This window comes from Streptomyces sp. RLA012 (assembly GCF_056270325.1).
The window spans coordinates 4,698,154-4,753,103 of record NZ_JBWDPA010000002.1 but is presented as its reverse complement, the minus strand read 5'-3'; the positions used below and the strand labels follow the sequence as shown (position 1 = coordinate 4,753,103).

The window sequence follows — 54,950 nt, the reverse complement described above, 5'->3', positions numbered from 1 at the left end:
CCGCACGGACGAGCGGCGCACCGCCGCCCACGCCGCCGACTGGGAGGCGCTCTGGGAACAGCGCTGGGAGCGGCTCGAACCCCGGGACCGAATCCAGCCGGCCGTCCACGCGGGGACGCTCTTCCTCCTCGGCGCCCGGGACACCTTCGCGTCGGCTGCCAAGCGCCTGGAGGCCACGGCCGGCCTCGGCCCGCGCGACAAGCGGGCCGCCAAGGGGCACGACGTGCTGGTCGATTCCCTCACCCAGCATCTCCCGCTGTCCGAGGGCCGCCATGCGGAGCTGGACCTCGGCTTCCAGGCGTACCCGCCCCTGCGCCACTTCAGAACCCCGGGGCGGCCAGCCAGTCGTCGACGCCGGACAGCAGCTTCTCCTTGACGTTCTGGGGCGCCGCCGTGGCCCGTACCGACTGGCGGGCCAGCTCGGCCAGCTCGGCGTCCGTGAAGCCGTGGTAGCGGCGCGCCAGCTCGTACTGGGCGGCGAGGCGTGAGCCGAACAGCAACGGGTCGTCCGCGCCGAGTGCCATCGGGACCCCGGCCTCGAAAAGCGTGCGCAAGGGGATGTCCTCCGGCTTCTCGTACACCCCCAGGGCGACGTTCGACGCCGGACACACCTCACAGGTGATCCCGCGCTCCGCGAGCCGCTTCATCAGCCGCGGGTCCTCCGCGGCGCGTACGCCGTGCCCGATACGGGTGGCGTGCAGGTCGTCCAGGCAGTCGCGGACCGACGCCGGGCCGGTCAGTTCGCCACCGTGCGGCGCGGACAGCAGCCCACCGTCGCGCGCGATCGCGAAGGCCCGGTCGAAGTCCCGCGCCATACCCCGCCGCTCGTCGTTGGAGAGCCCGAAACCGACGACGCCGCGGTCCGCGTAGCGCACGGCGAGCCGGGCCAGCGTGCGGGCGTCCAGCGGGTGCTTCATCCGGTTGGCGGCCACCAGGACCCGCATCCCGAGCCCGGTCTCCCGCACGGCCGAGTCCACCGCGTCCAGGATGATCTCCAGGGCCGGGATGAGCCCGCCCAGGCGCGGCGCGTACGAGGTCGGGTCGACCTGGATCTCCAGCCAGCCGGAGCCGTCCTTCAGGTCCTCCTCGGCGGCCTCGCGCACCAGGCGCCGGATGTCCTCGGGCTCTCTCAGGCAGGACCGCGCCGCGTCGTACAGCCGCTGGAAACGGAACCAGCCCCGCTCGTCGGTGGCCCGCAGCTTCGGAGGTTCCCCGCTGGTCAGCGCGTCGGTCAGCGCTTCGGGCAGCCGGACACCGTACTTGTCGGCCAGTTCCAGCAGGGTGGTGGGCCGCATCGAACCGGTGAAGTGCAGGTGCAGATGGGCTTTCGGCAGTTCAGAGAGATCACGTACGCGCTCCATTCCAGGATCCTGCCGTACGTTCCCGCCGTCCCGGTAGCGCTTTCCCCTTTAGTGGTCTTGCTCGCACGAAGAAGCGGGCCGCCTCCCCGAAGGGAAACGGCCCGCACACGCGCGTGGAGTCACGAAAACGTCAGTCCTGTGCCTCGGCCAGGAGCTTCTGGATCCGGCTGACGCCCTCGACGAGATCCTCGTCACCCAGGGCGTACGACAGACGCAGGTACCCCGGGGTGCCGAAGGCCTCACCGGGTACGACCGCGACCTCGGCCTCCTCCAGGATGAGCGCGGCCAGCTCGACCGTGTCCTGGGGACGCCTGCCGCGGATCTCCTTGCCGACGAGGGCCTTGACCGAGGGGTACGCGTAGAAGGCGCCCTCGGGCTCGGGGCAGAGCACGCCGTCGATCTCGTTGAGCATCCGCACGATGGTCTTGCGGCGGCGGTCGAAGGCCTCGCGCATCTCGGCGACGGCCGTCAGATCGCCGGAGACGGCGGCGAGGGCGGCGACCTGGGCGACGTTGGACACGTTCGAGGTGGCGTGCGACTGGAGGTTGGTCGCGGCCTTGACGACGTCCTTCGGGCCGATGACCCAGCCCACGCGCCAGCCGGTCATGGCGTACGTCTTCGCGACGCCGTTCACGACGATGCACTTGTCGGCGAGCTCGGGCACGACCACCGGAAGGGAGTGGAATTGCGCGTCCCCGTAGACCAGGTGCTCGTAGATCTCGTCGGTCAGGACCCACAGGCCCTTCTCGGCGGCCCAGCGGCCGATCTCCTCGATCTGCTCGCGGGTGTAGACCGCGCCCGTCGGGTTGGACGGGGAGACGAAGAGCAGCACCTTGGTGTTCTCGGTGCGGGCGGCCTCCAGCTGCTCGACCGAGACGCGGTAGCCGGTGGTCTCGTCGGCGACGACCTCCACCGGGACACCGCCGGCGAGACGGATCGACTCCGGGTACGTCGTCCAGTACGGCGCCGGGACGATGACCTCGTCGCCCGGGTCGAGGATCGCGGCGAAGGCCTCGTAGATGGCCTGCTTGCCGCCGTTGGTGACGAGGACCTGGGTGGCCTCCACCTTGTAGCCGGAGTCACGCAGGGTCTTCGCGGCGATCGCGGCCTTCAGCTCGGGCAGACCGCCGGCCGGTGTGTAGCGGTGGTACTTCGGGTTGGAGCAGGCCTCGATGGCGGCCTGCACGATGTAGTCCGGGGTCGGGAAGTCCGGTTCACCGGCGCCGAAGCCGATCACCGGGCGCCCGGCGGCCTTCAGGGCCTTGGCCTTGGCGTCCACGGCGAGGGTGGCGGACTCGGAGATCGCGCCGACTCGGGCGGAGACCCGGCGCTCGGTGGGTGGGGTTGCAGCGCTCATGGGACCCATCGTTTCAGACCGGAAACTCCACCGGCACGCGGGTTTCACAGACTGAACAACAAGAGAACAACTGTCCGGACCCCGGCCCCCGCCGGTCGATCTTCGGCGGACGAAGCCCGGACGGACACTTTCTGTTCGACGCCCGGCCCCGGACCACGTACACTCTCACCTCGTTGGCCTTCACCGGCCGCACTCAGCGGATGCACACCGAGCATCCGGGTGGATGCGGTACGTTGGGGAAACAAAGGGTCGTAGCTCAATTGGTAGAGCACTGGTCTCCAAAACCAGCGGTTGGGGGTTCAAGTCCCTCCGGCCCTGCTTCACACACCTTCGCCAGGGGATGTGTGCGCATGTACGTACTGCAATGCACCGCCGTGCGGCTCAACCGGGCGCGGCACGGCCACGACCCGGAATCAGGTGAGGACGAGTGACGGACGCCGTGGGCTCCATCGACATGCCTGATGCCGAGGCAGTCGAGTCCCAAAAGAAGGCCCGCAAGGGCGGCAAGCGTGCCAAGAAGGGCCCGCTGAAGCGCCTCGCCACCTTCTATCGCCAGATCGTCGCGGAACTCCGCAAGGTCGTCTGGCCGACTCGGAATCAGTTGACGACGTACACCACCGTGGTGATTGTGTTCGTCGTCATCATGATCGGCCTGGTGACCGTGATTGACTATGGGCTCAACCACGCCGCCAAGTACGTCTTCGGCTGAGCCGAGAGCGAAGGGCGCCGTCACCGGCGCCCCTTTCGCGCGTTCCACCCCCATGTATCCAGGAAGAAGCAGCCACCGTGTCTGACCCGAACCTGAACGATGCCAGCGAGTCGGTCGAGTCCGTTGACGACGAGCTCGACATCGTCGAGGGCGCGGACGTCGTTGACGAGTTCGAGGCTGCCGATGCCGCCGCCGGCGATCCCGCCGAAGAAGCGGCCCTGCACGTCGAGGACGAGTCCGGTGAGGACGTCGAGGACGAGGACGTTCCCGACGAGGCCCTCGCCGTCGACGCCGAGGAAGCCGACGAGACGGACGAGGCCGAAGACGAGGTGGAGGCCGAAGAAGAGGCCGAGCCCGTCGACCCCGTCACCGCCCTGCGCGAGGAACTGCGCACGCTCCCCGGTGAGTGGTACGTCATCCACACGTACGCCGGTTACGAGAACCGCGTGAAGACCAACCTCGAACAGCGTGCCGTCTCGCTGAACGTCGAGGACTTCATCTTCCAGGCCGAGGTGCCGCAGGAAGAGGTCGCGCAGATCAAGAACGGCGAGCGCAAGACGATCAAGCAGAACAAGCTCCCGGGCTACGTCCTGGTCCGCATGGACCTGACGAACGAGTCCTGGGGTGTCGTCCGCAACACTCCCGGTGTCACCGGCTTCGTGGGCAACGCCTACGACCCGTACCCGCTGACGCTGGACGAGATCGTCAAGATGCTCGCGCCGGAGGCCGAGGAGAAGGCCGCCCGTGAGGCCGCCGAGGCCGAGGGCAAGCCCGTTCCGCAGCGCAAGCTGGAGGTCCAGGTGCTGGACTTCGAGGTCGGCGACTCGGTCACCGTCACGGACGGCCCGTTCGCCACGCTGCAGGCGACCATCAACGAGATCAACGCCGACTCCAAGAAGGTCAAGGGCCTGGTGGAGATCTTCGGTCGCGAGACCCCGGTCGAGCTTTCGTTCGACCAGATCCAGAAGAACTAACTCCTTCTGGACGTACGTCTTCCGAACAGGTCAGACGGGCTCACGCAGCCCGTCTGACCTGCTCGGTTTTTGGCCCCGCATGGATACCCGTTATCGTTGTGCGGTATGCCTCCATCCGGATGAACCGGACGGAAGCTGAAAACTCTCACTAGGACCCGGAGAGAGCACATGCCTCCCAAGAAGAAGAAGGTCACGGGGCTTATCAAGCTCCAGATCCAGGCCGGCGCCGCCAACCCGGCTCCGCCGGTCGGCCCGGCGCTGGGCCAGCACGGCGTCAACATCATGGAGTTCTGCAAGGCCTACAACGCCGCGACCGAGTCGCAGCGCGGTTGGGTCATCCCGGTGGAGATCACGGTCTACGAGGACCGCTCCTTCACCTTCATCACCAAGACTCCGCCGGCCGCCAAGATGATCCTCAAGGCCGCGGGTGTCGAGAAGGGCTCCGGCGAGCCGCACAAGACCAAGGTCGCCAAGATCACCCAGGCGCAGGTCCGCGAGATCGCCACCACCAAGATGCCCGACCTCAACGCCAACGACCTGGACGCCGCGTCGAAGATCATCGCCGGCACCGCCCGTTCCATGGGCATCACGGTCGAGGGCTGACACCCACCTTCGTAGGAACCATGCGGTGTGAGCCGCACGTGGCAGGGCCTGCTCGGTCCGTACCACGACTCCTCAGAACACATCAGGAGCAGTAGTGAGCAAGCGCAGCAAGTCTCTCCGCGCTGCGGACGCCAAGATCGACCGGGAGAAGCTCTACGCCCCGCTCGAGGCCGTCCGTCTCGCCAAGGAGACCTCCACGAGCAAGTACGACGGCACCGTCGAGGTCGCCTTCCGCCTGGGTGTCGACCCGCGCAAGGCCGACCAGATGGTCCGCGGCACCGTGAACCTCCCGCACGGCACCGGCAAGACCGCCCGGGTCCTGGTCTTCGCGACCGGTGACCGTGCCGAGGCCGCACTCGCCGCGGGCGCCGACATCGTCGGCTCCGACGAGCTCATCGACGAGGTGTCGAAGGGCCGTCTGGACTTCGATGCCGTCGTCGCCACCCCGGACCTCATGGGCAAGGTCGGCCGCCTGGGCCGTGTCCTCGGCCCGCGTGGTCTGATGCCGAACCCGAAGACCGGCACCGTGACCCCGGACGTGGCCAAGGCCGTGACCGAGATCAAGGGCGGCAAGATCGAGTTCCGCGTCGACAAGCACTCGAACCTGCACTTCATCATCGGCAAGGTGTCCTTCGACGACACCAAGCTGGTGGAGAACTACGGCGCCGCGCTGGACGAGATCCTTCGTCTGAAGCCGTCCGCCGCCAAGGGTCGCTACATCAAGAAGGCCGCGATCAGCTCCACGGTCGGCCCCGGCGTTCCGGTCGACCCGAACCGCACCCGCAACCTCCTTGTCGAGGAGGACCCGGCCGCCGTCTGAGCCTTCCGCTCACCCCGGTGACCGCGTCGCATACGCGTTCTTGGTACGGGCCCCGCAACCTTTCGAGGTGCGGGGCCCGTCTCCATTCCCGGACATGTTTCCGATTTCCGAAGAGGTCCACGGGCCGCCGTGAAGGGCTTCCCGGGCCTTGGATCCGGATACGTGTGTCAGTGGGCTGCGCTAGCGTGCAGCTCTCAGGATTCGCATAGGGGTGGGACGAATGAAGAGCACGACTGTGCGCCGGGTGACCCTCTCGATCGCGCTGGTGAGCGCGCTGACAGGAGTGGCCGCCTGCTCCTCGGGCTCCTCCGGGGACTCCGGGGGCTCCGGCAAGGACGACAAGGCGGCCCACAAGGGAACGACCCGCGTCAGCCCCATAGCGGCTCTGCAGTCCGCCGAGAAGTCCACCGACGGCGCCGACTCCGCCAAGATCGAGTCCACGACGACCATGGGCACGCTCATGTCCATGAAGTCGGACGGCGTCATGACCTGGGGCGACGGCATCACCGGCAACATGACGATCACGTACACCGGCGGCACCATGGCCGAGACCATGCGCAAGACCGGCAGCACCTCCATGGAGGCCCGCTATCTGACCGACGCCTACTACGCGAAGATGGGCGACACCTTCGCCCAGCAGGTGGGTGGCAAGCACTGGATCAGGTACGCGTACGACGATCTGGCGAAGCTCGCGGGCGGCTCCGGCGCACTCCTGAAGGACCAGATGCAGAACAACTCGCCGAACCAGTCGGTGAAGCTCCTGCTGGCCTCCGGCGACGTGAAGAAGGTCGGCGAGGAGACGGTGCGCGGCGAGAAGGCCACGCACTACGCGGGCACGGTCGACGTCTCGGACCTCGCCGCCAAGAGCTCCCACCTCACCGCGAGCCAGCTCGCCGACCTGAAGAAGCAGTTCACCCAGGCCGGTGTCACGACGGAGGACATCGACATCTGGGTCAACGGCGACGACCTGCTCGTCAAGGCGGCCTCCAAGGGCCAGCTCACGACCGGCACCATGTCCTCGACGACGTACTACAGCGACTACGGCGTGAAGGTCTCCACCCAGGTGCCGCCGGCGAGCGACACCGCCGACTTCAAGGATCTGCTGAAGACGCAGGGTGCCGGCACCACCGGTTGAGACCTCTGAAATCTCAGAGGCCGCAGAGACCTCGGGGGCCGCAGAGGCCTCCGGGACTGCAGAAGCCTCAGGGGCCTTCGAGGTCCGAGAAGTCCCAAGAAACTCAAAAGAATTCGGGAGACCACTCGGACCCCCCTGGGCTACGCTCACGCAGAGTCTGTGAATCGACCATCTGTTCCCTGGGGGGGATCTTGAGTTTTTCTGTGCGTGATTCCGTACGGCGCGGAGCGACGGGGGCGGCGCTGACCGCCCTGGTCCTCGGCGGGGGCGTCGTCGCCTGCGGCAAGGGCGAGGAGTCGCCGAAGATGACGCCCGCGGCGGCCGTGGCCAAGGCGGCGAAGAACAGCGAGGCCATCACCTCGCTCAGCTACCGGATGACCGGCAAGGTCCCGGAGTCGGGCCGGGTCGAGGCCCAGGCGTCCATGAGCATGAAGCCGCTGGCCATGAGCATGAAGATGACCGCCCTCGACCAGGGCGCCGACGGCAAGGTGGAGATCCGGGTCGTCGACGGGGCGATGTACCTGGGCGGGGGCGAGGCCGCCGCCAAGGAGCTGGACGGCAAGAGCTGGATGAAGTTCGACATCTCCGGGCTGGCCAAGGGCGCCGGCGGCTCCCCGGGCATCGACGCGGGCAAGTTCTCGGAGCAGGCCAACCAGGACCCGTCCCAGGAATCCACCTACCTGACCGGCTCCAAGGACGTGAAGAAGGTCGGCACCGAGAAGGTCGACGGCGTCCAGACCACCCACTACAAGGGCACGGTCACCCTCGACGAACTCCGCGCCGAGCTCAAGAAGAAGGACAAGGCGACGCAGGAGAAGCGCGAGAAGAGCCTGAAGCAGTACGAGAAACTCGGCGCCGACAAGCTCACGATGGACATGTGGATCGGGCCGGACGACCACGCCAAGCAGGTCCGCGTGCGTGCCGCCTCCGACAAGGGCCCGCTCGACATGACCATGACCTTCCTCGACTATAACAAGCCGGTGACGGTGACGGCCCCGCCCGCCAAGGACACCGTCGACCTCGCCGAGATGATGAAGGAAGCCCAGGAGGGCTGAGCCCGGCACCGCCGGTCGCGGGGCGCTGTTGGCGGATTTGCTCGACGGTGCCCCCTTCACGTACTGTTCCCCAGAAGCCAAAGACCGCTGGTCGTTGCCTCGCGCTCGTAAGAGGGCGGGGTGGCCGAAGGATCCGCTGAATCTGCGGACGACCCGCGTAGGTGACCGTGGAAGAGTTCCCGGAGTTCGCTTGCCCAGCTTGCGAACATACCGGTCGAGCTACGCCCCGTGCGCCTGCGCCGGGGCGTTTCGTTTTGCCCAGCCCCTTCCGAGCGGTCCTCATCACCCGGAAGGAGGCCGACGCTCTATGGCAAGGCCCGACAAGGCTGCCGCGGTAGCCGAGCTCGCGGACCAGTTCCGCAGCTCGAACGCCGCCGTGCTGACCGAGTACCGGGGTCTCACCGTGGCGCAGCTCAAGACGCTGCGCCGTTCGCTCGGTGAAGACGCCCAGTATGCCGTGGTGAAGAACACGCTGACCAAGATTGCGGCCAACGAGGCCGGGATCTCCACGCTCGACGACCTGTTCAACGGTCCGACGGCGGTCGCCTTCATCACCGGTGACCCGGTGGTGTCCGCGAAGGGTCTTCGTGACTTCGCCAAGGACAACCCCAACCTCGTCATCAAGGGCGGTGTCCTTGACGGCAAGGCGCTGTCCGCCGACGAGATCAAGAAGCTTGCGGACCTCGAGTCCCGCGAGGTTCTGCTCGCCAAGCTGGCGGGTGCCTTCAAGGGCAAGCAGACGCAGACTGCTCGTCTCTTCCAGGCGCTGCCCTCGAAGTTCGTCCGCACCGCGGAGGCGCTTCGTGTCAAGCAGGCCGAGCAGGGCGGTGCCGAGTAATTCGGCTCGCGCATTGACCGCCGCCTGAGGCGACGGTCGTAGCGGGCCGAACGTACGCCCGCCTCACCAGTACATCCGGCACCTGCCGAATTAGTGGAAGGACGCCATCATGGCGAAGCTGTCCCAGGAAGAGCTGCTCGCGCAGTTCGAGAACCTCACCCTCATCGAGCTCTCCGAGTTCGTGAAGGCCTTCGAGGAGAAGTTCGACGTCACCGCCGCCGCCGCGGTCGCCGCTGCCCCGGTCGGCCCCGCCGCCGCCGCTGAGGCCGTCGAGGAGCAGGACGAGTTCGACGTCATCCTCACGGGTGCCGGCGAGAAGAAGATCCAGGTCATCAAGGTCGTGCGTGAGCTGACCTCGCTGGGTCTGAAGGAGGCCAAGGACCTCGTGGACGGCGCCCCGAAGCCCGTTCTCGAGAAGGTCGCCAAGGAGGCCGCCGAGAAGGCTGCCGAGTCCCTCAAGGGCGCCGGCGCCTCCGTCGAGGTCAAGTAGTCCCACGGGCCCCGAGAGGGGCCCTCGCGAGCCGATACGGGGCCGCTGGCGGCCCTGTAACGCTGACGCACTGAAGAGCGATCACCCAACTGGGTGGTCGCTCTTCGGCGTTCCAGGGGTCCGGCAGCGGCTGCCTTGCACTGTCGGTGGCGACGAGTATGGTGATCTTCGTTGTGCCTCCGGCCGCGTCCGTGACGGGTCGCGAGACGGGTTGCAAGACAGGTTGCACGTGACGATCGCGGCACTTGCTTCGGGCATGGGGGGCCTTGACGAACCGCACGCAGCGCGCAATTCTCAGGACGCGGCGTCACAACGATCCGGATCCGAGGCATGGATCGGCGGCGAAGAGGGCAGTATCGATGTGCATTGAGGGCGTGGCTTGCGGCAGGTGTTGAGAACAACGAGGGTCTCTGAAAACCGGGACTGGACATCAGTGGGCCTACTGGCTACACTGACCCTTTGCGCTGCCTGTTAGCTGCCTCCTGCCCGTCACCAGGGGCATGCCCTCGCGTGAGCACCGATGACTAGATCATCTCTGACCTGGCCTTTTGGCTGAATCGGGAATGGACTGTCTCTGTGCCCACAGTGGGGGGCCGGTACGCGCGTAGTGAGTCCGAGCCCTCGGAAGGACCCCCTCTTGGCCGCCTCGCGCACTGCCTCGACCGCGAATACGAACAACGGCGCCAGCACCGCCCCGCTGCGCATCTCCTTTGCAAAGATCAAGGAGCCCCTCGAGGTTCCGAACCTTCTTGCGCTGCAAACCGAGAGCTTCGACTGGCTGCTCGGCAACGACGCGTGGAAGGCTCGTGTCGAGGCGGCTCTGGACAGCGGACAGGACGTCCCCACGAAGTCCGGTCTGGAGGAGATCTTCGAGGAGATCTCCCCGATCGAGGACTTCTCCGGGTCGATGTCCCTGACGTTCCGCGACCACCGCTTCGAGCCCCCGAAGAACTCCATCGACGAGTGCAAGGAGCGCGACTTCACGTACGCGGCCCCGCTCTTCGTCACCGCCGAGTTCACCAACAACGAGACCGGCGAGATCAAGTCCCAGACGGTCTTCATGGGCGACTTCCCGCTCATGACCAACAAGGGCACCTTCGTCATCAACGGCACCGAGCGTGTCGTGGTGTCCCAGCTGGTCCGCTCGCCGGGCGTCTACTTCGACTCCTCGATCGACAAGACGTCCGACAAGGACATCTTCTCCGCGAAGGTCATCCCCTCCCGGGGTGCCTGGCTGGAGATGGAGATCGACAAGCGCGACATGGTCGGTGTCCGCATCGACCGCAAGCGCAAGCAGTCCGTCACCGTTCTCCTGAAGGCTCTCGGTTGGACGACCGAGCAGATCCTGGAGGAGTTCGGCGAGTACGAGTCCATGCGCGCCACCCTGGAGAAGGACCACACCCAGGGCCAGGACGACGCGCTGCTCGACATCTACCGCAAGCTGCGTCCGGGCGAGCCCCCGACCCGTGAGGCCGCGCAGACGCTTCTGGAGAACCTCTACTTCAACCCGAAGCGCTACGACCTCGCGAAGGTCGGCCGGTACAAGGTCAACAAGAAGCTGGGCAGCGAGGCCCCGCTGGACGCCGGGATCCTGACCGTCGAGGACATCATCTCGTCGATCAAGTACCTGGTGAAGCTGCACGCCGGTGAGACCGAGACCGTCGGTGACAACGGCACGCAGATCGTCGTCGAGACGGACGACATCGACCACTTCGGCAACCGTCGTCTGCGCAACGTCGGCGAGCTCATCCAGAACCAGGTCCGCACGGGTCTGGCTCGTATGGAGCGCGTCGTGCGCGAGCGCATGACGACCCAGGACGTCGAGGCGATCACGCCGCAGACCCTGATCAACATCCGGCCGGTCGTCGCCTCCATCAAGGAGTTCTTCGGCACCAGCCAGCTGTCGCAGTTCATGGACCAGAACAACCCGCTGTCGGGTCTCACCCACAAGCGCCGTCTGTCGGCCCTTGGCCCGGGTGGTCTCTCCCGTGAGCGGGCCGGCTTCGAGGTCCGTGACGTGCACCCGTCGCACTACGGCCGCATGTGCCCGATCGAGACCCCTGAAGGCCCGAACATCGGTCTGATCGGCTCGCTCGCCTCCTACGGCCGGGTCAACGCGTTCGGATTCGTCGAGACCCCGTACCGCAAGGTCACCGGCGGTGTCGTCACCGACGAGGTCGACTACCTCACGGCCGATGAAGAGGACCGATTCGTCATCGCGCAGGCCAACGCGCCGCTGACGGACGAGCTCCGCTTCGAGGAGTCCCGTGTCCTGGTCCGCCGTCGTGGCGGAGAGGTCGACTACGTCCCCGGTGAGGACGTCGACTACATGGACGTCTCGCCGCGCCAGATGGTGTCGGTCGCGACCGCCATGATCCCGTTCCTGGAGCACGACGACGCCAACCGTGCCCTGATGGGCGCGAACATGATGCGGCAGGCCGTGCCGCTGATCAAGTCCGAGGCGCCGCTGGTCGGCACCGGTATGGAGTACCGCTGCGCGGTCGACGCCGGTGACGTCCTGAAGTCGGAGAAGGACGGTGTGGTCCAGGAGGTCTCCGCGGACTACGTCACCACCGCCAACGACGACGGCACGTACACCACGTACCGCCTGCACAAGTTCTCCCGCTCCAACCAGGGCACCTCCGTCAACCAGAAGGTTGTCGTGGACGAGGGTGCCCGGGTCGTCGCCGGCCAGGTCCTGGCCGACGGTCCGGCGACCGAGAACGGCGAGATGGCGCTCGGCAAGAACCTGCTCGTGGCGTTCATGCCGTGGGAGGGTCACAACTACGAGGACGCGATCATCCTGTCGCAGCGCCTCGTGCAGGACGACGTCCTCTCCTCGATCCACATCGAGGAGCACGAGGTCGACGCCCGTGACACCAAGCTCGGCCCCGAGGAGATCACCCGGGACATCCCGAACGTCTCCGAGGAGGTCCTCGCCGACCTCGACGAGCGCGGCATCATCCGCATCGGTGCCGAGGTCGTCGCCGGTGACATCCTCGTCGGCAAGGTCACGCCCAAGGGTGAGACCGAGCTGACGCCGGAGGAGCGCCTGCTCCGTGCGATCTTCGGTGAGAAGGCGCGCGAGGTGCGCGACACCTCGCTGAAGGTGCCGCACGGCGAGATCGGCAAGGTCATCGGTGTCCGCGTCTTCGACCGTGAAGAGGGCGACGAGCTGCCGCCGGGCGTGAACCAGCTGGTTCGTGTCTACGTGGCGCAGAAGCGCAAGATCACGGACGGTGACAAGCTGGCCGGCCGGCACGGCAACAAGGGTGTCATCTCCAAGATCCTGCCGATCGAGGACATGCCGTTCCTGGAGGACGGCACCCCGGTCGACATCATCCTCAACCCGCTGGGTGTCCCGTCCCGAATGAACCCGGGACAGGTCCTGGAGATCCACCTCGGCTGGCTCGCCAGCCGCGGCTGGGACGTCTCCGGGCTCGGCGAGGACTGGGCGCAGCGCCTGCAGGCCATCGAGGCCGACGTGGTCGCCCCCGGCACCAACGTCGCCACCCCGGTCTTCGACGGTGCGCGTGAGGACGAGCTCGCGGGTCTGCTGCAGCACACGATCCCGAACCGCGACGGGTCGCGCATGGTGCTCCCGACCGGTAAGGCACCGCTGTTCGACGGCCGCTCCGGCGAGCCGTTCCCGGAGCCGGTCTCGGTCGGCTACATGTACATCCTCAAGCTCCACCACCTGGTCGACGACAAGCTGCACGCCCGCTCGACCGGTCCGTACTCGATGATCACCCAGCAGCCGCTGGGTGGTAAGGCCCAGTTCGGTGGCCAGCGCTTCGGTGAGATGGAGGTGTGGGCGCTGGAGGCGTACGGCGCCGCTTACGCCCTCCAGGAGCTGCTGACCATCAAGTCCGACGACGTGACCGGCCGCGTGAAGGTCTACGAGGCCATCGTCAAGGGCGAGAACATCCCCGAGCCCGGCATCCCCGAGTCCTTCAAGGTGCTCATCAAGGAGATGCAGTCTCTCTGCCTCAACGTGGAGGTGCTGTCCAGCGACGGTATGTCCATCGAAATGCGTGACACCGACGAGGACGTCTTCCGCGCGGCGGAGGAGCTCGGCATCGACCTGTCCCGGCGCGAGCCGAGCAGCGTCGAAGAGGTCTGACGGGAGTTCGGCGGGCCCTTCGACCACCTGTGGAAAAGGTGACGAAGGCCCGCCGGCCCCAGGACCCCCGTATCAGACCCCTAAGACTTACAACCCTGAGAGGGATTGACGCATAGTGCTCGACGTCAACTTCTTCGATGAGCTCCGGATCGGTCTGGCCACCGCTGACGACATCCGTCAGTGGAGCCACGGCGAGGTCAAGAAGCCCGAGACCATCAACTACCGCACCCTCAAGCCCGAAAAGGACGGACTCTTCTGCGAGAAGATCTTCGGTCCGACCCGGGACTGGGAGTGCTACTGCGGTAAGTACAAGCGTGTCCGCTTCAAGGGCATCATCTGCGAGCGCTGCGGCGTCGAGGTCACTCGCGCCAAGGTGCGTCGTGAGCGGATGGGCCACATCGAGCTGGCCGCTCCTGTCACCCACATCTGGTACTTCAAGGGCGTTCCGTCGCGTCTGGGCTACCTGCTCGACCTCGCCCCGAAGGACCTCGAGAAGGTCATCTACTTCGCGGCGTACATGATCACGTTCGTCGACGAGGAGCGCCGCACCCGCGACCTGCCCTCGCTGGAGGCGCACGTCTCCGTCGAGCGTCAGCAGATCGAGAACCGTCGCGACGCCGACCTGGAAGCCCGCGCCAAGAAGCTCGAGACCGACCTGGCCGAGCTGGAGGCCGAGGGCGCCAAGGCCGACGTGCGCCGCAAGGTGCGCGAGGGTGCCGAGCGTGAGATGAAGCAGCTGCGCGACCGTGCGCAGCGCGAGATCGACCGTCTCGACGAGGTGTGGACCCGCTTCAAGAACCTCAAGGTCCAGGACCTGGAGGGCGACGAGCTCCTCTACCGCGAGCTGCGTGACCGCTTCGGCACGTACTTCGACGGTTCGATGGGTGCCGCGGCGCTGCAGAAGCGCCTGGAGTCCTTCGACCTGGACGAGGAGGCCGAGCGCCTCCGCGAGATCATCCGCACCGGCAAGGGCCAGAAGAAGACCCGTGCGCTGAAGCGGCTGAAGGTCGTGTCCGCGTTCCTGCAGACCTCCAACAGCCCCAAGGGCATGGTCCTCGACTGCGTCCCGGTCATCCCGCCGGACCTTCGCCCGATGGTGCAGCTGGACGGTGGCCGCTTCGCGACCTCCGACCTGAACGACCTGTACCGCCGTGTGATCAACCGCAACAACCGTCTGAAGCGACTCCTGGACCTCGGTGCCCCCGAGATCATCGTGAACAACGAGAAGCGCATGCTTCAGGAGGCCGTCGACGCGCTCTTCGACAACGGCCGTCGTGGTCGCCCCGTCACGGGCCCCGGCAACCGTCCGCTGAAGTCGCTGTCCGACATGCTCAAGGGCAAGCAGGGTCGATTCCGTCAGAACCTGCTCGGCAAGCGTGTGGACTACTCCGCGCGTTCCGTGATCGTCGTCGGTCCGCAGCTGAAGCTGCACCAGTGCGGTCTGCCGAAGGCCATGGCGCTGGAGCTCTTCAAGCCGTTCGTGATGAAGCGCCTGGTGGACCTGAACCACGCGCAGAACATCAAGAGCGCCAAGCGGATGGTCGAGCGCGGCCGCACGGTCGTGTACGACGTCCTGGAAGAGGTCATCGCTGAGCACCCGGTTCTGCTGAACCGTGCGCCCACGCTGCACCGCCTCGGCATCCAGGCCTTCGAGCCGCAGCTGGTCGAGGGCAAGGCCATCCAGATCCACCCGCTCGTCTGCACCGCGTTCAACGCGGACTTCGACGGTGACCAGATGGCCGTCCACCTGCCGCTCTCCGCGGAGGCGCAGGCCGAGGCCCGCATCCTGATGCTGTCCTCGAACAACATCCTCAAGCCCGCCGACGGCCGCCCGGTCACGATGCCGACCCAGGACATGGTCCTCGGTCTGTTCTTCCTGACCACGGACGGCGAGCTGCGCGACGTCAAGGGCGAGGGCCGTGCCTTCGGCTCGACCGCCGAGGCGACGATGGCGTTCGACGCCGGGGAGCTCGCGCTCCAGTCGGCCGTCGACATCCGCTTCCCGGTGGGCACCATCCCGCCGCGTGGCTGGACCCCGCCGGCGCAGGAGGAGGGCGAGCCCGAGTGGCAGCAGGGTGACACCTTCCGCCTCCGTACGACCCTGGGCCGCGCGCTCTTCAACGAGCTGCTGCCCGAGGACTACCCGTTCGTCGACTACTCGGTCGGCAAGAAGCAGCTCGGTGAGATCGTCAACGACCTCGCGGAGCGCTACCCCAAGGTCATCGTGGCGGCGACGCTCGACAACCTGAAGGCGGCCGGCTTCTACTGGGGCACCCGCTCCGGCGTCACCGTGGCCATCTCCGACATCGTCGTTCCCGAGGCGAAGAAGGAGATCGTCAAGGGCTACGAGGCGCAGGACGAGAAGGTCCAGAAGCAGTACGAGCGCGGTCTGATCACCAAGGAAGAGCGCACTCAGGAGCTCATCGCGATCTGGACCAAGGCGACCAACGAGGTCGCCGAGGCGATGAACGCGAACTTCCCGAAGACGAACCCCATCTTCATGATGGTCGACTCGGGTGCCCGAGGAAACATGATGCAGATGCGTCAGATCGCCGGTATGCGTGGTCTGGTGTCGAACGCCAAGAACGAGACGATTCCGCGTCCCATCAAGGCGTCCTTCCGTGAAGGCCTGTCCGTGCTGGAGTACTTCATCTCCACCCACGGTGCCCGTAAGGGTCTGGCGGACACGGCTCTGCGTACCGCCGACTCGGGTTACCTCACCCGTCGTCTGGTCGACGTCTCCCAGGACGTCATCATCCGCGAGGAGGACTGCGGCACCGACCGTGGCCTCAGGCTGCACATCGCGGAGCGCGGCGCGGACGGTGTGCTGCGCAAGGCGGAGAACGTCGAGACCAGCGTGTACGCACGTGCGCTGGCCGAGGACATCACCGTCGACGGCAAGGTGCTGGCCCCGGCCAACACCGACCTCGGCGACGTCCTCATCGACGAGCTGGTCAAGCACGGCATCGAGGAGGTCAAGACCCGCTCGGTCCTGACCTGCGAGTCCGCCGTCGGCACCTGCGCCATGTGCTACGGCCGTTCGCTGGCCACCGGCAAGCTGGTCGACATCGGTGAGGCGGTCGGCATCATCGCCGCCCAGTCCATCGGTGAGCCCGGTACCCAGCTGACGATGCGTACCTTCCACACCGGTGGTGTGGCCGGTGACGACATCACCCAGGGTCTGCCCCGTGTCGTCGAGCTCTTCGAGGCCCGTACGCCGAAGGGTGTCGCCCCGATCTCCGAGGCCTCCGGCCGCGTGCGGATCGAGGAGACCGAGAAGACCAAGAAGCTCGTCGTCACCCCCGACGACGGCAGCGACGAGACGGCGTTCCCGATCTCGAAGCGTGCCCGTCTGCTGGTGGGCGAGGGCGACCACGTCGAGGTGGGCCAGAAGCTCACCGTGGGTGCCACCAACCCGCACGACGTGCTGCGCATCCTGGGTCAGCGTGCCGTCCAGGTCCACCTGGTCGGCGAGGTCCAGAAGGTCTACAACTCGCAGGGTGTGTCGATCCACGACAAGCACATCGAGATCATCATCCGGCAGATGCTGCGCCGTGTGACGATCATCGAGTCGGGCGACGCGGAGCTGCTGCCCGGCGAGCTGGTCGAGCGTTCGAAGTTCGAGACCGAGAACCGTCGTGTGGTCCAGGAAGGCGGCCACCCGGCCTCCGGCCGTCCGCAGCTGATGGGTATCACCAAGGCCTCGCTGGCGACCGAGTCGTGGCTGTCGGCGGCGTCCTTCCAGGAGACGACCAGGGTTCTGACGGACGCGGCGATCAACGCCAAGTCCGACTCCCTGATCGGCCTCAAGGAGAACGTCATCATCGGTAAGCTCATCCCGGCCGGTACGGGCCTGTCCCGCTACCGCAACATCCGGGTCGAGCCGACCGAGGAGGCCAAGGCCGCGATGTACTCGGCCGTCGGCTACGACGACATCGACTACTCGCCGTTCGGCACGGGCTCCGGCCAGGCCGTTCCGCTGGAGGACTACGACTACGGTCCGTACAACCAGTAGGGCGAACGTCTGAAGTACTGAAGGGCGGTCACTCCGTTTCGTACGGGGTGGCCGCCCTTCGGCGTTGTCCGGTGCCGGTCGTCCGTGGTCAGCGGCTGAGCTGGAGGTAGGGCTCCAGGGCGCGCAGCCGGGTGTAGTTGTCGGGGTGGGTGGTCAGCAGCCTGGCCAGGCCGCCCGGTTCCTTGAGCTTCTTGCCCTGGGCCGTGGCCTGCGCCTTGACGGCGTCCTCCTGGGCCTGGAAGTGGTGCAGGACCTGGGACAGCTCGGGCGCGAAGCCGAGGTCCGCGGCCTGCCGGTCGGCGCGCAGCTCGCCCTGGCGGCCCATGTAGGCGAGCAGATACGGGGCGGCGACGAGCGGAACGGTGATGTACCAGGCGGCGAGGAACCCGCCGATCACGAACATCCCGATGAAGAGGTAGACCATCCCGGTCGCGGCCAGGGAGAAGACGCTCGCGACGCGGATGGCGATCCTGGCGATGCCCCGCATGAAGGCCCAGGCGATCCGGCCGGGCAGCGAGTACCAGTAGCCGAGCAGACCCGTCCAGGCGTGGCCGCCGGTGTGGTGGCCGAGTTCGTGGGCGAGCACGGCGGCGAGGTTGCTGCTGGGGATCTCGTTGAGCGCGTAGGTGGTGACGCCGACGACATGGCCGGCGGCCGCAACGGCGTTCAGGTCCGTGCTGTTCTCCACCATCAGCTCGTACGTGTGTGCCTCGATGCCCGCGCGGGCGGTGACCTCGCGCCAGATCGGTTCCAGGCGGGCCCGTTCCTCGGCGAGCGGCGCCCTGAGCTTCATCACACGGCGGGCGAAGGTCAGCTCGGTGGGCCGGTGGAAGACGAGCGCCCCGGAGGCCAGCCAGGCCAGCAGGGCCAGCCAGCCGACGGTCGTGCCGAGCATCGCCACGGAGAACGAGGCGACCACGGCGAGGCTCACCAGGAAGCCCGGCACCTGCACCGCCAGTTGTCCGATCGCGGTGGCGTCGGCGCCCCGCTGGTGCTCGGCCACATGGACACGGGAGCCGCGGTGGCGGTAGTCGAGGTCGTCCGGGGCGGCCGTGGGGGCGGGCGCGGCCCGCGGCGGTACGGGGGGTGCCTGCGGCGGGATGTGGGGCGGCACGGCTTCCGGGTGGGTGGGGGGCGTTCCCGGGTGGGCCGGCGGAGCCGCGGCGTACGAGGGGCCGGCTCCGGCCCCTGGGTACTGGGGTGTGCTGCCCGGATACGACGGGGGTGCGGGGGCTCCCGGATACGGGGGTGGGGGAGCGGCGGCCCCGGGGTAGGGCGGAGGAGGGGGAGCGGGCGTGGCGGGGTACTGGGGCTGCGGGTATGCGGGGCCGGGGTACGTGGGCTGCGGGTACGAGGGCTGCGGGTACGCGGGGTCGGGTTCCGGTGCGGCCGGGTCCGGTGGGTAGGACATGGTGAGCTCCTTCAGGGTGGGGACGTCAGCCGATGAGCAGCCCGGCGGGAAGCAGTACCGCGCCCGCGCAGAAGGCGATGAGGCCGGTGCGGATCCACTGGTGCTTGCGGGCGGCGATACGGCTGGTCTCGGTGAGCGCCGTGGTGAGTCCGGCGATGGGGTCGCGGTCGGTGTCGGCGAGAGCGGCGGCCAACTGGCCTTCACGTACGGCCTGTTGAATGTCTCCGAAATAACAGAGGGGTAGCCCCGGGACCCATGAGCTGCCGCGGTACCGGGGGAGCACCGCGAGCAGCAGCGCGAACAGGGCGAGGGAGAGAGCGAGGGCTCCCGCCCACCAGACGGCCGTTCCGGGGGCGGAGAGGGCGCTCGGTGACCAGTTCCGTCCGGCCAGCAGCCCGCTGAACACCCCCGCGGTCATCCCGAGCGCCGCCACCAGCACGGACGCCTTGGCGTCGGCCCGGGCGATCTCGGCGCGCAGCTCGTCCAGCAGTCGTTCGGCGGACCTGGTGCCGGGGCCGGTGTTTGTGCTTGTACTTGTGCTGGGCGTGGTCATTCCGGTCCTGCTCCGGGGAACTCCGGAGGCGGGGCAGGCTGCGGCGGCACGGCTCCGGGCGCGGGCGGGATGTACGGCTGGGTGGCTCCGTACGGCTGTGCGGGCTGGGCGGCTCCGTACGGCTGTGCGGGCTGCGTGGGGTCGTACGGCTGCTGCGGTGGTACGCCCCCGGGGGGCGGTGCCGGCTGCCCGGGCTGTGGTTGCCCGGGCTGTGGCTGTGGCGGGGCTGCCTGGCGGCTGTTCAGTTCCTTGACGACGCGCAGGGTGGAACGGGCCGACTCGGCCTTCTGGTAGTCCTCCAGGGTGTCGCCGGCGATCAGTTCCAGCTGGCTCTCGATGACGGAGAGCTGGTCCTTCTGGAGGGCTCCGATGACCATCCGGGTGTCCTCGGGGTGCGCGGCGAGGTGGAAGGCCCACTGGGCGACGCCCCCGTGCTGCAGGTGGTGCTGGTAGAAGGCGATCTTCTGGGCCATCAGCTGCTGGGACTGTGTCTGGCGCAGCACCTCCAGGTCGTGCAGCTGCTCGGCCTGGCGCAGCCGGTAGGCGTGTTCGGGGTCGAGCATGTCGGTCTCGTAGCGCAGCGCTCGCTGCCGCCTGCGGTGGGCGATCGCGTCGTCGTCCAGGCGCAGCCGCACCACGCAGGTGACCGCGAGCCCGATGCCCATGGCGAAGACGCCCTTCTCGACCGCGTCCTGGACCTCGGCCTCCGCGTCCCGGCTGTCCTCGATGGAGAACCGTCGGGTGACCGGCCGCGCGAGCTGGTGGAGCTCGCGGGTGAGCCGGGTGGGCACATCGCGTTCGCCGCCGACCACGTACGCGATCGGGTCCGACACCCGCCAGGTCAGATCGGCGGTGGCGCCGAACGAGAACGCGTCGTCGTCACTGGGCAGCTCCAGCTCCACCTGCATCGGGTGGCTGCCCGTGTCGACCTCGTAGACCGAGGTGTACCGGCGGGTCGCGGCGTCCGTGCGGCTGGGCCGGTGCGGTGGCATGTACTTGTCGTACGCGCCGCCCGCGGTGGCGAACACCAGGGCGTGGTCGATCGCGGAGACCGGCCGCCGGGTCGTGTAGTCGAACCGGGAGATCGGTCGCACGGTGAGCACCGGGTCGATCAGCGTGCTGTGCCGGTCGGCCTGTTGCTGCCACTCCGGCGGGCGGCGGAATTCCACCATGGGTCAACTCCTTGTGACTCTGTGTGAAGGCGTGCGGGTGTGCGGGCGTGAGGGCGTCGAGACGCCGGGGAGCCGGGGCGTCAGGGCGTCAGGGCGTCGGGACTGTGGGATGCAGCGTGCCGAGCAGGCGGTCGGCGAGTGGTGGGCGCGGGCCGCCGTCCTGGCCGCGCAGGGTGCGCAGTGCGTGGCTGAGGCGTTTGTGGTCGTCCGCCGTGACGACCAGCGCGGGCAGCAGCAGCTCCAGGGCCTGGGCCGCGTCCGCGCGGCGCTCGGCCACGTACACCCAGGTGTGCAGGGCGTTCAGGGCGCCCCTGGTGTGGGCGCGGTCGCCGAGGGCGGTACGCCAGAGGGTGGCGAGGTCGCGCGCCGAGTCCGCCTCGTACATGCCCGTGTCGGCGTACCACTCGACGAGCGCGCCCTCCTCGGCGTTGTCGCAGGCCCGTACGAAGGCGCCCAGAGCCAGTGCGCGGACCGCGGCGGTGTCGTGGTGGAGCAGCCGGACCAGCTCGGAGAGCATTTCGCCGCGCCGGATGCCCACGGAGAGCAGCAGGGCGGTGGACTCGATCAGGTTGGCCGCCTCGGCCGGGCTGCTGTTGTCGGCGCGGGCCCGGGTCGCGAGGGCGCTCAGGGCTGGGGCCACCAGGTCCGGGCGTAAGGGCGTGAGCAGCCCGAAGGCCCGGATCGCGGTCCAGCGGCGGGCCGAGTGGGAGTCCGTGCACCACTGGGTGAGCAGACGCAGTACGACGGGCACGTCGAGGAGCTGGGCGAGCGTGAGCGTGTTCGCGGCGGTGACCCGGGGGCCGAACGACTTCGACACCGCCCAGCCGTCGATCAGCAGGGCGACCGCCGAGGGCAGATCGGCGAGCGCGAGCATCGCGGTGGCCGCGGCGGCCCGGGTCCGTACGACCGGGCGCCCGTCGCGGGCCAGCTCCTTCAGCCAGGCGATCAGCGCGGGCCGGGCCGAGGGATGGCCCGTCCACACCTCGGTGAGCAGGGCGCGCGGAGTGTTTTCCTTCCGGAAGAACGCGGTGAACTGCGGCACCCAGCCCCATTCGGTCGCCTCGTCCCGGACCTCCCCCTCGGCCCGGGCACGCGCCAGCCGGGTCTCGGCGGAGAGTCCGAACACCGGGATCTCCGGGGGGCGTTCGGGGTGCTGCAGGCGCTGGAAGTGCACGAACAGCTTGTCCGCGAGCTCAGCGGCGAGGACGTACGGCGCCCGGTCGAAGACGGCGAGCGAGACGAGGAAGGCCTTGTCCCGCAGCGTGGACTCGGGGTCGCTCAGCCACTCCCGGCACTGCTGCTCCACCGCGGCCTGCCCGAACTCCGCGAGCCGGGCCGTCGCCTCCGCGCCGCCGTCGTAACCGGCCAGCTCCTTCGCGAACTCGGCGGCCTCCGCCGGCTGATGGTGCCCGCGGGCGAGGAAGTCCCGTACGGGAGCGAGGGCGAGGAGGTCGTTGACGCCGTCGACGCCGTTGACGCCGTCGACGGCGTGCCCGCGCTGCCCGGTCCTTTTGCGCTGCGCGGTCACGTACGCGCGTACGACGTCCACCGCGTCCGGCGGCTGCCAGACGGAGGCGGTGGCGCCCAGCAGGAAGGGCGAGTTCTCGACGGTCACCACCAGATACCCGTCGACCTTTCCGAGCTGGTCGCGGGCCGCGTAGAGGTGGGTGTCCCGCAGCGGCCGGTTGCGGCTCAGCGGCAGGTCGCGCAGGACATGCCCGCCGGGCGAGGTGAGCGCGGCGCTCAGGGTCGCCGGGCCGGTCTCCGGGGAGAGGGCGTGCACGGCGGGCACACCCAGGCGGTGCAGGAGCATCCGCGCGGCGGCGTAGCGGCCGGTGGCGTGGGCGCCGGCGAGGACGAGGACGCGTTCCTCGCGGAGGCGGGCCAGGGCGGAGGCGAAGGCGGGGCCTTCGACGAAGACGGCCGCCAGGGCGTCGAGCCGGGCGCGCGGGATCTCTCCGGAGGCGTACGTTGCCGAAGCCGCCGACCCGTGGTGGTGGATTTCCGTCTTGCCGCCCATGAACACGTCACCGGCGACCTCGCCGCCCGACACCCCGTGCTGGGCGCCGCCGACCAGGCTGCCGCCGAAGGACGCGGCCGAGCCGAGGATGAAGCCCGGGGTGTGCGCGAAGAGCTCGCGCTGCGCCGCGCGCGCCTCCTGTGTCCGCTCCTGTTCCTCCTCGCCGGGCTCGGTGTGGGGTTCGGGGGCCGGGTACGGGTCCTTCGGGGGTACGTCGTCGGGGGCGGGCGCCGGGGGAGGAGGCATCGTCACGCCGACTCGCCCCCGGCCCCGCCGAGGTGGACGTCTCCGGTGACCTGGCCGCCGGAGACGCCGTGCTGGTCCCCGGCGACGAGGCTTCCGCCGAAGCTGGGGGCACCGCCGTTGAAGTGGAAGACGGCGCTCGTGGGAGGGGCGGCGGCCTCGGGGGGCTGGTCGGGCCTCGGTGCCGGGCGCTCCCCCGAGCCGGCCCCCGGCACCGAGGTTTCCCCCTTCTCGCTGTGGTCGTCGTGGCCGTCGTCGTGGTCGTGGCCGTCGTCGTGGTCGTGGTCGTGGTTGTGGTTGTGGTTGTGGCCGTCGTCCGTGGTCGGCACCGAGCCGTGCAGCCAGGCCCGCAGTGAGCCGTTCTTGCTGTCCACGGTCACCGCGTGGAAGTCCTGCGCCGGGATGCCGGGGTGGTCGTGCCGCACGATGCCCGTGTGCACGCTCTCCGAGACGCACAGGGCGAAGTCGTTCGCCCGCTCCCGCAGGGCCGCGCGCAGCAGCTGGGCGTCGAGGAGCCGACAGGCGTGGTTGAGGTCGGAGCCGACCCAGCCGTTGTGCGCGTCCACGGCGACGTATCCCGTGGCGACGACGCCCCGCAGCCGGATCTGGGCCGAGCTGGACGCCATGCGGTTGACCGCCCGGAGCTGGGCCGGGACCTCGGTGAGCAGGGCCCGCAGGAGCGCCGTGACGGAGGCGTTGGCGTCGATCAGTTCCATCACGGAGTCGCCGCGGTCGGCGCGTAGGCGGCGGCGTTCGTCGATGCCGGCGGTTTCCAGGGTGCGGTCGGCGATGTCGTAGAGCATGCGTCGTAGGTACGCCTGTTCGATGTCGTCCCGGTGGCTGTACTTCTCGATGTCGAGCAGGAGGATCGTCCGGCTCACGGGGTCGGTCATAGTCGCCTTTCGCGGGTGGTGCGGGGGGCGGGTGGGGTGTGTGCGAGGTGGGTGGGTGGTGCGGTAGTGGCAGAAGCGTGGCGGGCGGGGCTCTGTTGTTGTGAGGGCGGATGACGCAGTCGGAGTGTGACGGCGTGCACAGAAGGTGGCCGGCCCCTTGTCCTCGCCCCCGCCGCCCCTACCCGTCCCATCCCTGGGGGCTCCGCCCCCGGACCCCCGCATCGGCCTGAACGGCCTCGTCCTCAAACGCCGGACGGGCTGAGTGATGCGGCCCGGCGCCCAAGGCGTTTAGCGGCGCGGGGAACTGCGCGACAAGCCCCCACCGGCCGGCAGCCGAACAACCCGGCGCGGTCGAGGGATCCGGGGCGCAGCCCCGACCCCAGGGGCGCGGGGAACTGCGCGACCAGCCCCCAGTCGCCCGCAGCGATCCCGGCCCGCAGTGAATCCCACCTCACCCCCGCACAATTCGCCGCAGCACATCCGGCTGCACGATCACCAGCGCTCGGCGGCCCGTCATCACCACCCCCCGCTCCCGGAGGTCTTTAAGTAGTCGTTGGACCATTTCCCGGGACGCCCCCACCGACCCCGCCAGCTCCTGTTTGCTCAGGGGTACGGAGAGTTCGATGCCCTGGTCGGTGCGCCGCCCGTGGGTGCGGGCGAGGTCCAGGAGCAGGATCGCGAAGCGCTCCCGCACGCTCAGGGAGGCGAATTCCAGGCGGCGCCGGTCGGCGGCCCGGGTGCGGTCCGAGGTGAGGCCGAGCAGGGCGAAGGAGACGGCGGGGGAGCGGGCGAGGAACTCGGTGAAGCGGCCGCGTTCCACGGCGACCGTACGGACCGGCTCCAGGGCGGTCACGGTGGCCGAGCGGGGCCGCCCGGTGAGCGCCGCGGACTCGCCGATGACGTCGCCGGGGCCGCGCAGCGCGAGCAGCGCCTCGTAGCCGTTGGTGGCGGCCGCGGTCACCTTCGTCCAGCCGTGCGTGACGAACATGACGTGCGAGGAGGGCTCGCTCTGGTGCAGAAGCACCATCCGGGGCGCGAAGGCGAGCTCATGGCCGAGGCCGAGCAGTGCCGAGCGGTCCTCGGTCTCCAGCCGGGCCAGGAACGGCACCCGGTCGTCGAGGCCCCCGTCCCCCGGTAAGCCCGACGGACCCGATGCGTGTAGTGCCGTCATGTGCTCCCCCGATCGCTGCGGCCGACCGGTCAAGGTACTGAAGGCGTCGTGACCGTGAACAGGGAATGCGCAGTACCGTCCGGGAACGCATACTTTTGGTGACGACGGGACCGGGACGGGATCACGAGGAGACCGCGAAGGGACCGCGAAGGGACCGCGAAGGGACCATGACGTGGTCGTGAGGGGGTCGTGAGGCGCGCTGCCTGACGACCGCCTGGTGATCGCCTGGCGACGGCCGGGGGACCGCGACGGGGCCGTAAGTGCGCCGCGTACGGGCGCTGGTGAGGCCGTAAGAAGTCCGGCGTGTCGGCCTGGATTGCATTTGTTTTGACCGAAGTCCGTGAGGTAGGTACGCTCAGACCTTGTGCCTGGGGTGTGCCCTGGCTCGCGTGCGTGCCTTCAAACCGCAAGGCGAGCCGTAACCGGCCACCGTAATCTGCGCCCTTTTCGCCTCGCGGCGGGAGTCTGCAGCATTCGACACACCCGACCGCGTGGGTCGGTGGCGTTCCAGGTTAGCTTCACCATTCGGCACACAGAAACCGGAGAAGTAGTGCCTACGATCCAGCAGCTGGTCCGGAAGGGCCGGCAGGACAAGGTCGAGAAGAACAAGACGCCCGCACTTGAGGGTTCGCCCCAGCGTCGCGGCGTCTGCACGCGTGTGTTCACGACCACCCCGAAGAAGCCGAACTCGGCCCTGCGTAAGGTCGCGCGTGTGCGTCTGACCAGCGGGATCGAGGTCACTGCCTACATTCCGGGTGAGGGACACAACCTGCAGGAGCACTCCATCGTGCTCGTGCGCGGCGGCCGTGTGAAGGACCTGCCGGGTGTTCGCTACAAGATCATCCGTGGTTCCCTCGACACCCAGGGTGTCAAGAACCGCAAGCAGGCCCGCAGCCGCTACGGCGCCAAGAAGGAGAAGTAGAAATGCCTCGTAAGGGCCCCGCCCCGAAGCGCCCGGTCATCATCGACCCGGTCTACGGTTCCCCTCTGGTGACCTCCCTCATCAACAAGGTGCTGATGAACGGCAAGCGCTCCACCGCCGAGCGCATCGTCTACGGCGCCATGGAGGGTCTGCGTGAGAAGACGGGCAACGACCCGATCATCACGCTGAAGCGCGCGCTGGAGAACATCAAGCCCACGCTCGAAGTCAAGTCCCGCCGTGTCGGTGGTGCGACGTACCAGGTCCCGATCGAGGTCAAGCCCGGTCGCGCCAACACGCTCGCGCTGCGCTGGCTCGTCGGTTACTCCCGCGCCCGCCGCGAGAAGACCATGACCGAGCGTCTGCTCAACGAGCTTCTCGACGCCTCCAACGGCCTTGGTGCCGCTGTGAAGAAGCGCGAGGACACCCACAAGATGGCCGAGTCCAACAAGGCCTTCGCGCACTACCGCTGGTAGTCGCAGCCCACATCGAGACCGAGAGAAGACCGAAGCCTTATGGCTACCACTTCACTTGACCTGGCCAGGGTCCGCAACATCGGGATCATGGCTCACATCGACGCGGGTAAGACGACCACCACAGAGCGGATCCTCTTCTACACCGGCGTCAGCTACAAGATCGGTGAGGTCCACGACGGCGCTGCCACCATGGACTGGATGGAGCAGGAGCAGGAGCGTGGCATCACGATCACCTCTGCTGCCACCACCTGTCACTGGCCGCTTGAGGACGACGACTACACGATCAACATCATCGACACCCCCGGGCACGTCGACTTCACCGTCGAGGTGGAGCGTTCGCTCCGCGTCCTCGACGGCGCCGTCACCGTGTTCGACGGCGTCGCCGGTGTCGAGCCGCAGTCCGAGACGGTGTGGCGTCAGGCCGACCGTTACGGCGTGCCGCGCATCTGCTTCGTCAACAAGCTCGACCGGACCGGCGCGGAGTTCCACCGCTGCGTCGACATGATCAGGGACCGCCTCGGTGCGGTGCCGCTGATCATGCAGCTTCCGATCGGTGCCGAGATGGACTTCAAGGGCGTTGTGGACCTGGTCCGCATGAAGGCGCTCGTGTGGTCCGCCGAGGCCGCCAAGGGCGAGATGTACGACGTCGTCGACATCCCGGCCACGCACACCGAGGCTGCCGAGGAGTACCGCGGCAAGCTGGTCGAGGCCGTCGCGGAGAACGACGACGAGATCATGGAGCTGTTCCTGGAGGGCCAGGAGCCCACCGAGGAGCAGCTGTACGCCGCGATCCGTCGCGTCACCATCGCGTCCGGCAAGTCCAACGGCGTCACGGTCACCCCGGTGTTCTGTGGCACCGCGTTCAAGAACAAGGGCGTCCAGCCCCTGCTCGACGCGGTCGTGCGCTACCTGCCGACCCCGCTCGACGTCGAGGCCATCGAGGGCCACGACGTCAAGGACCCCGAGGTCGTCGTCAAGCGCAAGCCGTCCGTGGACGAGCCGCTGTCCGCGCTCGCGTTCAAGATCATGAGCGACCCGCACCTGGGCAAGCTCACCTTCGTCCGGGTCTACTCGGGCCGCCTGGAGACTGGCACCGCGGTGCTGAACTCCGTCAAGGGCAAGAAGGAGCGGATCGGCAAGATCTACCGCATGCACGCGAACAAGCGTGAGGAGATCGACGCGGTGGGCGCCGGCGACATCGTCGCCGTCATGGGCCTGAAGCAGACCACCACCGGTGAGACGCTGTGCGACGACAAGAACCCGGTCATCCTGGAGTCCATGGACTTCCCGGCGCCGGTCATCCAGGTCGCCATCGAGCCCAAGTCCAAGGGTGACCAGGAGAAGCTGGGTGTCGCCATCCAGCGTCTCGCGGAGGAGGACCCCTCCTTCCACGTCCACTCGGACGAGGAGACCGGCCAGACCATCCTCGGCGGTATGGGCGAGCTGCACCTCGAGGTGCTGGTCGACCGTATGAAGCGCGAGTTCAGGGTCGAGGCCAACGTCGGCAAGCCGCAGGTCGCGTACCGCGAGACGATCCGCAAGGGTGTCGAGCGTCACGACTACACGCACAAGAAGCAGACCGGTGGTACCGGTCAGTTCGCCAAGGTGCAGATCGCGATCGAGCCCATCACCGAGGCCGACGGTCCGGCGTACGAGTTCGTGAACAAGGTCACCGGTGGCCGTATCCCGCGGGAGTACATCCCGTCGGTGGACGCCGGTGCGCAGGAGGCCATGCAGTTCGGCATCCTGGCCGGCTACGAGATGACGGGCGTCCGCGTCACTCTTCTCGACGGTGGCTACCACGAGGTCGACTCCTCCGAGCTCGCGTTCAAGATCGCCGGTTCGCAGGCCTTCAAGGAGGCCGCGCGCAAGGCGTCCCCCGTGCTCCTGGAGCCGATGATGGCCGTCGAGGTCACCACGCCCGAGGACTACATGGGTGAGGTCATCGGCGACATCAACTCCCGCCGTGGTCAGATCCAGGCCATGGAGGAGCGTGCCGGTGCCCGCGTCGTGAAGGGCCTCGTGCCCCTTTCGGAGATGTTCGGCTACGTCGGCGACCTCCGCAGCAAGACCTCGGGTCGCGCAAGCTACTCGATGCAGTTCGACTCCTACGCCGAGGTTCCCAGGAACGTCGCCGAGGAGATCATCGCGAAGGCCAAGGGCGAGTAACGCACCCCGTTTACACGCTTTAGGCTTGACACCGACCGCCGGGGCTCCAATCCGGCAAGGGACGAGAAATCGTCCCCGGGTGAGAACCCCGGCGGGCGGCATCCCAGCAAAGATCACCCTGGCGCCGATGAGTAAGGCGTACCAGAACCACTCCACAGGAGGACCCAGTGGCGAAGGCGAAGTTCGAGCGGACTAAGCCGCACGTCAACATCGGCACCATCGGTCACATCGACCACGGTAAGACGACCCTCACGGCCGCCATTACCAAGGTGCTGCACGACGCGTTCCCGAACCTGAACGAGGCCTCGGCCTTCGACCAGATCGACAAGGCTCCTGAAGAGCGCCAGCGCGGTATCACCATCTCCATCGCGCACGTCGAGTACCAGACCGAGACGCGTCACTACGCCCACGTCGACTGCCCCGGTCACGCGGACTACATCAAGAACATGATCACGGGTGCGGCGCAGATGGACGGCGCCATCCTCGTGGTCGCGGCCACCGACGGCCCGATGCCGCAGACCAAGGAGCACGTGCTCCTGGCCCGCCAGGTCGGCGTTCCCTACATCGTTGTCGCCCTGAACAAGGCCGACATGGTGGACGACGAGGAGATCCTGGAGCTCGTCGACGACGAGGAGATCCTGGAGCTCGTCGAGCTCGAGGTTCGTGAGCTGCTCTCCGAGTACGAGTTCCCGGGTGACGACCTGCCGGTCGTCAAGGTCTCGGCGCTCAAGGCCCTTGAGGGCGACAAGGAGTGGGGCCAGACCGTCCTCGACCTGATGAAGGCCGTCGACGAGAACATCCCGCAGCCCGAGCGTGACGTCGACAAGCCGTTCCTGATGCCGATCGAGGACGTCTTCACGATCACCGGTCGTGGCACCGTCGTCACCGGTCGTATCGAGCGTGGTGTCCTCAAGGTCAACGAGACCGTCGACATCGTGGGCATCAAGCAGGACAAGACCACCACCACGGTCACCGGCATCGAGATGTTCCGCAAGCTGCTCGACGAGGGCCAGGCCGGTGAGAACGTCGGTCTGCTGCTTCGTGGCATCAAGCGCGAGGACGTCGAGCGCGGCCAGGTCATCATCAAGCCCGGCTCGGTCACGCCGCACACGTCGTTCGAGGCCCAGGCCTACATCCTGTCCAAGGACGAGGGTGGCCGCCACACGCCGTTCTTCAACAACTACCGTCCGCAGTTCTACTTCCGTACGACTGACGTGACCGGTGTTGTGACCCTCCCCGAGGGCACGGAGATGGTCATGCCGGGTGACAACACCGAGATGACCGTCGACCTCATCCAGCCCGTCGCCATGGAGGAGGGCCTGAAGTTCGCCATCCGTGAGGGTGGCCGGACCGTGGGCGCCGGCCAGGTCATCAAGATCAACAAGTAAGTCCTTGTTGGCTTGACAGCCTGGTAGCTCCTCGCGAGCTCCTTGAAGGGGCCCGTACGACTTCGGTCGTACGGGCCCTTTCGCCGTTCCGGGGCGTTCGAAACCATTCGGCGCTCACGACCCGTTCACCCCGGCCGACCCTCCCTTCACCATGTGGGCGTGCCTGGACATATCGGCCGTAGAACCCCCGGTGACGCGAGGGCGTGGGAGGTCGTCCTCGGCGGATGCCGTACATCCGGGGGTAACGCGGGTGCGCGGAACTGTGGCGGGCGTTTGTCCGGGGCGGGATGTCGGGTCGGCGCCTTCGAGGTGGCGGCGACGGGGGATCTGGAGCCGCGCGGGACGGGGTACGGATATGGGGCGTCAGGGCGTTCGTGATGCGGCAGGAATGAGCGGAGTGCCGTTCACGTCCCATGGCCGGTCGGTGGGCGCGCCTAGGGTTCCAGTGGAAGTGATGTCTGTTCCGCTGCCGGTCCCAGGTACGTGTACTCGCTGGACCTCGCGATGCCTACGGAATCCAGCCGCTGCCGGAAGCGGACCCGGAAATGGACGTTGTCCCCGAGGCCGGGGCGCATGCGTAGCAGCTCCTCGGGCTCCTCGAAGCGGACGTCGTAGGCCGGCGCGTTCTTGGCCGTGCCCGTCTTGACCTTCACCCAGCCGCTTTCGCGCAGTTCTGTGATGCGGCCGGAGATGGTGATCGGCTGATCACGGTCCCTGGTCTCGCTGAGCCGTTCCACGTAGCGCCTGCCTCGTTCGGTCAGCCGGGCACGGCGCATACCGCCGTCGGCGCCGTACCAGGTCACGCCCAGATCCAGGTCGTATTTGCTCAGCGCACGGGACAGTGACTCGACCGCGTCGAAGAGCCGTGCCCACTCGCGGATATCGCTCTCCGACTCCAACGCGGCCAGCAGCTCCGTCAGCGTGCTCATGCCCGTGCTCGCGGCGGATGTGGCGGGAGCGTCCAGGGTGTTCGGCTCCCGGGAGACAGCGGGGGCGACGGGCCGGGCGTGCACGACGGTGCTGCCTGCCGAGATTCCGGTGAGCTCCAGTTGGACGGGGGTGCGTGCGGCGACGGAGACCGCGTGCTCGACAGGTTCGAGGAGTGCGTTGCCCCACTGGAAGCGGAGAGCGCCGCCGTCTGTGTCCGGACCGGTCAGGCGGAGCTGGAGCTCTTCGTCGAGACGGGCGTCCGGTGCGTACTCGCGCGCCGCAGCCAGTCGGCTAGCCCGGTGCTCCGCTTCGATCTCCTCGCCGTCCCTGTCCTCGGTGCCCATCTCGTCGAGTAGACGCGCGGCGATATCAGCCATCCCCTCGTCCTCCAAGAGCTCGCGCCTGCGCTCTCGATAGCTGTCGCCGGTCACAGTCGCACCTCCAGGTATCCGCGTGCCGGGGCGGCACTTTCTTCCGACGGAGGGCGGTCGCCCTGGTCGGGCAGTCTGCAACGCTGCCACCAGTCGTCCCACACACCCCGTTGTGTGAAGTATGTCTGTTCGTCGGGAGTGAAGCGTTCCGGCTGGAAGATATGGGCAACGGGCTGGTACCCGATTCTGAGCGGCGAGACGCCGAACTTCTCCCTCATCCTCTCGCGGCTCTGGAAGGCGGTGGTCAGCCACCTGGACCCGGGCTTTCCCCGTACCGCGCGCTCGGCACGCGTATCGATCAAGAGGGTGGCGTCGATGTTCCCGGGATCGGGTTTCGTGCTGACGAAGCTGCCGCCGAGCCACAGCCGGTGGACGAGCGGGAGTCCGTCCAGGAGGTCCGCGTACGTTTCCTCAAGCGTGAGGAATCGGTCGAGATAGCCGTGGAGCGGTCCCACAGTCCCGCGCGCGTCGGGGAATCCTGGAACTCGGGGGCGCTGACCAGCATGGACTCCGCCTCCTCCAGGGAGATGGAGTACCGGCCCAGAGGGAGGAATCCGTTCGCGGCGAAGGAAGGCAGCACGTGGGGTCCTGTCGAGTGATGGGGGATTCATCCTGCCGGGTCGACTTCGGAGCCGTCGGGGATACCTGGGAATGGGCTCGCCGGCGTGCACGCCCGGCAAGTGCCTGGTTCCGGGCCGCGGAAGGCGAGGTCGCAGCTGTCGCAGTTCCGGAGGGGGTGGCGTACGCCCATGACTGAGGGCGGTGCGGGGGCGCGGAACGGCGGCGGAGGCGGCAGCTGGGCGGCGAGTCGGTGGGCCAGGAGGGCGGCTGGGCGGTGCAGGGGCTCGGGTGGCAGGTCGCTGGTCAGCGCGCGTTGTACGGCGGTGGGGGTGAGGTCGCGTTCCAGCCAGGCGGCGACCCCCGGGGCGAGGTGCTCCGCGTCGGTGGCGGAGAGGAGCAGGCGGGGGTCGTGGCGTCGGAGGCCGGCCAGGAGGTCGGTGGCGGTCTGGAGGAGGGCGGGGGAGGAGTAGGCGGGTTTGGGTACGGCGGGGAGCAGCTTGCGGGGCGGGCGCTTGTCCGGGGCGGGCCGTCGGGTGGGCGCTTTGGGGGTGTCGGCCGCTGTGTCGTGGTGTCCGGGCTGGTTGCAGGAGACCGTGCGGGTGACGATCCGGCCGCCGGGGGCGCGTTCGCGGGTGCGGCGGAGGTAGCCGTGGGTTTCGAGTTCGCGCAGGGCGGCGGCGATACGGGTGGGGCCCTCGGGGAAGCGGGCGGCGAGCGTCTTGATGTCGACGCGGGCGCCGGTGGGCAGCGACTGGATGTGGACGCCGAGTCCGATGGCGAGTCCCGACAGCTCCGGGTGCTGGGCGAGGTGGTTGCCGATCACCGTGAAGCGGGTGGTGTGGCGGGTGTTGTCGTGGATGACGCCGCCGGGGTGGCCGTGGGCCTGCCGGTGTGGGTGGTTTTTGCCCGCGATCCGGGACTGGGCGCGCGGGAGCGCGCTAGGGTTTTGCGTATCCATCGGGAAGCTTTCCTCTTCCTCGGTGGTCAGGCCCTCGCACTGGGATTGCAGTCCCGGCGGGGGCCGTCGCATTTCTGCCGCAGGTCTGTCGCATGTCTGCGGTGGTGTCGCGCTGAGCGTAGGGCAGGCAACCGGTCCCGAATCCAGCCGAGTTGGACATATTCACTCGGGGGAGTGAGTTTGCGCGGCGGGCGGGAGGGGTGGGGCTTGGTGGGTTTCTTTCTCCCTCATGTTTCTTGGGAAAGAGCGCCGACAGCACCGGAGTATGGGCTGCCGTGTTCCGGTGGTTGTGGTGGCAGGAGGTCGAGTTCCGTCCGCACGGTCTTGCGGGGCACGGGTCCGAGTTCGACGCCCCGGCGGTCGGCGAGGGCCTCGACGAGGAGGAGGCCGCGCCCCGATACGGCGTCGGTGGACAGGGGTTGGCGGCGCGGCAGGTCCCAGGCGCGCAGCCACTCCGTGGCGAGGAGGCGGGCGAGACAGGCGCCGCGTGGGGTGGGGGACAGGAGGACGCTGAAGTGACGGGTGGGGGAGTGGAGTTGGGTGGACTCTTTCTGGTTCACGTCACTGAGCGTGGCGGCGTGTGCTTACCGTGAACAGTGACGACCCCGGTACGTACGGTGACTGTCGGCATGTTGTCCGGTGCTGTCCGGGCTGTCGGCAGGGGCCGTAGGGGTAAGGGGCGTTGCGGCACTGGGGTACGACGGAGGGGCGCGCGATGCGGCAGGTGGACGGTGACGCGGTACGGCTCAAGGGCGAGGCGGACGAGCCGGGTTGGGAGGTGGACCCGGACGACGACTGGGGTGTGGCGGTGGTCGCGACCGTGGGTCGGCAGTTGAAGCTGCGGCGGGAGGCGAAGGGGATGCGGGCCGCCGAGTTCGGGAGGGCGGTGGGGTACGGGGAGGATTTGGTCTACAAAATTGAGGGGGGCAAGCGGATCCCCCAGCCTGAGTATCTGGACCGGGCGGACGAGGTGTTGGGCGCCGGTGGGCTGATCTCGGCGATGAAGGAGGACGTGAAGAAGGTCCGCTATCCGAAGAAGGTTCGGGATCTGGCGAAGATTGAGGCAAAGGCGGTCGAAACCCTCTCGTACGCCAACCACAACCTGCACGGCCTGCTGCAGACCGAGGAGTTTGCGTGGGCGCTGTTGAAGACGCGGCGTCCATCGCTCTCGGGAGACGAGCTGGAGCGAGCGGTGGCCGCGCGCATGGCGCGCAGGGGGATTTTCGAACGCTCAACGGCTCCTGAGCTCAGTTTTGTTCAGGAAGAGGTGACGCTGACGCGCCCGGTCGGAGGCAAGATGGTGATGCGCAGGCAGCTCGAACACCTCCTGGAGCTGGGGCGGCTGCGGAACGTCGAAATTCAGGTGATGCCGATGGACCGTTGGGACCATCCTGGTACAGGAGGACGGATCCAGGTGTTGAAGTTCGGGGACGGAACGGCGGTTGGACGCATGGACGACGAGTTCGGCGGACGTCCCGTCTCCGACCCGAGGCAGCTGAGGATTCTCGAACTGCGCTATGGCATCATCCGGGCCGAGGCTCTGACCGCACGGGAGTCAGTGGCCTTCATCGAACAACTGCTGGGAGAGACATGATCCGCAAGGCCTCTGCCGGAGACCCTTCCGAGCTGGCGTGGTTCAAGAGCAGCTACAGCGACAGCAGTAACCCGAGTGACTGCGTCGAGGTGGCCAACACCCCCGGCACGATTCACGTCCGCGACTCCAAGAACACCCAGGGTCCACGGCTGGGCTTCGCCCCGGACGCGTGGGCGGACTTCGTGACGTACGCCTCCGAGGGCTGACCCACTGGGACGCCTTGCCATTCGCGCTCCCCTGTACGCGTACGGACACTCATGCGGCGCTTCGTGCAGGGGGGTGGGTGGAGCCACGGACGGTGGTCAGTTCGCAGCCGGGGAAGCCGTGTCGTCGGCCTTGATGTCGAAGTTGATCTGCTCTCCGTCGACAGAGGTCACCGTGACCGTTACGCCCAAGGTGCTGCCGTCCTTCGCCGTGAGCTTGCACCGGGTGGTGGTGCCGACCTTGCCGGTGAGGTCCTCGGGACAGGCGATGTTCGGCTTCGGCTGGTTCATGGTGGCGGCGAGCTTTTCGGCGACGATGGTGGCCAGCTTGTCCGCGGACATTTTCGGCGTGGACGTTCCGACGTGGACCGAGGCCGAGCAGCCGACGAGCAGCGCGCCGGCGGCTGCTGCCGAGAGGATCGAAGTCGCCGCGGACAACCGGGTTGTGGTCATGGTGGACTCCGGTGTGGGGGGGGGATCATGACAAGAAGAGGCAGGAAGCATACTCGGCAGAGCTGCGCCGATCTGTTGGAAGGGCTCCCTGACAGCCAGTGTGGTGGTCAGGCCGCGTGAGTGCGGTCTCGTACCCGGCGGGACCGCGGCAGCCGAGGCTGCCGGGCAACTCCCTCGCGCCGACGGCGAAGGACCCCACTCGGCAGGTGGTCGGTGGTCCTCACTTCCGTAGGAGCGTGTTCAGGTTGTGTGCAGGAGTCTGTTCAGGCTGAGGGTGGAGACGTCGGGGCTCAGGAGTGGCCGTTAGGGTGCACGTTGACTTTCCGTGGTGTGCCTGTCGGGCGCGTGACGGACGAGGCGCGAACGCAACGGGGGTTGCCCATGGGATCCGGAGACGGTGGCGAGCCGAGACTTGCGAGCTCGGCGAGCGACAAGACGCGCGCGGCGAAGTTCATGGAAGAGCACCTGATGCCGGACACCCAGGCAGCCGCCCGTATGGCGGAGGGCGGTGGAGCCGCCGTGCGGCCCCCCTTCGTCGGCCCGGTGGCTCCCGCGAGCCCCCTGATCAAGCAGGACACCGGACTGAAAGGGCTCTCCGGCTGGGCCTCGGACCAGGCTGTCTCCGACGCGCTGACCGCCTGGCAGGGGCAGACGAACCGGCTCATGGCCCGGCTGCAGCAGGAGGTGAACGCGCTGCACGGCACGAAGAACCTCTTCCACAACCAGGACACCACCGTCGGCGCGCAGGCGGCGGGGGTCCGGCCCCCCAGCAGCTTCGACGGCATGTGACGGGGAGCGGCCATGACGCTGAACTACCAAGACGTGATGACGGCTGATCTGTCTCCGCTCGCGGACGTGTCCGGGGCGTGGAAGAAGATGGGCGAGCGCTTCGGTGAGCTGAAGACCGACTACGAGAAGCACGTGCAGGGTGTGCTGGGCAACGGGAACTGGCAGGGGCTCGCCTACGGCGCGCAGCAGCAGAACGCCTCGGCCACGGCCTTCGAGTACGGAGCGGCCAAGGCCGAGGCGCTGGCCATCGCCAGTCTCCTCACGGATGCGCACACCGAACTGACCCGCCTGCAGAAGGCGGTCAAGGACCTGGTCCACGACGCCGAGGAGAAGGACTACAAGGTCGACAGCTCCGGCAAGGCGACCTACGTCGGGTACGACAAGCTCTCCGAACAGGAGAAGTACGCCCTCCACCACGACCCCGACTACGCCCGGCTGCAGTCCGACGCCCGTACGAAGGCGCAGGGCTGGACCGACGACATAGCCAAGGCGGTCAAGGCCGTCGACGACGCCGACCAGAGCGTGAAGCGGGCGTTGGTCCGCGCGACGAGCGATGTCTCGACGGACGGTCTCGGGTTCGGCGGGTTCAACGCACACGCCGTGGGTGACCTGGCGAAGGCCGGCAAGCCGGAGCCCAAGACCAGAACGAAGACCGACGGGTGGGTGTCCGAAGGCGAGAGCGAGGCCTCCGGCCCCGGCGTCGGGACAGAGGTCTCCGGGCCCGACACGGCAGCCGGCAAGCTGGGCGAGGCCGAGGCGCACGCCGACCTGGGCCGCGCGAGCGCGGAGGGGTCGCTCACCAACGGCCCGTTCAAGCTCGCCGGGGAGGCCGAAGCCTATGCGGGCGCCAAGGTCTCCGCGGCCGGCGGCATCACCAACGAGGGTCTCCAGGGGGAGGCCAGCGTCTTCGCGGGGGGCGAGGCCTCGGCCAAGGGCCGCGCCGACGCCGGTTTCGTCGGGTTGTACGGTCGGCCGGAGACCATGGCGGGCGCCGAGGCAGGAGTCAACGCGGGCATCGGCCTTGAGGGGGTGCACGCGGGAGCGGAGGCGTTCGCCGGCGCGAAGGCCGGTGTCTCGGGGGGCGCGGACATCGGCGGCATCGGAGCGGGCGGGACGCTGGAGGGTTGGGCCGGTGCCGGGGCCGAGGCCGACGCCACCCTCGGCAAGGGCGAGGACGGCAAGTGGAAAATCGGCGCGACGGTGGGCGCCGCCGTCGGGCTCGGCGGCGAGGTGGGCTTCGAGATCACTGTTGATCCGGGGAAGATCGCCGACACCGCGGGCGATGCGGCCGATGCCATCGGCGATACGGCCGGTGCGTTCGTCGGCCTGTTCTGATGCGCGCTCCCGCGGACCGACTGCCGTAGACGCCCTGCCGTAGACGCACTGCCGTAGTGAGGAGGGCCCGAGATGCCCACGACCCTGCCCGTACCGATCGAGTTCGAACTGCCGGAAGGCTGGCACGCCGCACCGCCGGACGAAGCCGGCGCACCAGGGGCGGCGTTCATCGCGCTGCATCCGCGACCGGACGCCGGATTCACCGCGAACATCACGATCGACGGCGAGTACCGTCCGGACGCGGCGGCGCTGTCCGAGATCGCCCAGGAGTCCGTGGAGCGACTGCGTCAGGCCGCCGCGTCGGTCGAGGTCACCGGACGCCGCGAGATCGGCTCCGCGCAGGCGCCGGGCCTCACGCAGACGCTCGCCGTCTCGGCCGTCGCCGGCGGTGTGCGTCGCGATCTCGTCCAATCGCAGGTCTACCTGTCCATGCTGGACGTCGCCGATCCGCGCAGGCGGTCGGTGATCCGCCTGATCCTGACCGCCACCGCGGCCCAACACCCCGCCGTCCTGGACGACTTCCGGGACTTCGTGCGCACAGTCCGCCCGGACACCGGCGCGGCTTCGTAGCGCGTTCCGCGAAGGCGCCTCCCGCGGAAGCGCACTCCGCGCCGGCGGCAGATCTTGCACCGACAATCCGGCCCCTCCTAGGTTGATTTCATGGGACTTTTTGACAAGCTGACCGGAACGAAGCGCCCGGCCGACGGTGTCGCCCCGCGATCCACGGCGGAGGTCCACGCGGCCCTGCTCGGCCTCAACCGCACTGACGTCCCGTACGTCGTCCGGGACGGCCGCGCGGAGGGCGCCGACCTGGTGGCGGAGTGGCGGATGCTGGAGCCGGCCTGGCAGACCTTCTTCGCCCGCACCCAGGTGAGCCGGGTGTTCCAGGTCCGTATGCGCCTGGTCCCGGAGAAGAACGAAGTCCGCACCCTCGACCAGCAGTACGAGGTCACCTGGGTCGGCGGCACCCCCAGGCTGTCCATCTCGGCCGAGGCCCAACGCGGCCAGGTGAAGACGGTCTCGAAGCAATGGACGCTCGGCGGGGGCGAAGACGGCGACGCCGAAGCGACCGAGACGTTCACCTTCGACAGTTCCGAGCTCAAGAACCCCCTGCAGGACGCCGTCCTGGGCGCGGGGTGGACCTGGCGCGGAGTCGTCACCGGCAAACTGTGAGGCCGGCGGGGTCGCGATCCCGCCGACCGGCCCGTCCTCGCCGGGCTCGCCCGGTGGGCGTCACATACCGTGGTCGGATTTCCGCTCATCGTCACCACGCGCTCCTGGCGGCCGTCCCAAGGCCGGCAAGAGCGACCTCCGTCGGCGCGTGCGGGCGCCCAGGGTTTGACCCGCATCACCCACGGGGTACGATCCTCGGCTCGATTGGCCAGGCCCCTGCCCCGTATGGCAGACTAACGGGGTTGCTCGGTCGAGTGCCGATGCTGCGCGTCTCCCGCCGGGAGGACCGGAAGCGAGTCCCACAGTACTCGTCGCCTCAACTGCCGTAAGGCAGCGCTGGGGCGGACGTACGGGAATCTTTCGGGAAGTGTCAGCGGGGTGCAGACCAGGCGCCTGGTGGGTGTTTTCGCCCCCGGTCCTGCGGTTGCTTTCGGGCGGGCCGCGTCCCTGGTAGGGAAATTCCGTTCACGGAGTATCTCTGCGGCAGGAGCGCGACACACCCGACCGCGTGGGTCGGAGGCCAGGACGCGAACCCCCGGGTTCCAGGGCGTTTCACTAGACAAAGGACTACTGAGTAGCCATGGCGGGACAGAAGATCCGCATCCGGCTCAAGGCCTACGACCACGAGGTCATCGACTCTTCGGCGAAGAAGATCGTCGAGACGGTGACCCGAACTGGTGCGTCGGTCGCGGGCCCGGTGCCGCTGCCCACTGAGAAGAACGTGTACTGCGTCATCAAGTCGCCGCACAAGTACAAGGACTCGCGCGAGCACTTCGAGATGCGCACGCACAAGCGCCTGATCGACATTCTCGACCCGACCCCCAAGACCGTTGACTCTCTGATGCGACTCGACCTCCCGGCCGGTGTCGACATCGAGATCAAGCTCTAGGGATCGGTGATCTGAGAATGGCTAAGCAGATCAAGGGCATCCTGGGCGAGAAGCTCGGCATGACGCAGGTGTGGGACGAGAACAACCGTGTTGTTCCCGTCACCGTCGTCAAGGCCGGGCCGAATGTCGTGACCCAGGTTCGTACGAATGACTCCGACGGCTACGAGTCGGTCCAGATCGCCTTCGGCGAGATCGACCCGCGCAAGGTGAACAAGCCCCTCAAGGGTCACTTCGCCAAGGCCGACGTCACCCCCCGTCGCCACCTCGTCGAGATCCGCACCGCGGATGCCTCCGAGTACACCCTCGGCCAGGAGATCTCCGCCGAGGTGTTCGAGGCGGGCGTGAAGGTCGACGTCACCGGCAAGAGCAAGGGCAAGGGCTTCGCCGGTGTCATGAAGCGTCACAACTTCAAGGGCCTCGGCGCCGGACACGGCACCCAGCGCAAGCACCGCTCTCCCGGCTCCATCGGTGGCTGCGCCACCCCGGGCCGTGTGTTCAAGGGCCTCCGCATGGCGGGGCGTATGGGCAACGAGCGGGTCACCACCCAGAACCTGACCGTCCACGCCGTTGACGCGGAGAAGGGTCTGCTGCTCATCAAGGGCGCGGTTCCCGGTCCGAACGGCGGCCTCGTCCTGGTCCGCACCGCGGCCAAGGGGGCCTGAGGTACCGATGAGCACTGTTGACATCCTTTCGCCGGCAGGCGACAAGACCGGGACGGTCGAGCTCCCCGCGGAGATCTTCGCCGTCGAGAAGATCAGCATCCCGCTGCTTCACCAGGTCGTCGTCGCGCAGCTGGCCGCTGCCCGCCAGGGCACGCACAAGACCAAGACCCGTGGCGAAGTCCGTGGTGGTGGCAAGAAGCCTTACCGCCAGAAGGGCACCGGTCGCGCCCGTCAGGGTTCGACCCGCGCGCCGCAGTTCGCCGGTGGTGGCGTCGTGCACGGTCCCGTGCCGCGTGACTACTCGCAGCGGACCCCGAAGAAGATGAAGGCCGCGGCCCTGCGCCACGCCCTCACCGACCGGGCCCGCAACGCTCGCATCCACGTCGTCTCCGGCGTGATCGAGGGCGACACCCCCTCCACCAAGGCCGCGAAGAGCCTGCTCGGCAAGATCAGTGAGCGCAAGAACGTGCTCCTGGTCATCGAGCGCTCCGACGAGGCCGCGCTGCTCTCCGCGCGCAACCTGCCCCAGGTGCACATCCTGGAGCCGGGCCAGCTGAACACGTACGACGTTCTCGTCTCGGACGACGTGGTCTTCACCCAGGCCGCTCTGGAGTCCTTCGTGTCTGGCACCCCCTCTGCGGAGCGGAACGCTGACACCGAAGGGAGCGAAGCCTGATGGCTACGCGTCACCCGAGCATTGCCTCGAAGGCCGCCAAGGCCAAGAAGGTCGCGCGCGTCGCCAAGGCGAAGCGCCACGAGGCCGAGGGCAAGAACACCGTCGAGACGCCGACGAGCAAGAGCTTCACGGACCCCCGTGACGTCCTCCTCAAGCCGGTCGTCTCCGAGAAGAGCTACGCGCTGCTCGACGAGGGCAAGTACACCTTCGTCGTCGCGCCGGGCGCCAACAAGACCCAGATCAAGCAGGCCGTCCAGGCGGTCTTCTCGGTCAAGGTCACCGGCGTCAACACGATCAACCGTCAGGGTAAGCGCAAGCGCACCAAGAGCGGTTTCGGTAAGCGTGCTGACACCAAGCGCGCCATCGTGACCCTCGCTGAGGGCGACCGTATCGACATCTTCGGCCAGGCCTCCTAACGGAGTGCCCTGGTCCGAATATCGGACGAGGACTGAGAAATGGGAATCCGCAAGTACAAGCCGACTACGCCGGGCCGTCGTGGCTCCAGCGTCGCCGACTTCGTCGAGGTCACGCGGTCCACGCCGGAGAAGTCGCTGGTTCGCCCCCTGCACAGCAAGGGCGGCCGTAACAATTCCGGTCGTGTGACCGTTCGCCACCAGGGTGGCGGACACAAGCGCGCCTTCCGAGTGATCGACTTCCGTCGTCACGACAAGGACGGCGTGCCGGCGAAGGTCGCGCACATCGAGTACGACCCCAACCGCACCGCGCGCATCGCGCTGCTGCACTACGCCGACGGCGAGAAGCGCTACATCCTCGCCCCGCGCAACCTGTCGCAGGGCGACCGCGTCGAGAACGGTCCCGGGGCCGACATCAAGCCGGGCAACAACCTGGCGCTCCGCAACATCCCGGTCGGTACCACGATCCACGCGATCGAGCTCCGTCCCGGTGGCGGTGCCAAGTTCGCCCGTTCCGCCGGTACCTCCGTGCAGCTGCTCGCGAAGGAGGGCCAGATGGCCCACCTCCGCATGCCGTCCGGTGAGATCCGTCTGGTCGACGTGCGCTGCCGCGCCACCGTCGGCGAGGTCGGCAACGCCGAGCAGAGCAACATCAACTGGGGCAAGGCCGGTCGTAAGCGCTGGCTGGGCGTCCGCCCGACCGTCCGCGGTGTGGCGATGAACCCGGTCGACCACCCGCACGGTGGTGGTGAGGGCAAGACCTCCGGTGGTCGCCACCCGGTCTCCCCGTGGGGTCAGAAGGAGGGTCGTACTCGCTCGCCGAAGAAGGCTTCGAGCAAGTACATCGTCCGCCGCCGCAAGACGAACAAGAAGCGCTAGGAGCGGGTTTAGATGCCGCGCAGTCTCAAGAAGGGGCCCTTCGTCGACGACCACCTCATCAAGAAGGTGGACGTACAGAACGAAGCCGGTACCAAGAACGTCATCAAGACCTGGTCCCGTCGCTCGATGATCATCCCGGCCATGCTCGGTCACACGATCGCGGTGCACAACGGCAAGATCCACATCCCGGTGTTTGTCACCGAGTCGATGGTCGGCCACAAGCTCGGCGAGTTCTCGCCGACGCGCACCTTCCGGGGTCACGTCAAGGACGACCGGAAGTCGAAGCGCCGCTAACGCGGGGTGGAATGACCATGACAGACACTGGAAGGACAACCATGGAAGCCAGGGCCCAGGCGCGGTACATCCGCGTTACGCCCATGAAGGCCCGCCGCGTGGTGGACCTTATCCGTGGCATGGATGCCACGGAGGCTCAGGCGGTCCTGCGTTTCGCCCCGCAGGCCGCGAGCGTGCCGGTCGGCAAGGTGCTGGACAGCGCCATTGCCAACGCCGCGCACAACTACGACCACACCGACGCCTCTTCGCTGGTCATCAGCGAGGCGTACGTGGACGAGGGCCCGACCCTGAAGCGGTTCCGTCCGCGTGCCCAGGGCCGTGCCTACCGGATCCGTAAGCGGACCAGCCACATCACCGTGGTCGTCAGCAGCAAGGAAGGAACCCGGTAATGGGCCAGAAGGTAAACCCGCATGGGTTCCGACTCGGCATCACCACGGACTTCAAGTCCCGTTGGTACGCCGACAAGCTGTACAAGGACTACGTCAAGGAAGACGTCGCCATCCGTCGGATGATGACGTCCGGCATGGAGCGCGCCGGCATCTCGAAGGTTGAGATCGAGCGCACCCGTGACCGCGTGCGGGTGGACATCCACACCGCGCGTCCCGGCATCGTCATCGGCCGCCGTGGCGCCGAGGCCGACCGCATCCGCGGTGACCTCGAGAAGCTCACGGGCAAGCAGGTCCAGCTGAACATCCTCGAGGTCAAGAACCCCGAGACCGACGCTCAGCTGGTTGCCCAGGCCGTTGCCGAGCAGCTGTCCTCCCGCGTCTCCTTCCGTCGCGCCATGCGTAAGAGCATGCAGGGCACGATGAAGGCCGGCGCCAAGGGCATCAAGATCCAGTGTGGTGGCCGTCTCGGCGGCGCCGAGATGTCCCGCTCGGAGTTCTACCGCGAGGGCCGTGTGCCCCTGCACACGCTCCGTGCGAACGTCGACTACGGCTTCTTCGAGGCCAAGACGACCTTCGGCCGTATCGGTGTGAAGGTCTGGATCTACAAGGGCGACGTCAAGAACATCGCCGAGGTCCGCGCCGAGAACGCCGCTGCCCGCGCCGGCAACCGCCCGGCCCGTGGTGGCGGCAACGACCGCCCCGCCGGCCGTGGTGGCCGCGGTGGCGAGCGTGGCGGTCGCGGTCGTAAGCCGCAGCAGGCTCCCGCTGCCGAGGCCCCCAAGACGGAGTCTCAGGCGACCGCGGCTGCCAATGCTCCGGCTGAGAGCACCGGAACGGAGGCCTGACCGACATGCTGATCCCCCGTAGGGTCAAGCACCGCAAGCAGCACCACCCCAAGCGCCGTGGTCAGGCCAAGGGCGGTACGCAGGTTTCGTTCGGCGAGTACGGCATTCAGGCCCTCACGCCGGCGTACGTGACGAACCGCCAGATCGAGGCCGCTCGTATCGCGATGACCCGCCACATCAAGCGTGGCGGCAAGGTCTGGATCAACATCTACCCGGACCGCCCGCTCACGAAGAAGCCTGCCGAGACCCGCATGGGTTCCGGTAAGGGTTCTCCCGAGTGGTGGATCGCGAACGTGCACCCGGGCCGGGTCATGTTCGAACTGTCCTACCCCAACGAGAAGATCGCCCGTGAGGCCCTCACTCGCGCAGCCCACAAGCTGCCGATGAAGTGCCGGATCGTCAAGCGCGAGGCAGGTGAAGCGTGATGTCGGCCGGTACCAAGGCGTCCGAGCTGCGCGAACTGGGTGACGAGGAGCTTCTCGCGAAGCTTCGCGAAGCCAAGGAAGAGCTGTTCAACCTCCGCTTCCAGGCGGCGACCGGTCAGCTCGAGAACCACGGTCGGCTCAAGGCCGTCCGGAAGGACATCGCGCGGATCTACACCCTGATGCGTGAGCGCGAGCTGGGCATCGAGACGGTGGAGAGCGCCTGATGAGCGAGAGCAACGTGACTGAGAACGCAACCGAGGCGCGCGGATTCCGCAAGACCCGTGAGGGTCTCGTCGTCAGCGACAAGATGGACAAGACTGTCGTCGTCGCCGTCGAGGACCGCGTCAAGCACGCTCTGTACGGCAAGGTCATCCGCCGCACGAGCAAGCTGAAGGCCCACGACGAGCAGAACGCCGCGGGTATCGGCGACCGCGTCCTCCTCATGGAGACGCGTCCGCTGTCCGCGACGAAGCGCTGGCGCATCGTGGAGATCCTGGAGAAGGCGAAGTAATCAAACGGGGGGTCCGTCCCCCCGTCACCCCCCGCCGGGGGCCTGGCGCACCGTCAGGTGTGCTGCCCCCGGCGGAGGTTTTCTCCCTCAACAGGCCAAGTAATTCCTGCGGGGCTCATCCGCAGGACGGTTCCGCCAGGCTCGTGGGGCGACCCGAAAGGGATCCCCGCGGGAACCGGCAGACAATCAGGAGATAGACGTGATCCAGCAGGAGTCGCGACTGCGTGTCGCCGACAACACGGGGGCGAAGGAAATCCTTTGCATCCGTGTGCTCGGTGGCTCCGGTCGCCGCTACGCGGGCATCGGTGACGTCATCGTCGCCACCGTCAAGGACGCGATCCCCGGCGGCAATGTGAAGAAGGGTGACGTCATCAAGGCGGTCATCGTTCGCACCGTCAAGGAGCGCCGCCGTCCGGACGGCTCGTACATCCGCTTCGACGAGAACGCCGCTGTCATTCTGAAGAACGACGGCGACCCTCGCGGCACCCGTATCTTCGGCCCGGTCGGCCGTGAGCTGCGCGAGAAGAAGTTCATGAAGATCATCTCGCTCGCGCCGGAGGTGCTGTAAGCATGAAGATCAAGAAGGGCGACACGGTTCAGGTCATCACCGGCAAGGACAAGGGCAAGCAGGGCAAGGTCATTGCCGCTTACCCGCGCGACGAGCGCGTCCTGGTCGAGGGTGTCAACCGGGTCAAGAAGCACACGAAGGCCGGCCCCACCGCTCGCGGTTCGCAGGCCGGCGGCATCGTGACCACCGAGGCCCCGATTCACGTGAGCAACGTTCAGCTCGTCGTGGAGAAGGACGGCAACAAGGTCGTCACGCGCGTCGGTTACCGCTTCGACGACGAGGGCAACAAGATCCGCGTTGCCAAGCGGACGGGTGAGGACATCTGATGGCTACCACCACCACTCCGCGTCTCAAGACGAAGTACCGCGAGGAGATCGCGGCGAAGCTGCAGGAAGAGTTCTCCTACGAGAACGTCATGCAGACGCCCGGCCTCGTCAAGATCGTGGTCAACATGGGTGTCGGCGACGCCGCCCGTGACTCCAAGCTCATGGACGGTGCCGTCCGTGACCTGACCACGATCACCGGTCAGAAGCCGGCCATCACCAAGGCCCGCAAGTCCATCGCGCAGTTCAAGCTGCGTGAGGGTCAGCCGATCGGTGCCCACGTCACGCTCCGTGGCGACCGCATGTGGGAGTTCCTGGACCGCACCCTGTCGCTCGCGCTGCCGCGCATCCGCGACTTCCGCGGCCTGTCCCCCAAGCAGTTCGACGGCCGTGGCAACTACACCTTCGGTCTCACGGAGCAGGTCATGTTCCACGAGATCGACCAGGACAAGATCGACCGTACCCGGGGCATGGACATCACCGTGGTGACCACGGCGACCAACGACGCTGAGGGCCGTGCCCTTCTCCGTCACCTCGGCTTCCCCTTCAAGGAGGCGTAAGCGAGATGGCGAAGAAGGCTCTGATTGCCAAGGCTGCTCGTAAGCCCAAGTTCGGTGTGCGTGGCTACACCCGCTGCCAGCGCTGCGGCCGCCCGCACTCCGTGTACCGCAAGTTCGGCCTGTGCCGCGTCTGCCTTCGTGAGATGGCTCACCGTGGCGAGCTGCCGGGCGTGACCAAGAGCTCCTGGTAGTCCCGGTAATTCGGGATTCCAGAGGCTCTCGGTAAGTAAAGGGTTCGGTCAGGTGCCCACTCCTTCATGGCTTAGGCTAGGAGGGTTGGGCGCCTGCCGCCCCAATCGACTTACTACGCCGTAGGTCCCCGCACCGCACCCGTCCCGCCACTGAGTGGGGAGAGGGATGGCGCATACAGGAAACCCCGGCGAGAGAGGCCGAAGGCCAATTCATGACCATGACTGATCCCATCGCAGACATGCTTACCCGTCTGCGTAACGCGAACTCGGCGTACCACGACGATGTCGCGATGCCGCACAGCAAGATCAAGTCGCACATCGCGGAGATCCTCCAGCAGGAGGGCTTCATCACCGGCTGGAAGGTCGAGGACGCCGAGGTCGGCAAGAAGCTCGTCCTCGAGCTGAAGTTCGGCCCGAACCGTGAGCGCTCCATCGCGGGCATCAAGCGGATTTCGAAGCCGGGTCTGCGTGTGTACGCGAAGTCCACCTCCCTGCCCAAGGTGCTCGGTGGCCTCGGCGTGGCGATCATCTCCACGTCGCACGGTCTCCTCACCGACAAGCAGGCCGGCAAGAAGGGCGTAGGCGGAGAAGTTCTCGCCTACGTCTGGTAGCGGAAGGGAACGGAGGAAACAGCTATGTCGCGCATTGGCAAGCTCCCCATCACGGTTCCCGCCGGCGTGGACGTCACCATCGACGGCCGTACGGTCCAGGTGAAGGGCCCCAAGGGCACCCTCTCCCACACCGTCGCGGCGCCGATCGAGGTCGCCAAGGGTGAGGACGGCATTCTCAATGTCACCCGCCCGAACGACGAGCGTCAGAACAAGGCCCTGCACGGCCTGTCCCGCACGCTGGTGGCGAACATGATCACCGGCGTGACCCAGGGTTACGTGAAGAAGCTCGAAATCAGCGGTGTCGGTTACCGCGTTCTGGCGAAGGGCTCCAACCTGGAGTTCTCGCTCGGCTACAGCCACTCGATCACCGTCGAGGCCCCCGAAGGCATCACCTTCAAGGTCGAGAACCCGACGCGGTTCTCGGTCGAGGGCATCGACAAGCAGAAGGTCGGAGAGGTTGCGGCCAACATCCGCAAGCTGCGCAAGCCCGACCCGTACAAGGCCAAGGGCGTCAAGTACGAAGGCGAAGTCATCCGCCGCAAGGTCGGAAAGGCGGGTAAGTAAGCCATGGCATACGGTGTCAAGATTGCTAAGGGCGACGCTTACAAGCGTGCTGCCATCAAGCGTCGTCACATCCGGATCCGTAAGCACATCTCGGGTACGGCTGAGCGTCCGCGCCTGGTCGTGACGCGCTCCAACCGCCACATCGTGGCCCAGGTCATCGACGACATCAAGGGTCACACCCTGGCGTCGGCGTCGACCCTGGACACCACGGTCCGCGGTGGCGAGGGCGACAAGTCCGCGCAGGCCAAGTCGGTCGGCGCCCTGGTCGCCGAGCGCGCCAAGGCCGCCGGTGTCGAGGCTGTCGTATTCGACCGTGGTGGCAACCAGTACGCCGGGCGCATTGCCGCTCTGGCGGACGCCGCCCGCGAAGCCGGACTCAAGTTCTGAGTCGCCCGTCGCGCTAGCGACTTGATTGTCGCTGCGTAGCTAGCGGAAAAAGAGAGAGGTAATCCAATGGCTGGACCCCAGCGCCGCGGAAGCGGTGCCGGTGGCGGCGAGCGGCGGGACCGGAAGGGCCGTGACGGCGGCGCTGCTGCCGAGAAGACCGCGTACGTTGAGCGCGTTGTCGCGATCAACCGCGTCGCCAAGGTTGTGAAGGGTGGTCGTCGCTTCAGCTTCACCGCGCTGGTCGTGGTGGGCGACGGTGACGGCACCGTGGGTGTCGGTTACGGCAAGGCCAAGGAGGTGCCGGCCGCCATCGCCAAGGGTGTTGAGGAGGCCAAGAAGCACTTCTTCAAGGTCCCCCGTATCCAGGGCACCATCCCGCACCCGATCACGGGCGAGAAGGCCGCGGGCGTCGTCCTGCTCAAGCCTGCTTCCCCCGGTACCGGCGTTATCGCCGGTGGCCCGGTGCGTGCTGTCCTGGAGTGCGCCGGCGTTCACGACATCCTGTCGAAGTCGCTCGGCTCGTCCAACGCGATCAACATCGTGCACGCGACCGTGGCGGCCCTCAAGGGCCTGCAGCGTCCCGAGGAGATCGCGGCCCGCCGTGGTCTGCCCCTCGAGGACGTCGCCCCTGCCGCTCTGCTGCGTGCGCGTGCGGGAGCGGGTGCGTAATCATGGCTCAGCTCAGGATCACGCAGACGAAGTCGTACATCGGCAGCAAGCAGAACCACCGCGACACCCTGCGTTCGCTCGGGCTCAAGCGCCTGAACGACGTGGTCGTCAAGGAGGACCGCCCCGAGTTCCGCGGAATGGTGCACACCGTCCGCCACCTCGTGACGGTTGAGGAGGTCGACTGATCATGGCGGAGAACAACCCGCTCAAGATCCACAACCTCCGTCCCGCCCCGGGCGCCAAGACCGCGAAGACCCGTGTGGGCCGTGGTGAGGCGTCGAAGGGTAAGACGGCCGGTCGTGGTACCAAGGGCACGAAGGCCCGTTACCAGGTTCCGGAGCGCTTCGAGGGCGGGCAGATGCCCCTCCACATGCGCCTCCCGAAGCTGAAGGGCTTCAAGAACCCGTTCAAGACCGAGTTCCAGGTCGTGAACCTCGACAAGCTGGCGGCGCTGTACCCGGAGGGTGGCGAGGTCACCGTCGAGGGGCTCGTCGCCAAGGGTGCCGTTCGCAAGAACAGCCTCGTCAAGGTGCTCGGCCAGGGCGAGATCTCGGTGGCGCTGCAGGTTTCGGTTGACGCCGTCTCCGGCTCCGCCAAGGAGAAGATCACCGCCGCCGGCGGTACCGTCACCGAGCTCGTCTGAACCTTTCAGGCGTCTCGATGACATGAGCGAACCCGACCGGGGGTGCCCTTACAAAAGGGGTATCCCCGGTTGGTCGTTCCAAGGGAGGCAGTCTCGCCGGTAAGGTGGCCTGCACTGCCGACTTTCGTCCGGCGTTTCATCGGGCGGCAGTCGACCGATACCTACCTATTCGTCGAACCTCAAGACCGTCACCTCTGACGCACTAGCGCGGGGGTCGCAGGAGGCACCGTGCTCACCGCGTTCGCCCGGGCGTTCAGGACGCCCGACCTGCGCAAGAAGCTGCTCTTCACGCTAGCCATCATCGTGGTCTACCGGGTCGGTACCCACGTACCGATCCCAGGTGTCGACTACAAGAACGTCCAGACCTGTATCGACGTGGCCAAGGGCAACCAGGGTCTGTTCGGGCTGGTCAACATGTTCAGTGGTGGCGCGCTGCTGCAGATCACGATCTTCGCGCTCGGCATCATGCCGTACATCACGGCGAGCATCATCCTGCAGCTGCTGACGGTGGTGATCCCGCGCCTCGAAGCCCTCAAGAAGGAGGGTTCGGCCGGCACCGCGAAGATCACGCAGTACACGCGTTATCTGACGGTGGCCCTCGCCATCCTCCAGGGCACCGGTCTGGTCGCGACCGCGCGCAGCGGCGCGCTGTTCAGCGGCTGCCAGGTGGCCAGCCAGATCGTGCCGGACCAGTCGATCTTCCAGACCATCGTCATGGTCGTCACCATGACCGCCGGTACGGGTGTCGTCATGTGGCTCGGTGAGCTCATCACCGACCGCGGCATCGGCAACGGCATGTCGATCCTCATGTTCATCTCGATCGCCGCGACCTTCCCGTCCGCGCTGTGGGCGATCAAGACGTCGGGCACGCTGGCCGGCGGCTGGATCGAGTTCGGCACCGTCATCGCGGTCGGTCTCGTCATGGTCGGCCTGGTCGTCTTCGTCGAGCAGGCCCAGCGGCGCATTCCGGTGCAGTACGCGAAGCGGATGATCGGGCGCCGTTCCTACGGTGGTACCTCCACGTACATCCCGCTGAAGGTCAACCAGGCGGGTGTGATCCCCGTCATCTTCGCGTCGTCGCTGCTCTACATTCCGGCTCTGATCGCTCAGTTCTCCAACAGCAACTCCGGCTGGAAGACCTGGATCACCCAGAACCTGACCAAGGGTGACCACCCGCTTTACATCACCATGTACTTCCTGCTGATCGTTTTCTTCGCGTTCTTCTACGTGGCGATCTCCTTCAACCCCGAGGAAGTCGCGGACAACATGAAGAAGTATGGTGGCTTCATCCCGGGCATCCGGGCTGGCCGACCGACCGCTGAGTACCTGAGCTACGTACTCAACCGGATCACCTGGCCGGGGTCGCTGTATCTGGGTCTGATCGCTCTCGTACCGACGATGGCGTTGGTTGGCTTCGGGGCAAGCCAGAACTTCCCGTTCGGTGGTACCAGCATCCTGATCATCGTGGGTGTCGGTCTTGAAACGGTGAAGCAGATCGAGAGCCAGCTTCAGCAGCGCAATTACGAAGGGTTCCTCCGCTGATGCGAATCGTCCTCGTCGGGCCGCCCGGTGCCGGGAAGGGAACGCAGGCCGCGTTCCTTGCCAAGAACCTGAGGATTCCGCACATCTCCACGGGCGACCTGTTCCGCGCCAACATCAGCCAGGGCACGGAACTGGGCAAGCAGGCGAAGGCGTACATGGACGCCGGGAACCTGGTGCCGGACGAGGTCACCATCGGGATGGCCAAGGACCGCATGGAGCAGTCGGACGCCGCGAACGGTTTTCTGCTGGACGGCTTCCCTCGTAACGTCTCGCAGGCCGAGGCGCTGGACGAGATGCTCAAGGCCGAGGGCATGAAGCTGGACGCGGTCCTGGACCTGGAGGTCCCCGAGGAAGAGGTGGTCAAGCGCATCGCGGGCCGCCGTATCTGCCGCAACGACTCGGCGCACGTCTTCCACGTCACGTACAAGCCGGCGAAGCAGGAAGGCGTCTGTGACGTCTGCGGCGGCGAGCTGTACCAGCGGGACGACGACTCCGAGGAGACCGTCCGCAAGCGACTTGAGGTCTACCACACGCAGACCGAGCCGATCATCGACTACTACAAGGCCCAGGGCCTGGTGGTCACGATCACGGCGCTCGGCAAGGTGGAGGATGTCACGGCGCGCGCCATGGAGGCGCTCAAGAGCAAGGCCGACGACAAGTAGTCGTCACGCTGTCCGCCATCGGCCGCGGTGCCCTCCGGGGGTGCCGCGGCCGTAGTGTTGTGCAGGTAGTCGTGTACGCAGTGGTGCACGACCCGGTTGTGTACGTCGTCGGAAGACGGAGAAGACGGAGAGCGCGGGCCGCCATGGTGCAGATCAAGACCCCTGAGCAGATCGCCAGGATGCGTGAGGCGGGGCTGGTGGTGGCCGCCATTCACGCGGCCACGCGTGAGGCGGCGGTGCCGGGTACGACGACGAAGGACCTGGACGAGGTCGCGCGCAAGGTGCTCGCCGAGCACGGGGCGAAGTCGAACTTCCTGGGGTACGGCGGTTTCCCCGCGACCATCTGCACCTCGGCGAACGAGGTGGTCGTCCACGGCATCCCGTCCGACGAGGTCGTCCTGAAGGACGGCGACATCATCTCGATCGACTGCGGCGCGATCGTCGACGGCTGGCACGGGGACGCGGCCTACACGGCGTTCGTGGGCTCCGGTCACGCCCCGGAGCTGATCGAGCTCTCCCGGGTGACCGAGGAGTCGATGTGGGCGGGCATCGCGGCGATGAAGCAGGGGAGCCGGCTCGTCGACGTCTCGCGTGCCATCGAGACGTACATCCGCCGCCAGCCGAAGCCCGGCGGCGGGCGGTACGGGATCATCGAGGACTACGGCGGCCACGGCATCGGCACCGAGATGCACATGGACCCGCATCTGCTGAACTACGTCGAGAAGCGACGCGGCAAGGGCCCGAAGCTGGTCCCCGGCTTCTGCCTGGCCATCGAGCCGATGGTGTCCCTGGGCACGCCCAGGACCGAGGTACTGGAAGACGAGTGGACGGTCATCACGACGGACGGTTCCTGGTCCTCGCACTGGGAGCACTCGGTGGCGTTGACGGAGGAGGGCCCGTTGGTGCTGACAGCACCTGACGGCGGCCGCGCGAAGCTGGCGGAGCTGGGGATCACGGCGGCGCCGGACCCGCTGGTCTGACGGCCTTCCCCCGGGTGTTTTGGGCTGGGGGACGGCTGCCCGTGGCGTTGGTACCGGGGCCTGTTGCTTAACGATCTCCGCAGTGGGGCATTCTTTCTCGATTCGTCTTTCCGGGAGCCCTGACGTAGACTGACTCGTCGGCTCTCGTGCACCCGCATGTCTGCATGCGCTCGCACGAAGTCGATCAAGGTAGTCGATTCGAAGGGCAAAGCGTGGCCAAGAAGCAAGGTGCCATCGAGATCGAGGGCACTGTCGTTGAGTCTCTTCCGAACGCGATGTTCAAGGTGGAGCTCCAGAACGGCCACCAGGTCCTGGCGCACATCAGCGGCAAGATGCGCATGCACTACATCCGCATCCTCCCTGACGACCGGGTCGTGGTGGAGTTGTCTCCGTACGACCTGACGCGCGGCCGGATCGTCTACCGCTACAAGTAGATCTTGCCTTGCTCCGTGTCCCGGTCCCGGGACACGGGGGGTGGCACTGACCCGGAGAACCTCACCTAATGAAGGTCAAGCCGAGCGTCAAGAAGATCTGCGACAAGTGCAGGGTGATCCGCCGTCACGGTCGGGTCATGGTCATCTGCGAAAACCCGCGCCACAAGCAGCGCCAGGGCTGACGCACGACCGCACCTTCTGCACCCGCAGATACTTCGCGCGACGCAAGCAATACATGTTCATACGCAGGATCCAGGGCTGATTCTCATCAGGCCTGACACCCCCGGTCGGAGGCCGGGGACCCGGTTCGTACCGAATTCTCGATTCTTTGGATCAGAGGACGACGGCGGGCGGGATCCGGTTCTGCGGAAGACCTCCGAACGACAACTGGAGCCATTGAATGGCACGCGTTTCCGGTGTTGACATCCCGCGCGAAAAGCGTGTGGAGGTCGCCCTGACCTACGTGTTCGGCATCGGCCGGACCCTTTCCCAGCAGACGCTGGCCGAGACCGGCGTGAACCCGAACACGCGCGTTCGTGACCTCTCCGAGGAGGAGCTGGTCAAGATTCGCGAGTACGTGGACGCCAACATCAAGACCGAGGGTGACCTCCGTCGCGAGATTCAGGCCGACATCCGCCGCAAGGTGGAGATCGGCTGCTACCAGGGTCTGCGCCACCGTCGTGGCCTGCCCGTCCACGGTCAGCGCACCAGCACGAACGCTCGTACCCGCAAGGGCCCGCGTCGCGCCATCGCCGGTAAGAAGAAGCCGGGCAAGAAGTAGTCCTCAGCGGACGCACTGTGCGTTCTGGGGGGACGCCCCCCAGACCCCCCAAGCGGTCTTCGCTGTAGGACCGACCACCTCCCGTAGGAGTAATAGATGCCCCCCAAGGGTCGTCAGGGCGCTGCCAAGAAGGTGCGCCGCAAGGAAAAGAAGAACGTCGCTCACGGACACGCTCACATCAAGAGCACGTTCAACAACACGATCGTCTCGATCACCGACCCCTCGGGCAACGTGATCTCCTGGGCCTCCGCCGGCCACGTCGGCTTCAAGGGCTCGCGCAAGTCCACCCCCTTCGCCGCGCAGATGGCCGCCGAGTCGGCCGCCCGCCGCGCGCAGGAGCACGGCATGCGCAAGGTCGACGTCTTCGTGAAGGGTCCGGGCTCCGGTCGCGAGACCGCGATCCGCTCCCTCCAGGCCACCGGTCTTGAGGTCGGCTCCATCCAGGACGTCACCCCCACCCCGCACAACGGCTGCCGTCCGCCCAAGCGCCGCCGCGTCTGACGCACGGTTGTCTCGCGTTTGACCTGGGTTCGGGCGGTACGTCTCCTCGGAGGGGTGCCGCCCGTACCCTTGCAGTAGCAGTAGGGCGTCAAATAGCGGGCGCCCATGACTGAAGGATCGCAACATGCTGATTGCTCAGCGTCCCTCGTTGACCGAAGAGGTCGTCGACGAATTCCGCTCCCGGTTCGTGATCGAGCCGCTGGAGCCGGGCTTCGGCTACACCCTCGGCAACTCCCTCCGCCGCACCCTCCTCTCGTCGATCCCCGGCGCTGCTGTCACCAGCATCCGCATCGACGGCGTTCTGCACGAGTTCACCACCGTGCCGGGCGTCAAGGAGGACGTCACCGACCTCATCCTCAACATCAAGCAGCTGGTCGTGAGCAGTGAGCACGACGAGCCGGTCGTGATGTACCTGCGCAAGCAGGGCCCGGGTCTGGTCACCGCCGCCGACATCGCGCCCCCGGCCGGTGTCGAGGTGCACAACCCCGACCTCGTCCTCGCCACGCTCAACGGCAAGGGCAAGCTGGAGATGGAGCTGACCGTCGAGCGCGGTCGCGGCTACGTCTCCGCCGTGCAGAACAAGCAGGTCGGTCAGGAGATCGGGCGCATCCCGGTCGACTCGATCTACTCGCCCGTTCTCAAGGTCACCTACAAGGTCGAGGCGACCCGTGTCGAGCAGCGCACCGACTTCGACAAGCTGATCGTCGACGTCGAGACCAAGCAGGCCATGCGTCCCCGTGACGCCATGGCGTCGGCCGGCAAGACGCTGGTCGAGCTGTTCGGGCTCGCCCGCGAGCTCAACATCGACGCCGAGGGCATCGACATGGGCCCGTCCCCGACGGACGCCGCCCTCGCCGCTGATCTCGCCCTGCCGATCGAGGAGCTGGAGCTCACCGTTCGGTCGTACAACTGCCTCAAGCGTGAGGGCATCCACTCCGTGGGTGAGCTCGTGGCTCGTTCCGAGGCCGACCTGCTCGACATTCGTAACTTCGGTGCGAAGTCGATCGACGAGGTCAAGGCGAAGCTGGCCGGCATGGGCCTGGCCCTCAAGGACAGCCCGCCCGGATTCGACCCGACCGCCGCCGCCGACGCCTTCGGTGCGGACGACGACGCGGACGCCGGGTTCGTGGAGACCGAGCAGTACTAAGGGTTCGGGTTCCACGGCCGGTTCCAGGCTGCGGGCCGGTTCTTGGCTGGTCGCGCCCACGCGGCGGAGCCGCACATTGTCA

63 protein-coding genes and 1 tRNA gene (1 of these 64 running past the window's edge) are annotated in these 54,950 nt (G+C 67.4%); 51 read left to right on the top strand and 13 right to left on the bottom strand.

Going from position 1 to position 54,950, the window contains the following annotated elements; all coding sequences use genetic code 11:
- Window positions 1-376, top strand: the 3' portion of a protein-coding gene (locus RV986_RS21530) for a hypothetical protein (RefSeq protein WP_475918964.1). Its footprint begins 344 nt before the window's first position; only the last 376 of its 720 coding nucleotides appear in the window; the start codon falls outside the window, past its left edge; its stop codon occupies window positions 374-376.
- Here RV986_RS21530 and RV986_RS21525 read toward each other — a convergent pair.
- On the bottom strand, window positions 321-1,361 hold the full coding sequence (locus RV986_RS21525; RefSeq protein WP_475918963.1) for an adenosine deaminase: 1,041 nt from the start codon (window positions 1,359-1,361) through the stop codon (window positions 321-323). The two genes, RV986_RS21530 and RV986_RS21525, sit on opposite strands and share 56 nt — an antisense overlap.
- Before the next feature lie 130 nt (window positions 1,362-1,491).
- Window positions 1,492-2,718 carry a pyridoxal phosphate-dependent aminotransferase gene (locus RV986_RS21520; RefSeq protein ID WP_475918962.1) on the bottom strand — a complete coding sequence of 409 codons (1,227 nt, stop codon included), beginning with the start codon at window positions 2,716-2,718 and terminating at the stop codon, window positions 1,492-1,494.
- Window positions 2,719-2,963: 245 nt separating this feature from the next.
- On the opposite strand from RV986_RS21520, the gene RV986_RS21515 reads away from it, so the two are divergent.
- From RV986_RS21515 to RV986_RS21465, 11 genes are all read left to right on the top strand, one after another.
- Window positions 2,964-3,036 (top strand) — tRNA-Trp (locus tag RV986_RS21515).
- A gap of 109 nt (window positions 3,037-3,145) precedes the next feature.
- Window positions 3,146-3,427: a preprotein translocase subunit SecE gene (gene secE, locus RV986_RS21510; protein ID WP_475918961.1), complete on the top strand. Its 282-nt coding sequence runs from the start codon at window positions 3,146-3,148 to the stop codon at window positions 3,425-3,427.
- A 77-nt stretch (window positions 3,428-3,504) separates the two neighbouring features.
- Window positions 3,505-4,401 carry a transcription termination/antitermination protein NusG gene (gene nusG / locus RV986_RS21505; RefSeq protein WP_475918960.1) on the top strand — a complete coding sequence of 299 codons (897 nt, stop codon included), beginning with the start codon at window positions 3,505-3,507 and terminating at the stop codon, window positions 4,399-4,401.
- A gap of 168 nt (window positions 4,402-4,569) precedes the next feature.
- Window positions 4,570-5,004: a 50S ribosomal protein L11 gene (gene rplK / locus RV986_RS21500; RefSeq protein ID WP_030359033.1), complete on the top strand. Its 435-nt coding sequence runs from the start codon at window positions 4,570-4,572 to the stop codon at window positions 5,002-5,004.
- Between the two features lie 94 nt (window positions 5,005-5,098).
- A complete protein-coding gene (gene rplA, locus RV986_RS21495) occupies window positions 5,099-5,824 on the top strand; it encodes a 50S ribosomal protein L1 (protein WP_475918959.1) in 726 nt (241 codons plus the stop codon).
- A gap of 220 nt (window positions 5,825-6,044) precedes the next feature.
- Entirely contained in the window at window positions 6,045-6,959 is a 915-nt protein-coding gene (locus RV986_RS21490; protein WP_475918958.1) for an SCO4651 family lipoprotein, read from the top strand.
- Between the two features lie 203 nt (window positions 6,960-7,162).
- Window positions 7,163-8,014 (top strand): SCO4651 family lipoprotein, encoded by an 852-nt coding sequence (locus RV986_RS21485; RefSeq protein ID WP_475918957.1) that lies wholly within the window; start codon window positions 7,163-7,165, stop codon window positions 8,012-8,014.
- A 307-nt stretch (window positions 8,015-8,321) separates the two neighbouring features.
- Complete coding sequence (rplJ, locus tag RV986_RS21480) at window positions 8,322-8,852, top strand: 50S ribosomal protein L10 (RefSeq protein ID WP_153289132.1); 531 nt, start codon at window positions 8,322-8,324, stop codon at window positions 8,850-8,852.
- Window positions 8,853-8,961: 109 nt separating this feature from the next.
- Complete coding sequence (rplL, locus tag RV986_RS21475) at window positions 8,962-9,342, top strand: 50S ribosomal protein L7/L12 (protein WP_475918956.1); 381 nt, start codon at window positions 8,962-8,964, stop codon at window positions 9,340-9,342.
- A 637-nt stretch (window positions 9,343-9,979) separates the two neighbouring features.
- Complete coding sequence (gene rpoB, locus RV986_RS21470; RefSeq protein ID WP_475918955.1) at window positions 9,980-13,465, top strand: DNA-directed RNA polymerase subunit beta; 3,486 nt, start codon at window positions 9,980-9,982, stop codon at window positions 13,463-13,465.
- A gap of 115 nt (window positions 13,466-13,580) precedes the next feature.
- Window positions 13,581-17,480, top strand: a complete 3,900-nt coding sequence (locus RV986_RS21465) for a DNA-directed RNA polymerase subunit beta' (protein WP_475918954.1) — start codon at window positions 13,581-13,583, stop codon at window positions 17,478-17,480.
- An 88-nt stretch (window positions 17,481-17,568) separates the two neighbouring features.
- On the opposite strand, the gene RV986_RS21460 is transcribed toward RV986_RS21465, so the two are convergent.
- The 6 genes from RV986_RS21460 to RV986_RS21435 form a co-directional block, all read right to left on the bottom strand.
- Entirely contained in the window at window positions 17,569-18,891 is a 1,323-nt protein-coding gene (locus RV986_RS21460; RefSeq protein WP_475918953.1) for a M48 family metalloprotease, read from the bottom strand.
- Window positions 18,892-18,916: 25 nt separating this feature from the next.
- Window positions 18,917-19,444 (bottom strand): Pycsar system effector family protein, encoded by a 528-nt coding sequence (locus RV986_RS21455; protein WP_475918952.1) that lies wholly within the window; start codon window positions 19,442-19,444, stop codon window positions 18,917-18,919.
- Window positions 19,441-20,616 carry a PE-PGRS family protein gene (locus RV986_RS21450; protein ID WP_475918951.1) on the bottom strand — a complete coding sequence of 392 codons (1,176 nt, stop codon included), beginning with the start codon at window positions 20,614-20,616 and terminating at the stop codon, window positions 19,441-19,443. Before RV986_RS21450 ends, RV986_RS21455 begins: the two co-directional genes overlap by 4 nt.
- Window positions 20,617-20,704: 88 nt before the next feature.
- Entirely contained in the window at window positions 20,705-22,888 is a 2,184-nt protein-coding gene (locus RV986_RS21445; protein ID WP_475918950.1) for a hypothetical protein, read from the bottom strand.
- The gene (locus RV986_RS21440) at window positions 22,885-23,772 is read right to left on the bottom strand and encodes a hypothetical protein (RefSeq protein WP_475918949.1); all 888 of its coding nucleotides are present in this window, start codon (window positions 23,770-23,772) and stop codon (window positions 22,885-22,887) included. The genes RV986_RS21445 and RV986_RS21440 overlap by 4 nt, the downstream gene beginning before the upstream one ends.
- A gap of 451 nt (window positions 23,773-24,223) precedes the next feature.
- Window positions 24,224-24,943, bottom strand: coding sequence for a Crp/Fnr family transcriptional regulator (locus RV986_RS21435; RefSeq protein WP_475918948.1), 720 nt, complete (start codon window positions 24,941-24,943; stop codon window positions 24,224-24,226).
- A gap of 550 nt (window positions 24,944-25,493) precedes the next feature.
- Between RV986_RS21435 and rpsL the strand changes: the two genes are divergently transcribed.
- From rpsL to tuf, 4 genes are all read left to right on the top strand, one after another.
- Window positions 25,494-25,865, top strand: coding sequence for a 30S ribosomal protein S12 (gene rpsL / locus RV986_RS21430; protein WP_003948652.1), 372 nt, complete (start codon window positions 25,494-25,496; stop codon window positions 25,863-25,865).
- A gap of 2 nt (window positions 25,866-25,867) precedes the next feature.
- Window positions 25,868-26,338: a 30S ribosomal protein S7 gene (rpsG, locus tag RV986_RS21425; RefSeq protein ID WP_181650348.1), complete on the top strand. Its 471-nt coding sequence runs from the start codon at window positions 25,868-25,870 to the stop codon at window positions 26,336-26,338.
- Window positions 26,339-26,377: 39 nt separating this feature from the next.
- Window positions 26,378-28,507: an elongation factor G gene (fusA, locus tag RV986_RS21420; RefSeq protein WP_475918947.1), complete on the top strand. Its 2,130-nt coding sequence runs from the start codon at window positions 26,378-26,380 to the stop codon at window positions 28,505-28,507.
- A gap of 167 nt (window positions 28,508-28,674) precedes the next feature.
- Window positions 28,675-29,895: an elongation factor Tu gene (gene tuf / locus RV986_RS21415; protein WP_475918946.1), complete on the top strand. Its 1,221-nt coding sequence runs from the start codon at window positions 28,675-28,677 to the stop codon at window positions 29,893-29,895.
- Between the two features lie 434 nt (window positions 29,896-30,329).
- On the opposite strand, the gene RV986_RS21410 is transcribed toward tuf, so the two are convergent.
- From RV986_RS21410 to RV986_RS21395, 4 genes are all read right to left on the bottom strand, one after another.
- Window positions 30,330-31,202, bottom strand: a complete 873-nt coding sequence (locus RV986_RS21410; protein WP_475918945.1) for a hypothetical protein — start codon at window positions 31,200-31,202, stop codon at window positions 30,330-30,332.
- Between the two features lie 50 nt (window positions 31,203-31,252).
- The gene (locus tag RV986_RS21405; protein WP_475918944.1) at window positions 31,253-31,711 is read right to left on the bottom strand and encodes a DUF6932 family protein; all 459 of its coding nucleotides are present in this window, start codon (window positions 31,709-31,711) and stop codon (window positions 31,253-31,255) included.
- 152 nt (window positions 31,712-31,863) lie between these two features.
- The gene (locus tag RV986_RS21400) at window positions 31,864-32,775 is read right to left on the bottom strand and encodes a helix-turn-helix domain-containing protein (protein ID WP_475918943.1); all 912 of its coding nucleotides are present in this window, start codon (window positions 32,773-32,775) and stop codon (window positions 31,864-31,866) included.
- 227 nt (window positions 32,776-33,002) lie between these two features.
- Window positions 33,003-33,335 (bottom strand): ATP-binding protein, encoded by a 333-nt coding sequence (locus RV986_RS21395; RefSeq protein ID WP_475918942.1) that lies wholly within the window; start codon window positions 33,333-33,335, stop codon window positions 33,003-33,005.
- A 155-nt stretch (window positions 33,336-33,490) separates the two neighbouring features.
- On the opposite strand from RV986_RS21395, the gene RV986_RS21390 reads away from it, so the two are divergent.
- Together RV986_RS21390 and RV986_RS21385 are read left to right on the top strand one after the other, a co-directional pair.
- Window positions 33,491-34,369: a helix-turn-helix domain-containing protein gene (locus RV986_RS21390; RefSeq protein WP_475918941.1), complete on the top strand. Its 879-nt coding sequence runs from the start codon at window positions 33,491-33,493 to the stop codon at window positions 34,367-34,369.
- On the top strand, window positions 34,366-34,575 hold the full coding sequence (locus RV986_RS21385) for a DUF397 domain-containing protein (RefSeq protein WP_475918940.1): 210 nt from the start codon (window positions 34,366-34,368) through the stop codon (window positions 34,573-34,575). The genes RV986_RS21390 and RV986_RS21385 overlap by 4 nt, the downstream gene beginning before the upstream one ends.
- A gap of 96 nt (window positions 34,576-34,671) precedes the next feature.
- Here RV986_RS21385 and RV986_RS21380 read toward each other — a convergent pair whose 3' ends face one another.
- Entirely contained in the window at window positions 34,672-35,025 is a 354-nt protein-coding gene (locus RV986_RS21380) for a DUF4333 domain-containing protein (protein WP_475918939.1), read from the bottom strand.
- A 381-nt stretch (window positions 35,026-35,406) separates the two neighbouring features.
- Between RV986_RS21380 and RV986_RS21375 the strand changes: the two genes are divergently transcribed.
- The 33 genes from RV986_RS21375 to RV986_RS21215 all read left to right on the top strand — a co-directional run bounded on the left by RV986_RS21375 (window position 35,407) and on the right by RV986_RS21215 (window position 54,868).
- Window positions 35,407-35,814: a hypothetical protein gene (locus RV986_RS21375; RefSeq protein ID WP_475918938.1), complete on the top strand. Its 408-nt coding sequence runs from the start codon at window positions 35,407-35,409 to the stop codon at window positions 35,812-35,814.
- A gap of 12 nt (window positions 35,815-35,826) precedes the next feature.
- Complete coding sequence (locus RV986_RS21370) at window positions 35,827-37,149, top strand: hypothetical protein (RefSeq protein WP_475918937.1); 1,323 nt, start codon at window positions 35,827-35,829, stop codon at window positions 37,147-37,149.
- 72 nt (window positions 37,150-37,221) lie between these two features.
- On the top strand, window positions 37,222-37,719 hold the full coding sequence (locus RV986_RS21365) for a hypothetical protein (RefSeq protein ID WP_475918936.1): 498 nt from the start codon (window positions 37,222-37,224) through the stop codon (window positions 37,717-37,719).
- 90 nt (window positions 37,720-37,809) lie between these two features.
- Window positions 37,810-38,322: a hypothetical protein gene (locus RV986_RS21360; RefSeq protein ID WP_475918935.1), complete on the top strand. Its 513-nt coding sequence runs from the start codon at window positions 37,810-37,812 to the stop codon at window positions 38,320-38,322.
- Window positions 38,323-38,902: 580 nt separating this feature from the next.
- On the top strand, window positions 38,903-39,211 hold the full coding sequence (gene rpsJ / locus RV986_RS21355; protein ID WP_003948644.1) for a 30S ribosomal protein S10: 309 nt from the start codon (window positions 38,903-38,905) through the stop codon (window positions 39,209-39,211).
- A 17-nt stretch (window positions 39,212-39,228) separates the two neighbouring features.
- Entirely contained in the window at window positions 39,229-39,873 is a 645-nt protein-coding gene (gene rplC, locus RV986_RS21350; RefSeq protein WP_030619125.1) for a 50S ribosomal protein L3, read from the top strand.
- 7 nt (window positions 39,874-39,880) lie between these two features.
- Window positions 39,881-40,549, top strand: coding sequence for a 50S ribosomal protein L4 (gene rplD / locus RV986_RS21345; protein ID WP_475918934.1), 669 nt, complete (start codon window positions 39,881-39,883; stop codon window positions 40,547-40,549).
- Window positions 40,549-40,965, top strand: coding sequence for a 50S ribosomal protein L23 (rplW, locus tag RV986_RS21340; RefSeq protein WP_402034679.1), 417 nt, complete (start codon window positions 40,549-40,551; stop codon window positions 40,963-40,965). The genes rplD and rplW overlap by 1 nt, the downstream gene beginning before the upstream one ends.
- 39 nt (window positions 40,966-41,004) lie before the next feature.
- Window positions 41,005-41,841 (top strand): 50S ribosomal protein L2, encoded by an 837-nt coding sequence (rplB, locus tag RV986_RS21335; protein WP_475918933.1) that lies wholly within the window; start codon window positions 41,005-41,007, stop codon window positions 41,839-41,841.
- Window positions 41,842-41,853: 12 nt separating this feature from the next.
- Window positions 41,854-42,135, top strand: coding sequence for a 30S ribosomal protein S19 (gene rpsS / locus RV986_RS21330; protein WP_168529651.1), 282 nt, complete (start codon window positions 41,854-41,856; stop codon window positions 42,133-42,135).
- Window positions 42,136-42,176: 41 nt separating this feature from the next.
- Window positions 42,177-42,524, top strand: coding sequence for a 50S ribosomal protein L22 (rplV, locus tag RV986_RS21325; RefSeq protein ID WP_004571827.1), 348 nt, complete (start codon window positions 42,177-42,179; stop codon window positions 42,522-42,524).
- Entirely contained in the window at window positions 42,524-43,369 is an 846-nt protein-coding gene (rpsC, locus tag RV986_RS21320) for a 30S ribosomal protein S3 (protein WP_475918932.1), read from the top strand. The genes rplV and rpsC overlap by 1 nt, the downstream gene beginning before the upstream one ends.
- 5 nt (window positions 43,370-43,374) lie before the next feature.
- Window positions 43,375-43,794: a 50S ribosomal protein L16 gene (gene rplP, locus RV986_RS21315; protein ID WP_010986348.1), complete on the top strand. Its 420-nt coding sequence runs from the start codon at window positions 43,375-43,377 to the stop codon at window positions 43,792-43,794.
- Window positions 43,794-44,018 (top strand): 50S ribosomal protein L29, encoded by a 225-nt coding sequence (rpmC, locus tag RV986_RS21310; protein ID WP_003998824.1) that lies wholly within the window; start codon window positions 43,794-43,796, stop codon window positions 44,016-44,018. The genes rplP and rpmC overlap by 1 nt, the downstream gene beginning before the upstream one ends.
- Window positions 44,018-44,305 carry a 30S ribosomal protein S17 gene (gene rpsQ / locus RV986_RS21305; RefSeq protein WP_475918931.1) on the top strand — a complete coding sequence of 96 codons (288 nt, stop codon included), beginning with the start codon at window positions 44,018-44,020 and terminating at the stop codon, window positions 44,303-44,305. Before rpmC ends, rpsQ begins: the two co-directional genes overlap by 1 nt.
- Window positions 44,306-44,504: 199 nt before the next feature.
- Window positions 44,505-44,873: a 50S ribosomal protein L14 gene (gene rplN, locus RV986_RS21300; protein ID WP_003992364.1), complete on the top strand. Its 369-nt coding sequence runs from the start codon at window positions 44,505-44,507 to the stop codon at window positions 44,871-44,873.
- Window positions 44,874-44,875: 2 nt separating this feature from the next.
- On the top strand, window positions 44,876-45,199 hold the full coding sequence (gene rplX / locus RV986_RS21295) for a 50S ribosomal protein L24 (RefSeq protein WP_362018956.1): 324 nt from the start codon (window positions 44,876-44,878) through the stop codon (window positions 45,197-45,199).
- Window positions 45,199-45,756, top strand: a complete 558-nt coding sequence (gene rplE, locus RV986_RS21290) for a 50S ribosomal protein L5 (protein WP_037626984.1) — start codon at window positions 45,199-45,201, stop codon at window positions 45,754-45,756. The genes rplX and rplE overlap by 1 nt, the downstream gene beginning before the upstream one ends.
- Window positions 45,757-45,761: 5 nt before the next feature.
- Window positions 45,762-45,947, top strand: a complete 186-nt coding sequence (locus RV986_RS21285) for a type Z 30S ribosomal protein S14 (protein WP_003948630.1) — start codon at window positions 45,762-45,764, stop codon at window positions 45,945-45,947.
- A gap of 212 nt (window positions 45,948-46,159) precedes the next feature.
- Window positions 46,160-46,558 (top strand): 30S ribosomal protein S8, encoded by a 399-nt coding sequence (rpsH, locus tag RV986_RS21280; protein WP_055614920.1) that lies wholly within the window; start codon window positions 46,160-46,162, stop codon window positions 46,556-46,558.
- 24 nt (window positions 46,559-46,582) lie between these two features.
- Complete coding sequence (gene rplF / locus RV986_RS21275; protein ID WP_101400121.1) at window positions 46,583-47,122, top strand: 50S ribosomal protein L6; 540 nt, start codon at window positions 46,583-46,585, stop codon at window positions 47,120-47,122.
- A 3-nt stretch (window positions 47,123-47,125) separates the two neighbouring features.
- On the top strand, window positions 47,126-47,509 hold the full coding sequence (gene rplR, locus RV986_RS21270) for a 50S ribosomal protein L18 (protein WP_475918930.1): 384 nt from the start codon (window positions 47,126-47,128) through the stop codon (window positions 47,507-47,509).
- A 66-nt stretch (window positions 47,510-47,575) separates the two neighbouring features.
- Entirely contained in the window at window positions 47,576-48,178 is a 603-nt protein-coding gene (rpsE, locus tag RV986_RS21265; RefSeq protein WP_055513610.1) for a 30S ribosomal protein S5, read from the top strand.
- A 2-nt stretch (window positions 48,179-48,180) separates the two neighbouring features.
- Window positions 48,181-48,363 carry a 50S ribosomal protein L30 gene (gene rpmD / locus RV986_RS21260; protein ID WP_060901490.1) on the top strand — a complete coding sequence of 61 codons (183 nt, stop codon included), beginning with the start codon at window positions 48,181-48,183 and terminating at the stop codon, window positions 48,361-48,363.
- A 2-nt stretch (window positions 48,364-48,365) separates the two neighbouring features.
- Window positions 48,366-48,821 carry a 50S ribosomal protein L15 gene (gene rplO / locus RV986_RS21255; RefSeq protein WP_060901489.1) on the top strand — a complete coding sequence of 152 codons (456 nt, stop codon included), beginning with the start codon at window positions 48,366-48,368 and terminating at the stop codon, window positions 48,819-48,821.
- 228 nt (window positions 48,822-49,049) lie between these two features.
- Window positions 49,050-50,363 carry a preprotein translocase subunit SecY gene (secY, locus tag RV986_RS21250; protein WP_475918929.1) on the top strand — a complete coding sequence of 438 codons (1,314 nt, stop codon included), beginning with the start codon at window positions 49,050-49,052 and terminating at the stop codon, window positions 50,361-50,363.
- Window positions 50,363-51,025 carry an adenylate kinase gene (locus RV986_RS21245; protein ID WP_475918928.1) on the top strand — a complete coding sequence of 221 codons (663 nt, stop codon included), beginning with the start codon at window positions 50,363-50,365 and terminating at the stop codon, window positions 51,023-51,025. The genes secY and RV986_RS21245 overlap by 1 nt, the downstream gene beginning before the upstream one ends.
- Window positions 51,026-51,168: 143 nt before the next feature.
- Complete coding sequence (map, locus tag RV986_RS21240) at window positions 51,169-52,005, top strand: type I methionyl aminopeptidase (RefSeq protein WP_475918927.1); 837 nt, start codon at window positions 51,169-51,171, stop codon at window positions 52,003-52,005.
- A gap of 212 nt (window positions 52,006-52,217) precedes the next feature.
- Window positions 52,218-52,439 (top strand): translation initiation factor IF-1, encoded by a 222-nt coding sequence (infA, locus tag RV986_RS21235; protein WP_003948620.1) that lies wholly within the window; start codon window positions 52,218-52,220, stop codon window positions 52,437-52,439.
- Between the two features lie 68 nt (window positions 52,440-52,507).
- Window positions 52,508-52,621 carry a 50S ribosomal protein L36 gene (rpmJ, locus tag RV986_RS21230; RefSeq protein ID WP_003998809.1) on the top strand — a complete coding sequence of 38 codons (114 nt, stop codon included), beginning with the start codon at window positions 52,508-52,510 and terminating at the stop codon, window positions 52,619-52,621.
- A gap of 218 nt (window positions 52,622-52,839) precedes the next feature.
- Entirely contained in the window at window positions 52,840-53,220 is a 381-nt protein-coding gene (gene rpsM / locus RV986_RS21225) for a 30S ribosomal protein S13 (RefSeq protein ID WP_060901485.1), read from the top strand.
- A 96-nt stretch (window positions 53,221-53,316) separates the two neighbouring features.
- The gene (rpsK, locus tag RV986_RS21220; RefSeq protein WP_003956432.1) at window positions 53,317-53,721 is read left to right on the top strand and encodes a 30S ribosomal protein S11; all 405 of its coding nucleotides are present in this window, start codon (window positions 53,317-53,319) and stop codon (window positions 53,719-53,721) included.
- Between the two features lie 124 nt (window positions 53,722-53,845).
- On the top strand, window positions 53,846-54,868 hold the full coding sequence (locus RV986_RS21215) for a DNA-directed RNA polymerase subunit alpha (RefSeq protein WP_003966937.1): 1,023 nt from the start codon (window positions 53,846-53,848) through the stop codon (window positions 54,866-54,868).
- The last annotated feature ends 82 nt before the right edge of the window (window positions 54,869-54,950 follow it).

Bases quoted from the DNA above. Each gene is read 5' to 3' on its own strand.
- RV986_RS21525 (WP_475918963.1), bottom strand. From the start codon at position 1,361: ATGGAGCGCGTACGTGATCTCTCTGAACTGCCGAAAGCCCATCTGCAC.
- RV986_RS21520 (WP_475918962.1), bottom strand. From the start codon at position 2,718: ATGAGCGCTGCAACCCCACCCACCGAGCGCCGGGTCTCCGCCCGAGTC.
- rplK (WP_030359033.1), top strand. From the start codon at position 4,570: ATGCCTCCCAAGAAGAAGAAGGTCACGGGGCTTATCAAGCTCCAGATC.
- RV986_RS21490 (WP_475918958.1), top strand. From the start codon at position 6,045: ATGAAGAGCACGACTGTGCGCCGGGTGACCCTCTCGATCGCGCTGGTG.
- rplJ (WP_153289132.1), top strand. From the start codon at position 8,322: ATGGCAAGGCCCGACAAGGCTGCCGCGGTAGCCGAGCTCGCGGACCAG.
- rplL (WP_475918956.1), top strand. From the start codon at position 8,962: ATGGCGAAGCTGTCCCAGGAAGAGCTGCTCGCGCAGTTCGAGAACCTC.
- RV986_RS21460 (WP_475918953.1), bottom strand. From the start codon at position 18,891: ATGTCCTACCCACCGGACCCGGCCGCACCGGAACCCGACCCCGCGTAC.
- RV986_RS21455 (WP_475918952.1), bottom strand. From the start codon at position 19,444: ATGACCACGCCCAGCACAAGTACAAGCACAAACACCGGCCCCGGCACC.
- RV986_RS21450 (WP_475918951.1), bottom strand. From the start codon at position 20,616: ATGGTGGAATTCCGCCGCCCGCCGGAGTGGCAGCAACAGGCCGACCGG.
- RV986_RS21440 (WP_475918949.1), bottom strand. From the start codon at position 23,772: ATGACCGACCCCGTGAGCCGGACGATCCTCCTGCTCGACATCGAGAAG.
- RV986_RS21435 (WP_475918948.1), bottom strand. From the start codon at position 24,943: ATGACGGCACTACACGCATCGGGTCCGTCGGGCTTACCGGGGGACGGG.
- rpsG (WP_181650348.1), top strand. From the start codon at position 25,868: ATGCCTCGTAAGGGCCCCGCCCCGAAGCGCCCGGTCATCATCGACCCG.
- fusA (WP_475918947.1), top strand. From the start codon at position 26,378: ATGGCTACCACTTCACTTGACCTGGCCAGGGTCCGCAACATCGGGATC.
- RV986_RS21410 (WP_475918945.1), bottom strand. From the start codon at position 31,202: ATGGCTGATATCGCCGCGCGTCTACTCGACGAGATGGGCACCGAGGAC.
- RV986_RS21400 (WP_475918943.1), bottom strand. From the start codon at position 32,775: ATGGATACGCAAAACCCTAGCGCGCTCCCGCGCGCCCAGTCCCGGATC.
- RV986_RS21390 (WP_475918941.1), top strand. From the start codon at position 33,491: ATGCGGCAGGTGGACGGTGACGCGGTACGGCTCAAGGGCGAGGCGGAC.
- RV986_RS21385 (WP_475918940.1), top strand. From the start codon at position 34,366: ATGATCCGCAAGGCCTCTGCCGGAGACCCTTCCGAGCTGGCGTGGTTC.
- RV986_RS21380 (WP_475918939.1), bottom strand. From the start codon at position 35,025: ATGACCACAACCCGGTTGTCCGCGGCGACTTCGATCCTCTCGGCAGCA.
- RV986_RS21375 (WP_475918938.1), top strand. From the start codon at position 35,407: ATGGGATCCGGAGACGGTGGCGAGCCGAGACTTGCGAGCTCGGCGAGC.
- RV986_RS21370 (WP_475918937.1), top strand. From the start codon at position 35,827: ATGACGCTGAACTACCAAGACGTGATGACGGCTGATCTGTCTCCGCTC.
- RV986_RS21365 (WP_475918936.1), top strand. From the start codon at position 37,222: ATGCCCACGACCCTGCCCGTACCGATCGAGTTCGAACTGCCGGAAGGC.
- RV986_RS21360 (WP_475918935.1), top strand. From the start codon at position 37,810: ATGGGACTTTTTGACAAGCTGACCGGAACGAAGCGCCCGGCCGACGGT.
- rpsJ (WP_003948644.1), top strand. From the start codon at position 38,903: ATGGCGGGACAGAAGATCCGCATCCGGCTCAAGGCCTACGACCACGAG.
- rplC (WP_030619125.1), top strand. From the start codon at position 39,229: ATGGCTAAGCAGATCAAGGGCATCCTGGGCGAGAAGCTCGGCATGACG.
- rplD (WP_475918934.1), top strand. From the start codon at position 39,881: ATGAGCACTGTTGACATCCTTTCGCCGGCAGGCGACAAGACCGGGACG.
- rplW (WP_402034679.1), top strand. From the start codon at position 40,549: ATGGCTACGCGTCACCCGAGCATTGCCTCGAAGGCCGCCAAGGCCAAG.
- rplB (WP_475918933.1), top strand. From the start codon at position 41,005: ATGGGAATCCGCAAGTACAAGCCGACTACGCCGGGCCGTCGTGGCTCC.
- rpsS (WP_168529651.1), top strand. From the start codon at position 41,854: ATGCCGCGCAGTCTCAAGAAGGGGCCCTTCGTCGACGACCACCTCATC.
- rplV (WP_004571827.1), top strand. From the start codon at position 42,177: ATGGAAGCCAGGGCCCAGGCGCGGTACATCCGCGTTACGCCCATGAAG.
- rpsC (WP_475918932.1), top strand. From the start codon at position 42,524: ATGGGCCAGAAGGTAAACCCGCATGGGTTCCGACTCGGCATCACCACG.
- rplP (WP_010986348.1), top strand. From the start codon at position 43,375: ATGCTGATCCCCCGTAGGGTCAAGCACCGCAAGCAGCACCACCCCAAG.
- rpmC (WP_003998824.1), top strand. From the start codon at position 43,794: ATGTCGGCCGGTACCAAGGCGTCCGAGCTGCGCGAACTGGGTGACGAG.
- rpsQ (WP_475918931.1), top strand. From the start codon at position 44,018: ATGAGCGAGAGCAACGTGACTGAGAACGCAACCGAGGCGCGCGGATTC.
- rplX (WP_362018956.1), top strand. From the start codon at position 44,876: ATGAAGATCAAGAAGGGCGACACGGTTCAGGTCATCACCGGCAAGGAC.
- rplE (WP_037626984.1), top strand. From the start codon at position 45,199: ATGGCTACCACCACCACTCCGCGTCTCAAGACGAAGTACCGCGAGGAG.
- RV986_RS21285 (WP_003948630.1), top strand. From the start codon at position 45,762: ATGGCGAAGAAGGCTCTGATTGCCAAGGCTGCTCGTAAGCCCAAGTTC.
- rpsH (WP_055614920.1), top strand. From the start codon at position 46,160: ATGACCATGACTGATCCCATCGCAGACATGCTTACCCGTCTGCGTAAC.
- rplF (WP_101400121.1), top strand. From the start codon at position 46,583: ATGTCGCGCATTGGCAAGCTCCCCATCACGGTTCCCGCCGGCGTGGAC.
- rplR (WP_475918930.1), top strand. From the start codon at position 47,126: ATGGCATACGGTGTCAAGATTGCTAAGGGCGACGCTTACAAGCGTGCT.
- rpsE (WP_055513610.1), top strand. From the start codon at position 47,576: ATGGCTGGACCCCAGCGCCGCGGAAGCGGTGCCGGTGGCGGCGAGCGG.
- rpmD (WP_060901490.1), top strand. From the start codon at position 48,181: ATGGCTCAGCTCAGGATCACGCAGACGAAGTCGTACATCGGCAGCAAG.
- rplO (WP_060901489.1), top strand. From the start codon at position 48,366: ATGGCGGAGAACAACCCGCTCAAGATCCACAACCTCCGTCCCGCCCCG.
- RV986_RS21245 (WP_475918928.1), top strand. From the start codon at position 50,363: ATGCGAATCGTCCTCGTCGGGCCGCCCGGTGCCGGGAAGGGAACGCAG.
- map (WP_475918927.1), top strand. From the start codon at position 51,169: ATGGTGCAGATCAAGACCCCTGAGCAGATCGCCAGGATGCGTGAGGCG.
- rpmJ (WP_003998809.1), top strand. From the start codon at position 52,508: ATGAAGGTCAAGCCGAGCGTCAAGAAGATCTGCGACAAGTGCAGGGTG.
- rpsM (WP_060901485.1), top strand. From the start codon at position 52,840: ATGGCACGCGTTTCCGGTGTTGACATCCCGCGCGAAAAGCGTGTGGAG.
- rpsK (WP_003956432.1), top strand. From the start codon at position 53,317: ATGCCCCCCAAGGGTCGTCAGGGCGCTGCCAAGAAGGTGCGCCGCAAG.
- RV986_RS21215 (WP_003966937.1), top strand. From the start codon at position 53,846: ATGCTGATTGCTCAGCGTCCCTCGTTGACCGAAGAGGTCGTCGACGAA.